This window comes from Actinosynnema sp. NPDC091369 (assembly GCF_044757065.1).
GTDB lineage: Bacteria > Actinomycetota > Actinomycetes > Mycobacteriales > Pseudonocardiaceae > Actinosynnema.
In genome coordinates this window covers 1-56,492 of record NZ_JBIVUG010000005.1, presented here as the reverse complement: position 1 = coordinate 56,492, position 56,492 = coordinate 1, and the positions used below count along the sequence as shown (strand labels likewise).

The following is a 56,492-nucleotide window of genomic DNA, read 5'->3' as shown; positions in this document are numbered from 1 at the left end:
GGCTGCGCCCGCGCGCGGCGACCCGCCGTTCCCACCGCACGAACAGCACCAGCAGCGCCGCGCCGAGCCCGAACAGCCACCACAGCCGCGTCAGCCCGCCCGCCTCGGCCAGCACCAGCGGCAGCATCACGGCCAGCACGCCGGTGCCGAGCAGGGCCGCTCCGACCAGGTCCAGGTGGCCGCGCGGGCCGCCGCGGGCGCGGGGCAGCAGGCGGGCGGCCAGCACCAGGGCGAGCACGCCGATCGGCACGTTGACGTAGAAGATCCAGCGCCACCCGTCGTCCTCGCCCGCGACGGCCAGGATGACGCCGCCGGCCACCGGCCCGACGGCCGTGGAGATGCCGACCGTGGAGCCGAAGAACCCGAACGCCCGGCCGCGTTCCGCACCCCGGAACAGCTGCTGGATCAGCGCCGAGTTCTGCGGCGCGAGCGCGCCCGCCGAGACGCCCTGGGCCAGGCGCGCCGCGATCAGCGCCTCCGTGGTCGGCGCGATCCCGGCCAACGCGCTGAACACCACGAACCCGCCCAGCGCGGCCAGGAACATGGTCCGCCGACCGATCGCGTCACCCAGTCGCCCGGCGGGCACCAGGGCCAGGCCGAACGCCAGCGCGTAGCCCGAGACGACCCACTGCACGCCCGCGGGCGTGGTGCCGAGGCCGTGCTGGATGGACGGGAGGGCGACGGACACGATGCTCACGTCGAGCAGGCTCATGAACCCGGCGACGAGCGTGACCGTGAACGCCTTCCACCGCCTCGGGTCCGGCTCGTCCGCGCTGGTCACCACCTCTTCCTACCCGCCGATCCGTGCACCCGCACGCCCACGACGTGTGGCCGGGGCGGTTGTGGATACCCCTTGGTCATGGATGTGGAGCCGACCCGATTGACCGATGAGGACCTGCGCCGGTTCGTGCTGGACCGGCTGGCCGAGGACGAGGAGCGGCTGGCCCGCGAGGAGCTGCCGCTGCTGGACGAGGCCGAGAGCCGGGGCCGGTTCCGCATCCTGCGGTCCGACGACGGCTTGGAGCTGCTGCTCGTGCCGCACGACACGCAGGCCCAGGACCACCGCGCGCCCGCGCCGTTCGCGGAGAAGGCGGAGTGGCTGCGCCGGGAGGTCGCGGGCGGCGCCGACCGGACCGTGCTCCAGCTGATCGCCTCGGCCTACGACACCCACCACGGCTGGCAGGAGGAGTGGCGGACGTGACCGGCGCCGGCCACCCGGACGACGACCTGCCGCCACCCGCCCCGCCGCGCAGCGCGTTGACCCTGCGGCTGTGGCTGGCCGGGTTCGGCGTCGTCTTCAACGGGGTGGCCGCCGTGCTGTGCGTCCGCGCGGGCCTGGCGTGGCTCGCGGTGCTGCTCGGCGTGGTCGTGGTCGCGCTGGTGGTGGACTTCGCCTGGGTGGTGCACCGCAAGCGGCGCGGCGACCCGGGCTGACCTCAGCGGATCCCGACCTCAGCGGATCCCGACCGGCTGGGACGCGCGCGGCGCGGGCACGTCGTGGTGGCGGCTGATGTTGTCCCGCAGCAGGGCCTGCGACTCGGCGACGTCGATCGAGTCGTCCGGCAGCACGCCGTCCGCCGCCTTGAGCCGGACCATGGCGTCCTCGATGGCCGAGTGCGCGGCGAACAGGCACGGCGTGCTGTAGATGGCCACGTCGACGCCCAACCCCGTCAGCTCGCGCAGCGACAGCTTCGGCGACTTGCCGCCCGCGATCTGGTTGAACAGCAGCGCCTTGTCCCCCACGACCCGGCGGACCCGGCGGATCACGTCGACCGACGGCATGCCCTCGACCAGCACCACGTCGGCGTCGGTCCCGGCGAACGCGGAGGCCCGGCGCAGCATCTCGTCCTCGTCGGTGGCGTCGGTGCGCGCCACCACGACCAGGTCGGTCCTGGTCCGCAGCACCAGGTCGAGCTTCTCCAGGTACTGCTCCAGCGGCAGCACCCGCTTGCCCTCGACGTGCCCGCACCGGCGGGGCCGCTGCTGGTCCTCCAGCATCACGCCGGACGCGCCGACCTGCTCCAGGGCGCGCACCACCTGGCAGGCCACCTCGGGGTCGGTGTACCCGTCGTCGATGTCGACGAGCAGGTGCTGCCGGGGCAGCGCCAACCGCAGCCGCTGCACGAACGCGACCACGTCCGGCCAGGCGATGAACCCGACGTCGGGCAGGCCGTAGTGCGAGGCGGAGAAGCCGAACCCGGAGACGAACAACCCGTCGTAGTGCCGGGCCGCGATCGACGCCGACAGCATGTCGAACACGCCGATCAGCGGCGTCGTCCCGGGAGCCGCGACGGCCTCGCGCAGTGCCTTGCCGTAAGCCATGCGACGAACCTAGGCGGCACCCCGACCATGGTCGAGATATCGGAAGGATGAGATCCACTCACCCCATCGGCATCACCTCGGCGGCCACGATCACCACCCGCTGGTGGGGTTGCGCCTCGATCACCACGTGCGCGCACGGCACGTACACCGGCTCGAACCGATCTCCATCACCCGACCCGAGAGCGTCGGCTGCAATGCCCGCGAGGGCCTGCCTTTTAGCTGGTCAGCGTTCTTTCCTGTCGGTGATTCGCCGGGCAATTCGGTATTTCTACGGACCGGCCGACCACCCCGTTCGGACCACGCTGTGCCGACCACCCCGCCAGTGCTGACAGGACGGTGGACCGTGAGTGCGTTGTCCCTTGAGGACGTTTCGGTCGAGCAGGACCGTGCGGTGTCGCGTTCGGCGTGGTCCAGGGCCTGGCCGGCACGGCGACGGCTGGGACTCCGTCGCCTGACACCTTCGAGAGGAACACCCATGTGTCACGCCGATGACTCGCGCCCACCCGCGCCGCCCGGTCCGGCCTACGGTGCCGTGGCCGGCGCGGTCGCCTCGGCCGGGCCGCTGCGGCTCACCTCCGGCGACGGCGCGGACGTCCTCGCCTACCGGGCGGTGCCCGACCACCCGACCGGCGCCGGGGTCGTGGTGCTGCCGGACGCGCGCGGCGCGGACGAGTTCTACCGCGACCTGGCGCGCGGGTTCGCCGAGGCCGGTGTGGCGGCCGTGGTGCTCGACTACTACAGGCGAGTCGCCGACGACGACCGCGGGCCGGGCTTCGACGGGTTCGCGCACGTGGCCCGGCTCGACCGGGACCTCACGCTGCTGGACGTCCGGGCCGCCGTGGACCACCTGCTGTCCCTGGGCGTCACGGCCGCGTTCACCGTCGGGTTCTACCTGGGCGGCGCGATCTCGTGGGGCCAGGCCGCCCTCGAACCGCGCCTGGCCGGCGCGATCGGCTTCTGCGGCCGGCCCGCCGAGTGCCGGGACCTGGTGCCGCGGATGACGCGTCCGGTGCTGGTGCTCGCGGCGGGCGCGGACCAGCTCACCCCGGTCGAGGACACCCTCGACTTCGACCGGGAACTCGCCGAGGCGGGCGTGCCGCACGAGTTCCGGCTCTACGAGGGAGCGCCGCACTCGTTCTTCGACGGCGCGCTGCCCGACCAGGCCGACAACGCGGCCGACGCGTGGCGGCGGGTCCTGGCGTTCATCGCCGAGCACAGCCGGGAGTCGGCGTGCGGCCGTGCTGCGGGACTTCGACGCGCCGCTCAGGGCTAGGAGGCACCTGATGACCTACCCGACGCCGCCGGTGGCCGCCGAGCAGTTGTTCGCGGCGAGCGAGCTGGGCGTGTTCGCGGCGCTCGACCTCGGCCCGGCGACCGTGCTCGAACTGGCCGAACGCGCCGAGCTGCCGGAGCGCTCGGCACGCGTCCTGGCCGACTCGATGGTGGGCCTGGGGCTGCTGGAGCACGCCGACGGCCGCTACCGCTACGCGCAGTCGATGCGCACCGCCGAGTCCGGACCGATCGAGCCGCACGAGAACCGCATGGGGGTGTTCATGAACGGGGTGCAGACCTGCAACCCGCTGCACGCGGTGATGCTCGCCGAGCACTACGACTTCCGGCCGCACCGGCACGTGCTGGACCTGGGCGGGTTGTCGACCGCGTTCCTGGCCGAGGCCGCGGCTCGGCACCCGAAGCTGACCGGGGCGTTCGTCGGCACCCGCGAGTTCCTGGACGTGGCACGCGGCTCGACGCCCGCGGCGGTGGCCGACCGGATCGCTTTCCACGAGGCCGACCCGCTCACCGGCCCGGTGCCCGGCCACTACGACGCGGTGCTGCTGGAGCACGTGATCCACCGGTTCGCCCCCGAGCGCAACAAGGCGATCATGCGCGTGGCGCGGGAGGTCGTCGACCGGGGCGGGCGGCTGCTGGTGCTGGACTTCCTGCTGTTGGCCGAGGACGCGCGGCGGCTCGGCCCGGTGCTGGCGGGCGAGTACCTGGTGATCGACGGGACGGTGGTCTACCCGGAGGGCGAGGTGCACGGGTGGCTGGCCGACACCGGCTGGAACGTGCTGGAGACCCGTCCCCTGCCGGGCAGCCCGCGCCTGGTCGTCGCGGAGGCGGTGTGATGGGCCGGTCGCGCTGGTGACCGGCGGCTCCGGCGGCGCGACCGCGACGGTGCTGTTCGGCGCGAGCCGGGTCGACCCGAGCGGGAACTAGCGCGATCCCGGCGGCACGCCGGTCGCCGGTGCCGCGCGCGGCAGGTCCCGATATCGGTGGGCGACGCCGCCGGGCAGCAGGTACTCGGTGAGCGGGTTGCCGGTCCGGAGGGAGGGCAGCCCCATGTCGTGCATCAGCTCGTCGGCGCAGTGGAGGTCGTAGGGGCCGAAGTCGTAACCGCCGGAGCCCGGGAGCGCCCGTTCCTGCCAGTCCAGGCGGGCGTCGACGGCCCGCACCACCTCCCGCTCGTCCGAGGTGACGCGCAGCGCCCCCAGGAAGTGGCGGACCAGCCAGTACGCGGTGAGTTCCATGCCCAGCGGGTTGTTGAAGACCTGGCGGAAGCCGACGAACCCCAGCCGGTCGACACCGGGTGGCACGATCCCCCGGTACAGCCGCAGCCGTCCGGCCCGGTCGTGCACCGGCAGGTCCAGGAACGGGAAGACCCGGTCGTGACCGGTGGCGAACACGATCACGTCCGCCGCCACCTGCCGGCCGGTGGCCAGGCGCAACCCGTCCCGCGTGAACGCCTCGACGGCACCCACCTCGGCTTTGAGCAGACCGCGGCGCAGCGCCCGCACGTAACCGCGCGGCATCACGCCGGCGTGGACCAGGTGAAACGGCATGGGCAGCGAGGGCCGCAGGCGCTTGGGCAGCCGGTAGAACCCGGCGGAGAACAGCATGTCGCGGGTGATGAGCCACCACAGCACCCGCTTGACCCGGTCGTCGATCCGGTCGATCGGGCGGACGCACGCCGGGTCGTGGTAACGGGGCAGCAGCGCCTCTCCGAGCCGGGTGAACAGGATCCACTTGTAGCCGACCGTGCCGAGCACGAACCGCTCGGGGATCATCCAGTTCACCTTGCGCTGCACCAGGGTCGCCGAGGCCGCCTCGTGCGCGGCGCGCGTCGCCAGGTCCAATGCCGACTTGCCACCACCCACCACGACCACGCGCCGGCCGGTGAACGTCCCGGACCGCACGTCGTTGGAGTGCAGCACGGTCCCGGCGAACGAGTCGCGACCGGGCAGGTCCGGCACGCGCACGTGGTGGTGGGCCCCGCTGGCGACGACTACGTGGTCGAACGTGTCGCGGCGGACCGGCGCGGACGCGTCGTCGGCGGGCCGGGAGTCGACCGTCCAGCCGTGCGCGCCCACCGCGCCGGGTCCTTCCACCGGCCGCACGGCGACCACCTCGGTGCCCGGTCGCAGGCACTCCAGCACGCCGAAGGTCCCGGCGTAGCGCTCCAGGTACCGCTGGGTGTCGACGGCGCCGGCGAAGTGCAGGCGGTTGGGCAGGTCGGCGAACTCGAAGAGGTGGCGAGCGGCCTGGTTGGCCAACCCGTCGTAACAGCCGCCGGGCGACCAGATGCCGCCGACCCGGCGGTACTTGTCGAAGACCGTGACGTCGAAGCCGTGCTCCCGCAGCACCTTGGCGGCCACGATCCCGGCGGGACCCGCCCCGACCACGCACGCTCTCACCGGCCCCCACCTCCCCGCCGGTCCGACCCGTCCGGCACGCCCATCGTCCCGCCTGCCGACGGCGGTGGCCAGAGCTGTCATCCGGATGCGGCCGACAGCCGAGGAACCCTCGTCGACCTGCGGCGCACGGTGTCGGCCGGTGCGGTTGTCCAGACCACGCGGTCCGCGTAGGTTGTCCGCCTACGCCGCTGGCCCCGCTCACCGAGGAGGCGCGATGGACACCACCAGGGTGGCCTCGGCGATGCGCATCGGCGCCGCACTCGGCAGCGCGGCGGACGTCGAGTGGGACGAGGTCTTCGCCGGCCTGCGCCAGGCCGTGCCGCTGATGTGCGCGGTCCAGGTGACCGGCTGGGACCCGGTGGCGCGGCGGTTCGTGATCCTGGGCGAGCACGGCTACCACCGGGCCATCAGCCACGAGCTGGCGCACGAGCTGCCCAGGACGAAGTGGGGCGGCCAGCTGTTCGACTCGCCCGTGCCGCTGCTGATGGACGACATGCCGCACAACTTCCGCGACTCGCCGCACTACCAGGAGCAGCTGCGGCCCGCCGGGTTCGAGGACGGCCTGTCGGCGACGCTCAAGCTGGGGCCCCGGCAGGTGGTCGGGGTGCTGCACCTCAACGCGCCGGAGCGCTCGGCGTTCGACGAGGAGACCCGCCGGTTCGTCGCCGAGGTGGGCACGTTCCTGGCCCGCCGCGTCGACCCGCTGCACCACCCCAGGCTGGACGCGTGGTTCGGTCCCGAGTGGACGGCGAGCTGGGTGCTGCCGGTTCCGGCGCCGGTGACGGGTCGTTCCCCCGCGCCGCTCGCGCACGACCCCGGGCTGCGGGCGCTGGCGGAGCGATTCGCGGCGCTGGGCGTGCGCACCGTGCCGTTCCTGTGGCCGGCCAAGGACGGTTGGCACCGCGTGCGGTTGGTGCGCGTCGCGGACGACCCGCGTGGTGGTGGCGTGATCGCGGCCTGCACGGCGTTCGAGAACACCCCCGGCCTCACCGCCCGAGAGCTGGACATCGCCACCGGCCTGGTGGCGGGCCTGAGCAACCAGGCCATCGCCGAGGCGCTGGTCGTCAGCCGCCGCACGGTGGAGACCTACGTCGAACGCCTGCTCACCAAGCTCGACTGCCGGTCGCGAGGCGAGGCGGCGGGCGTCGCGGCGAGGGCCGGCTTCATCCGCCCGTCCCCGGCCGGCTTCGGCGACCTGGCCCGCCTGACCCGCGGCGCCGACCCGCACTGGGGCTGATCTTCGCGCTGGAGGGGCTATTGCGCCGGACGAACGCACGGCGATACGTTGCGTAGCGGTGTCGACACGATCCGGATAGCCCTGGGGTTGACGATGATCAGGACACGCCGCGCGGTGGTGCTCACCGCTCTCGCGCTGACCGCGCCGCTCACGTTCGGCCCGCAGGCGTCCGGGGAGCCCGCGCCCAACGCGGTCGTCGTCTGGGACCTCAACGCGCAGACCGCCATCTGGGACGTCGCCCACCAGTCGCCGCCGCAGGTCGCCGGACGCGGGTTCGCGATGGTCAGCGGCGCGGTCTACGACGCGGTGAACGCCATCGAGGGCACGCCGTACCGGCCCTACCTCGTCGCACCGCGCACCAACGGCCACGAGTCCACCGACGCCGCCGTCGGCACGGCCGCCTACCGGGTGCTGGAGGCCATCTTCCCGGAGCAGCGGGACCGGCTGCGCGCGCAGTACCTGGACTGGCTGGCCCGCATCCCGGACGGACCGGCCGAGCGCGGCGGGGTGCGGGTCGGCGCGCAGGCCGCCGCCGCGATGGTCGCGGCACGGCAGCACGACGGCGCGTTCGACCCGCGGCCCTGGACGGTCGGCACCGAGCCCGGCCGGTACCGCCCCACCCCGCCGGACTTCGCCAACACCGGCGCCTGGGTCGGCTTCCTCACGCCGTTCGCCGTCCCGGACGCGACGATGTTCCGCACCCCCGGGCCGCCCGCCGTCACGAGCGACGCCTACACCCGCGATCTCGACGAGGTCAAGCGGCTCGGCTCGGCCACCAGCACCGCCCGCACCGCGGACCAGACCGACGCGGCGCTCTGGTGGCACGACCGGCGTTCCGTCAGCTGGGGGATGAAGCGGGACCTGGCCGTCACCCAGCAACTCGACGTGCTGGAGACCGCGCGGTTCTACGCGCTCGCCGACTTCACGGGCACGGACGGCGCGATCGCCTGCGCCAACGACAAGGAGTTCTGGCACTTCTGGCGGCCGATCACGGCGATCCGGTCGGCCGACACCGACGGCAACGCCGCGACCACCGCCGACCCCGGTTGGACGCCGCTGGTGACCACCCCGCCGAACCCCGACTACCCGTCCGGCCACACCTGCCGCACCGCGGCGCAGATGACGGCGTACGCCCACTTCTTCGGCCGCGACGACGTCCCCTTCAGCGCGTTCAGCGTCGACAGCGGCACCACCCGGCACTTCGACCGCTTCTCGGACGCGACGGCCGAGGTGGTCGGCGCGCGGATCTGGGCAGGCATCCACTTCCGCTCCGCCGACGTCGACGGCACCGCCCTGGGTCGGGCCGTCGGCGAGCACATCGCCGAGCGCTACTTCCAGCCGCGCCGCTAGAGCTCCCGCATCCGGGACCTCAGCACGTCGAACTCGCACCCCGGCGCGTCCGGGTCGAAGCCGTGCTCGATCAGCCAGCGCGACGCCGTCAGGCTGCGCAGCGACCACCAGCCGCGGATCACCTCCCGATCGACGCCGGGGCCGTAGCCGGCCAGCAGGTCGTCCAGGCGTTCCTCGTGCCCGAGCGTCAGGATGGCGAGGTCGAACAGGGCGTCACCGGCTGCGGCCTCGGACCAGTCGATGATGCCGGTGACCTCGTCGCCGTCCACGAACACGTGGGTGATCTGGAGGTCGCCGTGGATGAACGCCGGTTCCCACGGCCGGAGCGCCGCCTCGGCGATCTCGCGGTTGCGCCGCACCACCTCGGCGGGCAGGACGCCGTTGGCGAGCAGCCACGCGCACTCGCGGTCGAGTTCCGCCGCCAGGTCCTCCGGCCTGGGCCCCGGCCAGGGCGGCAACGGCGCGTCGTGCAGCCTGCGGATGGCCGCACCCGCCGCGGCCCACGCCGCCGACGACGCGGGTGACGGTTCGCCGAGGACGCCGAGCGCCTTGCCGGGCACGGCGGCGATCGCGAGCGCGGGCGGCTCGTGCCACAGGACCGCCGGGGTCGGCACCGGCGCCATGGCCATCGCCCGCACCTCGACATCGGCGTGCGCCGGATCGACGTCGACCTTCAGGAACACGTCACCGACCCGCAGCGTCGCCCGCTGGCTGTGGGCGACGACGACCTCGACCTCTTCCACACCGGCCATCCTGGCGGGGGGTGATCGCCGATGTCGCCGGATTTTTCGGCCGGCGGGTCAGGACAGGGCGGCGATCACGTCGTCGGCGGTGACCGGCACCGAGAACATCGGGAAGTCGAAGCGCAACGCGTTGTCGTGCTCCTCCTGCGACGTGGCGGCGACGCAGTCGGTGAGGGTGACGACCTTGTAGCCGTTCTCGTAGCCGGTGCGCATGGTCGACTCGACGCAGCAGTTGGTCAGGAACCCACCGAGCACGATGGTGGTGATGCCCTTGCTGCGGAGGATGAAGTCGAGGTTCGTGCTGGCGAACGTGTCCAGCCCCCGCTTGCCCTCCACCACGATGTCGCCGTCCCGGGGCGCGAGGTCGTCCACGATCGCCGCGCCCCAGCTGCCCTTGACGAACGCCTTGCCGTCGACGACGCCCTTGAGGATGCCGTACGGGTGGGACGAGAGCTCGTGGTAGCCCTCGACGAACGTGATGGGCGCGTGCATCACCGTCACCCCGGCCGCCCGTGCCGCCTCCACCAGCGCCACGGTCTTGGGCAGCATGCCGGTCGTGCCCATCACCCCGCTGACCGCGCCGTGCAGCACGCCGCCCTCGCTGGTGAAGTCGTTCTGGTACTCGATCAGCACCAGCGCGGTCGTCTTCGGGTCCAGCACCAGCTCGGTCATCGGTGGCTCCTGGGTTCGGCGGGTCGCGGACCCGATTCAACGACCCCGCGCCCGCGCCCGCAATGCGGCGTCCGGGTTCACTCCTGGCTGGTGAACACCTCCGACGCGGCCTCGCGCACGTCCGGGTCCCCGTGCCGGCGCAGGCCGCGCAGCAGCTCGCGCCACGGCTCGGGCCACCCGGCGTCCCGGCCGGCGGCGGTCACGACCGCCAGCGCCAACACCGCCGCGCCCTCGGCCACCAGTGCCGCGGCGACGTCGAGCAGCCGTGGCCGGGACACGCGCCGCACGACGGCCGGGAGGACGCCCGCCACCTCCTCGGCCGCACGCCACGTCGACGCCGGGCCCACCGCCAGCCGGGCGACCTCGCGCAGCCCGTCGAGTTCCGCGCCCGGCTCCTCCCACGGCACGGCGACCACCGCCAGCCTCACCGCCCACGAGCGGTAGCCGGCCTCGGCCAGGTCCCCGACCAGCGCCCGTGCCGCCGCGCGCGACCGGTCCGAGTCACGCGTGTCGGCCAACCGGCACACGAGTGCCGCGATCCGCTGCCGAGCGGGCAGGTCGCGGTCCTCCTCCGCGTCGAACGCGCCGTCCGCGGCGAGCAGGGAGCCGACGGCGGCACGCAGGGGCGTCACGTCCGCCGTCGCGGCGGACAGCTCGACCAACGCGGTCAGCGCGGGCCGCCACGTCGCCGTGTCGGCGAGGTCGGTCACCCGGCCGACCAGCAGGTCCGTGCCGCCCGGCGACCAGCGCGTCCAGTGCGGCAACGCGCCCAGCCCGAGCCGGGCCGTGTCCTGGTCGGCCGAGTCCGCGAGCACGCGCACCAGCTCCGCGTACCGCGCCCGGTGCCGCCGGGGCACCACGTCGGGCCACTGGACCACCGCGCCCGCCACGGCGTGCTCGTCGGCGACGGCACGGGCCAGCAGCTCCCACGCGGCCTCGTCGTCCAGGAACCAGCGCGTCGCCGACACCAGGGCACGGCGCACGTCGCGGTGCGCGTCCTCCCACGCCCGCGCCAACGCCTCCGCCGCACCCGGCGTGCGGTGCTGCGCCATCAGCCGCGCGGCTTCCTTGCGCGAGGTCACCTTCGCCCCCGCCAGGACGGGGGCGAGCAGCGCGCCGAGCCGTTCGGGCGCGGTGAACCGGGCGCACCGGGTCACCGCGTACACGGCGACCCGCGCCCGGTCGGTGTCGACGTGCGCCAGCAGGTCGGGCACCACGTCGGCGGGCTCGTCGGTCCACGCCAGCGCGGCCAGCGCCGCCTCCGCCACCTGCACCGCGTCGTCGGCGAGGAACCCCCGCACCCGGTCGACCGCGCCCGGCACCCACCCGAGCGACCGCACCGCCGACGCGCGTTCGAACGGGTTGGCGCGGCGGGACGCGCCGAGCGCGGCCAGCTCGGCGGCGTACGCCTCGACCTGACGCGGCAGCCACCGGTCGAAGCACTGCCGGAACGGCGGCACGTACCGCACGCCGCGCCGCAGGAACCGGCCGTGCACCGGGCGGCCGATCACCCGGTCCAGCAGGTCGGTGCGACGCGTCCCGATCGCCTGGAGCACGGCGTGCACCGTGATGGTGGACGGGTCGTCGCGGAACACGCGCTCCACCCGTTCGTCGCGGTGCCGCGGGGGTGCCAGCCACAGCTCCACCGCGCGCCGCACGACGCCGTCGTCCTTCGCCGACCGGGCCTGGTCCACCAGGTCCTGCAACGCGGGGACGTGCCACGCCCGTCGACCCAGGCCCGACGCGAGAGCGAGCAGCACCTCGAACCGGCCGCGCCGGGCGTCCGCGGTCAGCCGGGGTCGCAGCGCCTCGAACACCTGGTGCTCGGCGCCCCTGGGCAGCGCCCGGTCCAAGCCGTGGAGGTTGATCCACGGCACCGAGCCACCCAGGTGCCCCAGCCCCGCCAGACCTGTCTCGACCAGTTCCGGGCGACGGGACACCGCACCTTCGCGGATGAGCGCGTCGGCCAGGGCGCGGACCGCGTTCTTGGTCTGCCAGGAGCAGTCGCGGGCCTGGGCCGCGTCGGCCATCAGCCTGGTCAGCGCGTCGGCCTCGGCCGGGCGGAACAGCCACGCCGGGATCGCGGCGAGCGCGGCCAGCGCGACCGACCGCACCGGGTCCTGCTCGTTGGCGAGCCTGGTCAGGCCCGCGATCACACCGCCGACCACCTCGGGATCGCGCGTGGCGGCGGCCGCGGCCAGGTACAGCGGGTACGCCTCGGCGCGCTCGTCTGCGGTGGCGCGACGGGTCGCGGCGAGCAGCGGGTCACGGGCGTCGGCCCAGTCCAGGCGCGCGGTGACGGCCAGGCGGCGGGCCGGGTCGTCGGCGACCTGGCGCGACGCCAGCAACCGCCGCGCGACCGCGGGCCGTGCCGACACGGGCAGCTCGTCCACCGCGACCAGCGGCGCGTCCGACCGGTCGCCGAACGCTCCGGTGAACACCGCCGCCCGCCGGGACGGCGCGATGGCGTGCAGGAACCGCGCCAGGTCCGGACCGTCGAGCAGGCGGGCCAGGGCGATCAGCTCCTCATCGCCGGTCCCGGCCAGGGCGCGCCACAGGGACCGCCGCCGCGGCAGGCGGCCGGTGCGGCGCGGGTCGGCCAGCAGGCGGGCCACGCGCGTGGGCGCGTGCCGGGCGAGGCCGCCGATCGCCCCGTCGAGCTGCCACGGCAGCGGCGCGTGCGGAAGCACCCGGGCCAGCAGGTCGAGCGCGCGGTCCGGCTCGGCCGGCGCGGCTCCGACGACGGCCGCGCCGAACCGGTGCCACACCGCAGGCCGGCCGACCGGCGCGGTGGCGTCCAGCTCGGCGGTCACGAAGTCGAGCAGCACGGCCGGGTGGCGACGGCCCAGCGACGTCCAGTTGGTCACCGCGTGCTCCAGGTCCGGCAACGCCGCCGCGACCACCGCCGACGAGCACACCGGCAGCAGGCCGGCGGCCTCGTGGTCGCCGAACGTCCCGCGCACGACCGGCAGCAGCCGCTCGGCCAGCGCTCGGCGCTGGTGGCGCCGCACGGCGGTGTAGAGGGTCTGGCGCAGCGCGGACGGCAGGTGCGGCAGCCGGTCCAGGAACACCTCGGCGGGCAGGTCCAGCCGGATGGCCACACCGATGGCCTGGCGCACCACCACCGTCTCGCGGGCCGACAGGCAGCGCGCGACGTGGTCGCGGTGGCCCGCCACGTGCGCGAGGTGCAACGCCAGCCGCCGCTCGAACACGCCCCGCTGGTCCAGGTCGGCCAGCAGCGCGTCCAACGCCGGGGAGCCGGTCAGCTCGCGGGCGGTGCGGGCGAGGAGCCGCTGACGCGCGCCGTGCGGCAGCGGGTCGAGGTCCTTGAGCAAGCTTCGCGCGGTGGTCACGGCGGGATTCTGGTCACTCGCCGCGCCACCCGCCACCGGTTTCGCCACAATGCCGCGGAAATGGTTTGACGGTGCCGCGGCCCGGTCGGCACGATGTGCGCACACCGAGCCGAGGAGCGGACATGCCGAACACGCGTCGACGCCGATCGGGCGGCCCGTGCTCCCCGCCGTGACCTGTTGAAAGGTCCGGTGCCGGGAGCCGCCCGTCGGGGAACCGACCAGGGCGGCTTTTCCTTTTCCGGCCACACCGGAAAAGGAAGAGCACAGGACCGCGGAACCATTTCACGGCCCGGTGACCCGAGGCCCTCATAGCTCAGCAGGACAGAGCGCGCCGCTACGAACGGCGAGGTCCCAGGTTCGACTCCTGGTGGGGGCACCGCTGGAACCCGTGCCACCGCGACTCTCCGGGACGAACCCGGCGGGGCGCGGTCGGCGGTTCCAGACCAGCACCGCCTTCGCGCGCGGCGGGCGAGAATAGCCGCGCGGAGCATTCCCGGTTAGCCGGAATGGGCGTTCGGTGACACATATGTGAACCAGCCCGTCGAATAGTCCGGCCACATATGTGAACCTCGCCTTCGGGCCGCCATGGGCCGTTGACACGCCGGAAACATGCGCTACGGTGCGATCAGAGAGCGCTTTCCCGATAACCCCTGCACTCACCCCTCATACGGGAGAGGAAATCGCCATGCCCGCATCTTCCGGGAACCGGCGCGCCCTGCTGAAGGTCGTCGTGGCCGCCGCCGCACTCGCCACGACCACGGTCGTCCTGCCCGGCGCCGCACCGGCGTCGGCGGCGACCACCGCGGACGGGTTCGCCTCGGTGAACGCACTGGGACAGAACGGCACGACCGGCGGCGCGGGCGGCGCCGTCGTCACCGCCACCACCACCGCCCAGTTCTTGAACTACATCTCCCAGCCGGAACCACTGGTCGTGCAGGTCAAGGGCACGATCACACTGCCGACCGGTTCGTCGGACGGCATGCACGACGTCGCCTCCGACAAGACGATCACCGGTCTGGGCACCGACGCCCGGCTCGTCGGCGGCGGGCTGAACATCGGCGTGCCGGTGGACGACGACGTCACCTCTCCCCCGGCCGATGCCGTGCACAACATCATCATCCGCAACCTGGCGCTGACCGGGGCGACGGACGACCTGATCAACGTGCAGATGTTCAGCCACCACATCTGGATCGACCACAACGACTTCTCCAACGGTGACGACGGCGCGGTGGACATCAAACGCGGCAGCGATTTCGTCACCGTCTCGTGGAACAGGTTCCACGACCACGACAAGACGTTGCTGCTCGGCCACGACGACGACAACGGCGCACAGGACATCGGCCGCTTGCGGGTCACGTACCACCACAACTACTTCGACGGCTCCGACCAGCGCAACCCGCGCGTCCGGTTCGGCGAGTCGGTGCACGTCTACAACAACTACTACCGCGACAACAGCTACGGCGTCGCCTCGGCGATGAACGCGGGCGTCGTGCTGGAGGGCAACTACTTCTTCAGCGTGAACAACCCCGGCCGGGTCGACTTCAGCGGCGACCTGGGCCGCATGGTCGCCCGCGACAACATCCTGGTCGAGTGCAACCACGCGATCGAGGTCCGCGGTTCCGTGGTCGAGCCGCGCACCTACTACAGCTACTCCCTCGACCGCGCCGCCGACGTCCCCACGATCGTGCCCGCCGGCGCGGGCACCGGTCGCATCTGACAGGAGCATCCGGACCGATGAGCGACATCAGCAGGCGCAGCCTCCTCGCCGGCGCGGCCGCGACGGCCCTCACCGCCGTCACCGCGCGCGCCGCCTCCGCGGGCACCGCCCACCACAGCCCCGTCACCACCAACCCGGTGTGGGCGGCGCCGTTCCAGACCGCCGACGGGTTCGCCGGCACGAACACCCTGGGCCAGAACGGCACCACCGGCGGCGTCGGCGGACCCGTGGTCACCGTGCGGGACACCGAGACGTTCCTGGACTACTGCGACCGCAACGAGGCGTACGTGATCCAGGTCGACGGGATCATGACGTTCAGCAGCAAGCAGGGCCTGCGCTCGAACAAGACCGTGATCGGCCTGCCCGGCGCGGAGATCCGCGGTGGCGGCCTGGACATGTACCGCCGGCAGAACGTGATCATCCGCAACCTGAAGTTCACCGGGGCGGACGACGACGCGATCAGCATCCAGCAGTCCTCGCACCACATCTGGATCGACCACTGCGACCTCAGCGGCGGCGCGGACGGCCTGATCGACATCGTCCGGGGCGCGGACTTCATCACCGTGTCGTGGAACAACTTCCACGACCACAGCAAGACCGCGCTGCTCGGGCACTCCGACTCCAACGCGGGACAGGACACCGGCAAGCTGCGCGTCACGTTCCACCACAACTACTTCAACGGCACCGACCAGCGCCACCCGCGCGTCCGGTTCGGCGAGCCGATCCACGTCTACAACAACTACTTCCGCGACAACCGGCTGTACGGCGTCGCGTCCACGGAGAACGCGGGCGTGCTGGTCGAGGCCAACTACTTCGAGAACGTGCCGCACCCGATCTACTCCGGCTACGACGAGAGCGGACCCGGCCGGGTGGTGGAGCGCAACAACGTCTACGTCAACTCCGGCGCGCCGCAGACCCTCGGCACGGTCGTGGAGCCGCGCACCTACTACTCCTACACCCCCGACAACCCGTCCACGCTGCCCACCACCGTCCCCGCCGGTGTCGGCGTCGGCCGGATCTGACCAGGAGGACCGCGCATGAGTCCCATCAACCGCCGACGCCTGCTCGCGGGCTCGGCCCTCGCCGCCGTGGCCGCCGCCGTGCCCCGTGCCGCGTGGGGATCGACCGGCGCGCTCGCCGTCGCCGACGGGTTCGCCGGGGTGAACGCGCTCGGCCAGAACGGCACCACCGGCGGCGCGGGCGGCCAGGCGGTCACCGTGACCACGGCCGACGCGCTCGCCGATTACGTCGGCCGCAAGGAGCCGTACGTCATCTCCGTGTCCGGCCGCATCCAGGTCGGCGACGAGATGCTGACCGTGGTCGCGAACAAGACCATCGTCGGCGTCGGCTCCACCGCCGAGATCACCGGCGGCGGCCTCCAGCTCGGCTCGACCACCCGTCCGGGCAACAACGTCATCATCCGCAACCTCCGGTTCACCGACGCCGCGGACGACTCGATCAGCGTCACCAACTCCGCGCACCACGTGTGGATCGACCACTGCGACCTGTCCGACGGCTACGACGGCCTGCTGGACATCAAGCGCAACTCCGACTACGTGACCGTGTCGTGGAACCACTTCCACAACCACAGCAAGGCCGCCCTGCTGGGGCACTCCGACACCTACACCAGCGACAAGGGCAAGCTGCGCGTCACCTACCACCACAACTTCTTCGACGGCACGGACCAGCGCCACCCGCGCGTGCGCTTCGGCGAGCCCGTGCACGTCTACAACAACTACTACCGGGGCAACTCCCTCTACGGCGTCGCGTCCACGATGGACGCCGGCGTCGTGGTCGAGGGCAACTACTTCGAGAACGTGGCGCACCCGATCCTGTCCGGCTACGACAAGAGCGGGCCGGGGCGCGTGATCGAGCGCAACAACGTCTACGCGGGCTCCGGCGCGCCGGAAACGCTGGGGACCGTCGTGGAGCCGCGTACCTACTACAGCTACGCGGTGGACGACCCGGCGTCCGTGCCGCGGCTCGTCACCGCCGGCGCGGGGGTCGGCCGCGTGCAGGGGGTGGCCTCGTGAAACGGACCGCTCTCGTCGTGATCGCCACGACGCTGCTCGGCGGCCTGGCCGTCGCGACCACCCCCGCCTCGGCCGCCGAGAGCGCGCCGATCGGCTTCGCCGCCGTCAACGCGATGGGGCAGAACGGCACCACGGGCGGCGCGGGCGGCCCCGAGGTCACGGTGTCCACCGCCGCCGACCTGATCGCCGCGATCAAGGCCACCGGGCCGCGCGTGGTGCGGGTGCAGGGGATGATCACCGTCCCGGCGGGCATGCACGACGTCAGCTCGGACAAGACGATCGTCGGCGTCGGCGCCGCGTCGGGCATCACCGGCGGCGGGCTGAACATCGGCCTGCCGGTCAGCGAGACCACCACTCCCCCGGCGGACGCCGTGCACAACGTGATCATCCGCAACCTGGTGTTCCGCAACGCCACCGACGACTCGATCAACGTGCAGATGTTCAGCCACCACGTGTGGATCGACCACAACGACCTGTCCCGCGGGTACGACGGGCTGATCGACATCAAGCGGGGCTCCAGCTACATCACCGTGTCGTGGAACCACGTCCACGATCACGCCAAGAACATGCTGCTCGGGCACTCCGACAGCAACGGCGCGCAGGACACCGGGTACCTGAAGGTCAGCTACCACCACAACTTCTACGACAGGACCTCGCAGCGCAACCCGCGGACCCGGTTCGGCAACCCGGTGCACATCTTCAACAACTACTTCCTGAACAACAGCGACACCGGCCCGGCGTGCCAGGCCCAGTCCGGCTGCTGGATCGAGGGCAACTACTTCGACAACGTCGAGGAGCCCATGACCAACAGCTACTCGGGCCCGAAGGGCAACATCGTCGAGCGCAACAACGTCTACGTCGCCAGCGGCAAACCGGTCGTGGGCGGCACCGTCACCGATCCACGCACCTACTACCAGTACTCGCTCGACCCGGCGGCCGACGTGAAAACCCTGGTCACCCAAGAGGCCGGCACCGGCAAGATCTGACCCGCCCCGTCACGCGGAGCAGGGCGACCCGACCCCGCCGGTCGAACCGCCCTGCTCCGCGTTCGCTGACGGGTGACGATCCACCATCGTGCCGTGCAGGTCTCTAATGCCGGACCGCTGCGCGGGTCGGGGCCGCGTGCTGCCCGCCCGGATCGGCGAGTGCGAGGTCTTCCTGCTGCTGGTGACCGAGACGTCGGTGCGCTCCCAGTGGGCGATGCGCGAGTTCGACTGGGCGGCCGCGAGCGTGCCGACCGTGCTGCCGCCCGATCCGCGAGCTCCCTACCAGTTCTCCGAACCGGAACTGCTCGAATTCTGCGCCGCCGGCCGGATCGGCGAACGGCGGGTCGTGCTCGACTCGACCGGGGTCCTGGCCCGGCGGATCTTCGAGCTGACAGTGGGAGAAGCCGTGCTCGACCTCGTCACGCGGTGGCACCCGGCGACTCGGGAAGAGCTCGCGGACGTGGCCGTCGAAGCCTGTCGAACGGCCGTCTCACGAGCCGGCACTCTCCAGGGGATCCGCCGTTCACGGCAGGGTGCGGGTCACCTCTTCCGGGCCTTGGACGCGACCGCAGGGCGGGAGTGGCTTCACGTGGGTCTCGCAGGGGACAAGTACAACGCGATCGCTTTCCTCCCGGCTCAGCACCTCGACGAGGAACTGCTCCGGAACGGGTTGTCGCATCCCCGGATGGAGGTGAACGCGGAAGACCGGATCACCCTTGGCAACCTCCAGGTCGCGGCACACCATGCCTGCGGAGGTCGCCGACGTGCCGTTCGCACTGGACAAGTTCGGCATCTCGCTGCGGGATCGCCACCACGTCGGTCTTCGGTGACGGGCCTGCTGGGCGGACAGCGTTCCGCGCCCACCCCTGCCCGGGTGGGCGCGGAACGGTCATCCGGTCACTGGAAGATGACGTCGCTGCAGAAGTAGTACGACTGGTCGGAGTGGCTGGCCTGCCAGATCGCGTAGACGACGTGGCGACCGGTGCGGCTGCCCGCGTTCACGGCGACCCGGTAGTGGTCCGAGGGCGCGTAGCGGCCCGTGGTGGCGACCAGTTCCAGGTGGTTCCAGCCCAGCGGCGTCGTCGTGGCGTCGTAACCCTGCCGCGACACGTACACCCGCAGGTAGTCGGCGCCGTGGCGGGCCTGGTCCCAGATGTCGAGGGTGAACTGCCGCGGCTTGGTCACGGCCTTCCACTGGCCCGGGTTGTCCAGCGCCGCGTACCGCATCCCGCCGGTCCGCCCGCCGCTGCACAGTTGGCCGTTGGGGATCGCGCCTTGGTGGTTGCCCGCGACCCCTTCGCGGTACAGGCCGTTCCAGTTCCACATCGCGGTGGTGTCGGCCTGCCACGCCTGCCAGCACATGGGGTCCTGCTGGGCCATCGTGGGGTTCTGGAAGTCGCTGCCCCACCGCTGCCAGCAGCCGTAGTTGCGCGACGGCGGGTCGACGGTCGAGCCGTGAGCCCGGGCGACGCCGGTGGTCACGGTCATCATGCTCGCCATGAGCCCGGCGACGACCGCGAGCGTCGCGAGGGCCTTGCCGAGCAGGCTCTTGTTCGCAGGGACGGATATGAGCGCCACTCTTTCCTCCTCGTTGAGGACAACCATGTTGGGTACCGACCATGGGTGGGCTGGGAGCGCTCCCAAATCGCACTGTAACGAGCCGTGCACGCGCAGGGGAAGTGTTGGCGGACAACAGGTTCGCATTCGACGCGCATTCGACCGCAATTCGACGAAACGCCCTCCCGACGGCTGCGGGAGGGCGTTTCGGGCACGCCGCCGCTACAGCACCGACAGGTCGACGGCCTCGGCCATGGCCCGGTAGCCCGCGTCGTTCGGGTGCAGCCGGTCACCGCTGTCGTAGGCGGGCCGCAACGCGTCCGGGTCCGCCGGGTCGGCCATCGCGCGGTCGAAGTCGACGACCGCGTCGAACTCGCCGGACGTGCGGATCCAGGCGTTCACCTCGTCCCGCACCGCCTCGCCGGCCTCGGTGTAGTAGCCGGCCCCCTTGAACGGCAGCAGCGTCGCGCCGACGATCCGCACGCCCCTGGCCCGCGCCTGACCGATCAGCTCGCGGTACCCCGCGATCAGCTGGTCCGCGGTGACCTCCTGGTTGGGCGTGGTGCACTCCATCGGGAACCGGCTGAACCCGATGTCGTTGATGCCCTCCAGCAGGATCACCGTGCGCACGTCGGGTCGGGACAGCGCGTCCCGCTCGAACCGCGTCGTCGCCTTTTCGCCGAAGCACGCCGAGTCGTTGAGCACCCGGTTTCCGCCGATTCCCGCGTTCACCACGCCGCGCCGTCCGCCCAGCCGCTCGGCCAGCTCGTCCGGGTAGCGGTTGTCCGCGTCCACTGTGGACGCCACGCCGTCGGTGATCGAGTCGCCGAACGCGACCACGACCTCGCGGCGCGGGAGGAGGTCGACCACCTCGACGCCGTTGAGGTAGTACCACGACTGCGACGTCTCGGTGAACGCGTCCGCGGCCACGTCGGCCCGGTGGTCACCCGACGCCCGCCAGGTCGTCGCACTGGCAAAGGCGTGCCCGGTGGCCGGCCCGGTCCTCCCGGCCAGGTACAGCGTCACGGTCACCTGGCTCATCGCTGCCACGGGCAGCGGCGCGAGGTCGCCGACGACCTCGCCGCCGACCGGCACGGTCACCGAGCGGTGCCCGTGGAAGGACAGGTGCCGCACCGAGTTCGGCCGCACCGTCGCGCCCTGCGCCGTCTGGGCCACCGTCGCGCCGGTCACCACCAGCGGCGACGTGCCGTAGGCGTTGGACAGCCTGATCCGCACCGCCGCGCCGCCGTCGCTGATCCGCACGACCTGGCGGACGGTGTGGTTGTCGAACCCGGCCACTCCCCAGTTCGGCCCGAGGAACTCCGTCGCCGCGTGCGGCGAGGCGGTCCACGTGGCGTTCCAGCCCAGCGGCGAACCCGCCGCGACACCCGGGACCAGCGCGATTCCCAGCGCGGCCACGAGAGTTGTCGCCAGTCTTCTCATGTGCGTGACCCCCGCTCACGTAGTAGATCCATTGCCCACGGTAGTCGCACGACTGCGGAGGGCAAGGCCGTTTCCGGGGCCGGACAAGGCAGGGTGTCGTCTTGACTGGCTCTTGACGATCGCCCGGCGGCCGACTTAGGGTCCGGCATCTCGAAAATTGCCGGATCAATGACGAAACTTTCGAACGCCGCCGTCGTAGTCGTCCGAGAAAGCGAAGACCGCCATGAAGTCGATCCGCCTCGTCACCGCCGCCATCGCCGCGGTGGCGTTGACCTCGCCGGCCCTCGTCGCCGCGGCCTCACCCGACCAGGGTGAGCTGTCGCCGGGGCACGCGAAGAAGGACAGCCTCCGCTGGGTGGCACCCAAGGGGTTCTACATCGGCACCGCCGCAGCCGGTGGCGGCCACCACGAGTCGCAGCCCTACCCCGACCCGTTCACCAAGGACCTCGAGTACCGCTCCGTGCTGGCCAAGGAGTTCAGCTCGGTGTCCGCCGAGAACCAGATGAAGTGGGAGTACATCCACCCGGAGCGCGACCGCTACAACTTCGGCATGGCCGACGCCATCGTGAAGTTCGCGCAGCAGAACCGCCAGGTCGTCCGCGGGCACACGCTGCTGTGGCACAGCCAGAACCCGGAGTGGCTGGAGCAGGGCGACTTCACCGCCGAGGAGCTGCGCGAGATCCTGCGCGAGCACATCACCACGGTCGTGGGCCGCTACAAGGGCAAGATCCAGCAGTGGGACGTGGCCAACGAGATCTTCACCGACGCGGGCGCGCTGCGCACCACCGACAACATCTGGATCCGCGAGCTCGGCCCCGGGATCATCGCGGACGCGTTCCGCTGGGCGCACGAGGCAGACCCCAAGGCGGACCTGTACTTCAACGACTACGGCGTGGAGAGCGTCAACGCCAAGAGCAACGCCTACTACGCGTTGATCAAGGACCTGAAGGCGCAGGGCGTGCCGGTGCACGGCTTCTCCGCCCAGTCGCACCTCAGCACCCGGTACGGCTTCCCCGGTGACCTGGAGACGAACCTGAAGCGGTTCGCCGCGCTCGGCCTGGGCACCGCCATCACCGAGCTGGACGTGCGGATGGACCTGCCGGCGGACGGCGTGCCGACCGCGGAGATGCTGGCCAAGCAGGCCGACTACTACAACCGGACGCTGGTGGCGTGCCTCAACGTCGACGGCTGCGACTCGTTCACCATCTGGGGCTTCACCGACAAGTACTCCTGGGTGCCGGTGTTCTTCCAGGGCGAGGGCGCGGCGACGGTGATGTGGGACGACTTCACCCGCAAGCCCGCCTACGACGCGCTGAAGTGCACGCTCGCCAAGGAGTCCGTCGAGCGCGGTGAGCGGCACCCGCACCTGCCGGCCTGCGCCAAGTAAGCAGCACCCCGACGCGCGCACGACCGCGTCACCGTGACCGTCGGCCCCCGTCCGAACCGAGAGTTCGGCCGGGGGCCGATTCCACGGTCAGCCGCCGAACGCCACCACCGCGCACGACGTGGCCAGCGCCAGGCACAGCGGCGAGTAGAAGCGCAGGTCGAGCCGGGCGAACTCGGTCGACTTCCGGGACGACGCGACCACCCCGCCCGCGCCGCGCAGCAGGAACACCGCCGCCACGCCCGCCGTGCCCACGACCGGCAGCCACGCCGGGCCGGGCACGCCGACGAGGTCCGCGCGGCCCGCGACGAGGTAGGCCGCGAGGCCGAGCAGCGCGGCGACCGCCAGCGTCAACCCGGGCGGCGGCAGCTTCTCCGGCGGCACGTCCACCACCCGCCGGGCGAACTCCTCGCGGGACCGCAGCGGCCACGGCGAGAAGACCCACACCACGTGCAGCGCGCCCACGGCCGCCAACACCCCCGCCGTGAGCAGGGCCAACACCGCCATACGACACCTCCGTACGCTTGCGTATGGTCGAGTGGCCGAACGGTAGCGCACGAATACTGAGAGCCAGTGACGCACGTCACGTCACGACGGGAACACCGGAGCGGGCCGGACCGTTGGAAGACTCGGTCGGTGCGGTCCGTGTCCCCGGGCCTCACCAAGCGCCTTCGCGGAATACCGTTCGGCTGGAGCCGCGTCGAGCCACTCGCCGAGAGGCGACCGCCGCGCCGACCCCTTCACCTCACAGCGGCAGCACTTCCAGCGAGCCGGGACCGGCGACCTGCCGAACCCCTGCCGTCACGCACTGGATCGGGTCGAACGTCAGCCGCGCGCTGACGAGGACGAGCGTGCGGCCGGCGAAGTCGCCGGAGTTGACGGTCGCCACGACGATGCCGACGTTCTCCCCGACCGGCCGCTGGCTCAGCGTGATGCCACCGGTGAAGCCGGACGTGCCCGTGTGGTGGCCTTCCGCGTCCTGCCACCTGACCGTGCCGGACGCGTTGGTGATGGGCGCGTTGATGCTGCAGCTGATCAACCCCGAAGCGCTGGCCGTGTAGTCGGCGAACACGTGCTCGTCGTCGACGATCTGGTTCGCGCAGGGGCCGAACCTGCCCTCGACCGTCACCGCGTTGAGGCGGGGCAGCAGTGTCAGCCCCGGGTCGATGGTCTGCTCGACGTAGCCGGGGCACGCCACTAACGGCGCGTCGGCGTGGGCGGCCGGCGCGGTCGCCAGAGCCGCGCAGAGCAACGCCGTGCCGGTCAGGAACGCCGTGAGGCGAGAGGAGCGCTTCATCGGGCGACTCCGTCCTCGATGGGATTCTGGCCTTTCGCGAGGGGAATCGCCCTGTCGGCCCCACCCCGTTAGCGGCCGTTCAGGTGAACCGGGACGCACCCGTTCGGCGGCTTCCGCGTTGCCGCGCAGACGGCCACCATCACCGGTGCGCCTCAGGTGTGGATGTCGCGTACAGGGCGGCCAACAGGGTCAGCGCGCATGCGGCGTACGCGGTCGTGCGCAGGGAGGTGACTTCGGCGAGGGCCGGCCCGACCAGGGCGCCGACGAACGTGGCCGCGGCTTCGCCGGTGAACATCACGGCGCTGACCCGACCCAGCACCGCCGTGGGCGTCACGCGTTGCAGGACGGTCTGCGTCACGACGAGGGCCGCCGAGCCCGCCAGCCCGATCACCACGGCGGCCGGGAGGGCCTGGGCCGGCGATGTGGACCCGAACAGCAGCACGAACCCCACCGACGTGACGCCGAGCGCGGCCGCCAGCACCGCACCTGACCGCAGGCGGTCGACCAGGACGCGACTCGCGGGCGCGCCGAGCAGGAAACCGACGCCGAGCCCGGACATCACCAGCCCGACCGGTCCGGTCCCGCCGAGCGTGGTGACGCCGAACGGCACCAGCAGCGCGCTGAGCGACGCGTTGGCGGCGAGGAAGACCGTGCTGACGACGAGAAGCGTCCTGGCGGTGCGTTCCGACCTGAGGAAGGCCAACCCCTCCGCCAGTTCCCTCCCGACACCGGTGCGCCGACCGTCGCCCGGTCGCCGCGCCAGGAACGCGAGCAGCGCGGCCGAGACGAGGTAGCTCACCGCGTCCGCGACCACCAACGCCGGGAACCCCACCAGCGCCGTCAACGCGCCGCCCAGCGGTGCGCCGACGAGCCGGGCCACGCCGTCGGTGAGGGAGTTGAGGGCGTTGGCACCGCTCAACGCCGTGCCGGTGCCGACCACGACCGGTGTGTGCGCCTGGGCGGCCGGCCGGAACACCACCGTGCCGGCGCTCTCCACGACCAGCGCGACGTACACCAGCCAGAGGTCGCCGGGGTCGCGCGCGAGCAGCAGCAGGAGGACAGCGGCGGCCCGCAGGACGTCAGCCGCCACCATCACCCGCCGCCGGTCCCACCGGTCGACCAGCACCTCCGCCACCGGGCCGAGCAGCACCGGCGGCAGGAACTCCGCCGCCAGCGCCGCGCCCGACGCCAGCAGCGAGCCGGTCAGGTGGAAGACGTGCGCGGGCACGGCGACGACGAGCAGCCAGGTGCCGAACACGCTGACCGTCCGCGCCGCCCACAGCAGCCGGAAGTCGCGGACGCGCAGAGCGGTGACCACCCGGTGACTATCTCCAGAAAATAGTCATCCCGGGTAGTGTTCTGACAAGATTGCCGCCGTGGCAGACGAACTGGGCCGGCGGCTTCGAGCGCTGCGCGCCGCCAGTGGGCGCACGGTGGCCGCGGTCGCCGCCGACGCGGGACTCTCGGTGCCGTACGTGGCGAACCTGGAGAACGGCCGCGGCAACCCGACCGTGGACGCCCTCACCCGGTTGGCTCAGGCGCTGGGCACGCGGCTGACCGTGGGGTTCGGCGACACCGGGGACCCGCCGCCGCCGCTGCCCGCCGCGCTGGTCCGGCTGGGCCGCGCGCCCTCGTTCCGCCGCGAGGTCCGCGCCTGGGCCGAGGCGACCGGTCAGGACGCGGACGACCTGGCCGGGCGGCTGCTGGACGCGCTGGCCCGCCTGTCCGCCCTCACCGGCCGGGAACTCGTCGAGCGCGACTGGCTGCGGCTGCTCGACGCCCTGCTGCTGATCGCGCTGCACCCCGACCCGGGCGAGGCGGCTCAGTAGGCCATGAACAGGATCTCGTCGCGCGAGTAGTCGTGGCCGGGGTGGTTCTCCTTGAGGTGCTGCTGGGTCTTCGCCACCAGGTCGTCCTCGTCCTGCCCCGTGATGTGCTCGCCACAGGGGCAGGTGATGTTCCGCTTCATCGCAATCCTCCGCTGGTGATCTCTCCCCACCGACTCTACTGAACGTGACGACACCGTGACGACGTTGTCGACCATTCGGGTTCGGCAGGACGGGACCGCGTCGGGGTGGCCGCGCCGGCGTCGTTGCCGCGCGGCCACCCCGGCCGAGGCGTCAGCCCGCGTACGCCTCGAACTCGCCGAGCTGGGCGGCGGGCCAGCCCGTGTTGCCGGTGACGGTCAGCCGCAGGTAGCGGTGGTTCGCCGCGACCGGGATGCCGACCTGGTTGCCGGACGCGGGGTCGAACCGGAACCCGGCCGACGCCACGAGCTGGCCGAAGTTCGTGCCGTCCGCGCTGCCGGACACGCTCAGGGTCTGCGTGCGCGCCTCCCACGCGGCGGCCGGCGGCAGCTTCAGCACGATCCGGTTCACCGCGACGCGGCTGCCCAGGTCGACCGTGAACGTCTGGGGGAACGCGTTGTTCGGGCTCTCCCAGTAGGTGTTCGCGTCGCCGTCCACCGCGTTGCCGCCCGGGAAGCCGCCGTTCGACGCGGCCTGGACCGGCTTGCCGCGCGCCACGTTGCCGGTCGGCTGAGCGGTGGTCGTGGTGGTGGTGGTGGTCGTCGTCGCGGTGCCCGCGTACACCTCCAGTTCGGCCAGCTGCGCGGCGGGCCACGCGGTGTTGCCGGTGAACGTCAGCCGCAGGTGGCGGTGGGCGCCGGAGACCGGGATCGTGACCTGGTTGCCGGACGCGGGGTCGAACCGGAAGCCGGCCGACGCCACGAGCTGGCCGAAGTTCGTGCCGTCCGTGCTGCCGGACACGCTCAGGGTCTGCGTGCGCGCCTCCCACGCGGCGGGCGGCGGGAGCTTCAGCACCAGGCGGCCGACGTTCTCCGACCGTCCCAGGTCGACGGTCACCGACTGCGGGAACTGGTTGTTCGCGCTCTCCCAGTAGGTGTTCGCGTCACCGTCGACGGCCTGGGCGGCCGGGAAGCCGCCGTTCGCGGTGGACGCGGTGACCGCCTTGCCCCTGGCCAGGTTGCCGCCCGGCAGGACTGTCGTCGTGGTCGTGGTCGTCGTGGTCGTGGTGGTGGTCGGCGGGGTGGTCGGGTCGGTGTAGATCGGGTCCGGCCACGGTCCGCAGTACGCCGGGCCGTCCCAGCCGGAGTTGCCCGCGCCCCTGGTGATCTGGAACGCGTTCTCGCCCAGGCAGCTGTAGACGCCGGCCCGGCCCAGGCCGGTCGCCGTGACGTTGGTGAACGACGCCGCCCCCGGCGACTGCAGCTGGATGCCGAACGTGCCCGCGCCGTTGATGCGCACGCCGTCGAAGTGGACGTTCGTGATGGTGCCGCTGATGAACTGGATGGCCTCGTAGTTGCTGTCGACCAGGTCGGTGTCGGTGACGTCGATGCGGCCGTTCATCGCGCCGTCACGGGCGTCGAACCACAGCGCGCCCACGCCGAACTGCCAGTTCGAGTCGAGCACGCCCGCGCGCAGCGTCGTGTTGCGCGACAGGGTCGTGGTGCCGGACAGGGGCACCGAGGAGAAGCGGTTGCCGACGTGGATTCCGCCGCCCTGGTCCTGGGTGTCGGCCACGACGTTCTCGGTGGCGACGTTGTCCCGGCCGCCGTAGATCGCGATGCCGTTGGCCTTCATCGGCACGACCACCGTGTTGCGGCGGATCGTGTTGCCGTGGTCGGCCTGGTGCTCGGACCAGAACGCGATGCCGTCGTCGCTGATGTTGCGGAACAGGTTGTTCTCGATCAGCACGTCGCTGATGCCGCGGTGCAGGTTCATGCCGTCGGCGAGCTGGTCCACGACCTTGTTGCCGCGGATGGTGAGGCCGGAGAACGGGCCGTCCAGCCACAGGCCGACCTTGGTGTGCTGCAGGAACATCCCGGAGATGACCGAGCCGCCGCCCAGCGCGCCGCCGATGGCGTTGGTCTGGTCGCAGTCGACCCGGTTGGTGACCTCGCCGATGATCGCGAAGTCGTGCAGGCCCACGCGGGTGCTCACGCCGGAGTTGCCGCCCTGGCCGCAGCTCGACGGCTCGCCGAGGCCGTAGAAGCCGACCCGGTCGCCCGCGACCACGCTGTGCCAGTGACCCGCGCCGCGGACGGTGACCTGGTCGACGGTGATGTGCTTGGTCACGGTGAACCGGCCGGCCGGGATCCACACCTCGCGGCCGGAGGTCTTCGCGGCGGCCACCGCGGCGTCGAAGGCGGCGTTGTCGTTGGAGCCGTCGTTCGGGGTGGCGCCGTGCTCGGTGACGGACACCGAGTTGGCGGGCCGCGTCGCCGCCGGTGCGACGAGCTCGAAGTCGGCCAGGTCGATCGTGTAGGACGGTGCGGTGTCACCCGCGTCGACCTGGAGCTTCACCTTCGAGCCCGCGGCGAGCGTGCGCGGGAACAGGGCGCGGGTGGAGTCGTAGAGGTGGTGCGGCTTGCCCTGGTTCGGGTCGTTGGCGTACGGGTAGCCGCCGTAGCGCCACGCGTACTTCGAGGTGAGCGTGAGGCTGCCGGTCTTCGTGCCGTCGAGGTAGAGCGACAGGGGCGCGGTGATGCCCGCGCCGCCGTTGCCGTCCGGGATGCTGTAGCGGATGTCGATCGAGTTCGCGGGCTCGGTGAGGGTGAACTCGACGTACCGGCCCTGACCGGACAGCGTCACGGCGCGCCGGCCGGACGCCTCGCCCTCCAGCGTGCCCTGGCGGCGGCCGGGGCCGATCTTCGTGCCGTTCGTGGCGGCCGACTCGGCCTCGTGCTCGACGAACGGCACGTCGGCGCCGCGTCCGGGGACGTCGAACGGCGAGGTGGCCGCCGCGGCGACCTGGGCGGCGACCTCGTTCGGCGCGACGGCGACCGCCGTCGCGGCCAGCAGGGACGTGGCCACCGCCGCCGCGCCGAGCGCCAGGGGGCGCCGGAGGGTGGGGTTGACTCGCATGGGTTCAGCCCTTCGTTGGACGGGACCTCGACGCCACGGAGCAGGGTGTGGCGTGGCGCACACCATAGGCAGGCGGCTCACCTGATCGCAAGATGTCTACTGAAAGACGCAAAAACCTGACTGCGACGGATTCGGAGACATCTCGCGACCCGCTTGCAGCCGGTTTGCGGAAACTTGCGCTCACTTGCAGTGGGTGCCGAGCGGCTGTCGAGGCCGGCCCGAAGTGCGTGCGGCCGTCGGCGGCAGCCCGTCCTCGGGTCCGCCGGTCGCCCCTCCGCGAGGGCGCGCGTCAGTAGGTGCCGCTCAGCTTGCGGTGGTCCCAGGAGACCACCGAGGTCGGCGCGAACCGCAGCCCCACCCGCTTCGCCGCCTGCGCGGCCACGAACGCGTCCAGCTCCGGGCCGCTGTGCCCCGAGTACCGGGCCGCCACCGCCGCGCCGATGCGGGCAACCTCGGCCGGCTCCTCCACCAGCCGCGCGTCGCACTCCATCGTCACGCCGCGCAGCTGGTCGTAGGTCTCCCCCGCCTCCAGCTGGAGCGTCGCCTCGGGCTTGCGGCGCAGGTTCGCCACCTTCTGCGACGCCCGGTAGGTCCAGCCGGCCAGCTCGCCGTCCTCCACCACGAACCACAGCGGCACGAGGTGCGGGCGGCCGTTCGGGCCGATGGTGGCCACCGTGACCACGCGCTGCTCCTCCAGGAACGCGCGCACCTCGTCCGTCGTCATCGTGATCAGGGCGCGGCGTGACATGGCGTCAGGATAGGCGGCTGTCCTCGCGCGGCGCGGGCCCGGCGTTCAGGTCGCCCACCACGCCCTTCTCCAGCAACGCCAGGAACACGTCCACCAGGTCCGGGTCGAACCGCGCGCCCCGACCGGCCCGCAGCTCTCGCACCGCCTGCTCGTGGGTCAACGCGCGCCGGTGCGGCCGGTCGGCGCGCATCGCCGCCCACGCGTCGCACACGGACAGGATCCGCGCCTCGATGCGGATGGTGTCGCGGGTCAGGCCGTTCGGGTAGCCCGCGCCGTCCCACCGCTCGTGGTGCTGGCGGATGACCTCGGCCACCTCGCCGTGGTCCGGCAGCACGCTCACCATCCGCGCCCCGCTGTCGGGGTGCTCGTGCAGCAGGTGCCACTGCTGGTCGGTCAGCGGACCGGACTCGGTGAGCAGGTCGTCGGGCAGCACGATCATGCCGACGTCCAGCAGCCGCCCCGCGCGGTGCGCGTTGTGGATCTCGGCCGGGTTCCGCTTGAGGTGGTCGGCGACGGTGCGCGCCCACTCGGCGATGGCCAGACTGCGCCCGGGACTGGCCACGCGCAGGTCGACCAGGTCCGCGACCTGGTTCAGGTAGTCCACCGCGACGTCCTCCCGGTGTTCGGTGAGCGATGTGCCACCGGCGACCGCCCGGTCCCGGCCGAGGTCCTTGGCCAGGTACAGCGCGCGATCAGCGGCGGACACCAACGCGGACGCCGTGCCGTAGTGCGGCGCGAACGCGGCGGTGCCGGCGGAGAGCGTAACCGTCACCGATCTCCGACCGCTCACGGCGATCGGATGGTGGGAGACGCCGTGCCGCAACCGTTCCGCGAGCCGGCTCAGGTTCTCCGCGTCCGCACCGGTCGCGATCAGCGCGAACTCCTCGCCGCCGTACCGGGCGAGCACCCGGCCCTGCCCGGCGATCGCGCGCAGCCGGTTCGCCACCTCGACCAGCACCCGGTCACCCGCCGGGTGCCCGAACCGGTCGTTGATCGACTTGAACCGGTCCACGTCGAGGATCACCACGCCCAGCGGGCCGCCGGTGCGCCGGGCCCGCACCACCTCGTCGGCCAGCCGCGCCTCGAAGTAGCGGCGGCTGCGCAGCCGGGTGAGGCTGTCGGTGATGGCGAGCCGGCGCTGGTCCACCGCCAGGCCCGCGAGCCGGGTCGCGGTCAGCGCGAACAGCACCGCGCAGCCCGCCGCGATCACCGGCACGTCGCGGCGCACGCCTTGCGCGTGCTGCACGAGCAGCAGCAGCGGGCCGATCAGCGCGCCACCGGACAGGAGCGCGAGCCGCGGCCAGCTCAACCGCAGCGCGGGCACGTCCACCGCCTGCGCCATCCGGCCCATCGACGGGTGCAGCGCGCACGCGCCCAGCGCCAGGTTGCCGGTCAGCCAGATCGCATCCAGGAAGTTGCCCGCCTCGTAGCTGAGGTCCAGGCGCTGCAACACGTACACGGTGTCCGCGGTGAGGATCGCGGTCAGCCACAGGGCGAGCAGCGCGAACGACCCGTCACGCCGTCCGGCGCCGAACAGCAGCCGCAACGACACCAGCAGCAGCACCAGGTCCATCAACGGGTAGGCCAGCGACACCATCTCGACCAGCACCGGCGTGCCCAGGCGGGTCTGCGGGCCGATCACGAACACCCAGGACAGCAGGCCCGCGACCACGGTGAGCGAGACCGCGTCGAGCAGGCTGGGCAGGTCGCGGTCGGAGCGGCGCTGCCGGATGAGCATGAGCAGGCCGACCACGACGAGCGGGTAGTGGGCCAGGTAGAACGCGTCGGCGACGGCCGGGTAGCTGGCGTCGTGGAGCACGTAGTGCGACATGTAGAACGTGGCGTCGGCCAGGGCGTACACGAGCTGGCTCAGGCCGAGCACCAGCCAGGGCGCGCGGGGCTCGGGCCGGTTGCGCCGCACGCCCCACCAGACGGCGAGGGCGGCGGACGTGCTGACCGCGCAGTAGACGACGACCCGCAGCGGAATCGTGCCGACGAAGATCGGCAGGGCGTAGTAGGCCCCGACGGATAACAGGCCGAAAGCCAGGTAACCCATCCACAGCTGATGTTGTTTTCCGATCGGGATTCCGCGGTTTTCGACCGACGTGGCTCCGGCGACGCGCAATCCCGGCACTCCCTACTGAGGCAACGCTGACGTTCGACAAGGCGGAGCCATGAGACCGGAAAGGGGAGTCCGCGTCAATCCCTGTTGCCGAGTCTTCATCCGCGCAACCGGAGCGGATGCCCATCCGCATGGCGTCGGGCGGCTCTATAGAGTGCCTATTGGTCATGCCGCCGTCGCCGGTGACGTGCGGTGCCCGGACGAGGGGAAACGATGGCGAAGGACGCGAAAGACCTGTTGGAGCGGGTGCGCGCGGAGCTGAAGCGGGACGGCGTGACGAACCGGCTGGTGCCGTTGATCGCTTCCGGCGAGGCGCCGCGGGCGGCGTTGCGGGCGTTGGCGGCGGAGGAGCACCGCATCGTGCAGAGCGATTGGCGAGCGTTCCTCACGTTGGCCGCGCAGGCTCCCGTGCCGGCGCAGCGGGAGTTCTTCGCGATGGTCGCGGGCGGCGAGGGGTTGGCGTTGGCCAAACTGGCCGATTTCGCCTCGGCGACCGGTCTGACCCCGGATGACGTGGCCACGTACCGGTCGCTGCCCGGGTGTCAGGCATATCCGTCGTACGTGGCCAGGCTGGCGTTGGCCGGCAATCCGCACGACGCGCTCCTCGCGATTCTGGCGAACTTCGCGGAATGGGGTGGCTATTGCGCGGCGATCGCCGCCGGGTTGCGCGAGCACTACGGTTTCGACGACGCCGGCTGCGCGTTCTTCGACTTCTTCGCCGAACCGGCCCCCGAACTGGACGCCCTCGGCCTGCGCGCCCTGACCGACGTCCTCGCCACCGGCTGGACCCCGGACGCCGCCCTCCCCGCCGCCCACCTCCTGCACTCCTACGAGCTGATGTTCTGGAACACCCTCGCCGACCTCCCCTGACCCGAGAGTCGAACCTCCGTGTCCCGCGTGTCGAACCTCCAGGACCACTGAGTTCCACGTTCAGGTACCGCCGAGCGTTCAACGCCGGGGACCTGAACGTGGAACTCGGGGGTCCTGAGCGTTCGACTCTCGGGACCTGAGCGTTCGACACGCGGGACCTGAGCGTTCGACACGCGGGACCTGAGCGTTCGACTCTCGGGACCTGAGCGTTCGACTCTCGGGACCTGAGCGTTCGACTCTCGGGACCTGAGCGTTCGACTCTCGGGACCTGAAGGTTCGACACGCGGGACCTGAAGGTTCGACTCGCGCGGGATCAGTGGGGGACGGAGGGTTGGGCGTCCCAGTTCTCGGCCAGGTCGGGGCGGCCGAAGAGGTAGCCCTGGGCGTAGGCGCAGCCGGCGTTGCGCAGCCAGTCGGCCTGGGCCTGGGTCTCGATGCCCTCGGCGACGGTGTGCGCGCCCAGGACCTCGGCCAGGTCGATGATGCAGCGCACCACGCCCGCGGTGCGGCCGGTGTCGGACAGCGCCCCGGTGAACGAGCGGTCGATCTTCACCACGTCGAACGGGTAGCGCTGGAGGTAGCTCAACGACGAGTAGCCGGTGCCGAAGTCGTCCAGCGCCACCCGCACCCCCGTCTCGCGCACCTCCATCAGCCCGCGCATCGCCGCGCCGTCGGCCCACACCGACTCGGTCACCTCGATCGTCAGCCGCTCCGGCGGCAGCCCCGTGGTCTTGAGCACCCGGTCCAACGACGGCAGGAACGCGGGCGCGGACAGCTGCCGCGTCGACACGTTCACCGTCACGCCGAGCGCCCGCCCCTGCTCGCGCCACCGCATCGCCTGCTCGCACGCGCCCGCCAGCACCTTGTTGCCCAGCGGCACGATCAGCCCGGTCTCCTCCGCCAGCCCGATGAACTCGCCGGGCCCGAGCAGCCCGTGCCCCGGCCGCTGCCACCGCACCAGCGCCTCCGCGCCGGCCGCCGCCGACGTCGCCAGGTCCACGATCGGCTGGTAGTGCAGCACGAGCTGCCCGTCGGACACGGCCGTGCGCAGGTCGGCCTTGTCGCGCTGGCGGGCCAGCACCTGCTCCCCCATCTCCGGCCGGAACAGCCGGATGCGCCCGCCGCCCTCGCGCTTGGCCACGTACATGGCGGTGTCCGCGTCACGCAGCAGGTCCGCCGTCCCGACGCCCGGTGACGACACCGCGATGCCGACGCTGGCCCGGATCACCGTCTCGTGCCCCAGCCCGGTCAACGGCCGCGCCAGCTCCGACAGGATGCGGGTGGCCAGCCGCGCCGACTCGCGCACGTCGTGGCCCGGCGCGAGCACCGCGAACTCGTCGCCGCCCAGCCGCGCCGCCGTGGCCACCCGGCCGACCGCGCGGCCGATCCGCTCGGCCGCCGACACCAGGTACCAGTCGCCCGCCTCGTGCCCCTCGGCGTCGTTGACCTCCTTGAACCCGTCGAGGTCCATCACCAGCAGGCCGACCGCCTCGCCGGCCAGCAGCGCCTCGTCCACCAGGTGCAGGAAGTGGGTGCGCCCGGCGAGCCCGGTCAGCTCGTCCCGCTCGGCCCGGCTGCGCAGCGCGTCCTCCAGCTCGCGGCGCTTGCTCACGTCCAGCGCCGTGACCAGGGTGTGCTGCTCCGAGACGTGCTCGACCGGCACGGCGTGCACCGCGAGCACGCCGGTCGAGCCGTCCGGGCGCTTGACGCGCACCTCCACGCCGTCGTCGGCGGAACGGCAGCCGCGTTGGCACTCGGTGATGTCCGGGCCGTGCGGGCACGGCACCCGCCCGGGTTCGGCGGACCACGCCAGCAGTTCCCGCGCCCGGTCGTTGTGCAGCCGCGGCGCGCCCTCGGCGTCGACCAGCACGAGCCCGATCGGGCTGGCCCGGACCACCGCCTCGACGGTGCGGTGCGCGTCCCGCACGAGCCGCCCCGAGCGCACGGTCTCGTGCAGCGCCATCGACGCGACCACCAGACCCACCAACGGCATCACCACGGACGTCACGAGCGGGGCGGTCACGGCGACCGGCGTCACGGTGATCCAGACCGTGAAGCCGCTCAGGTACCCCAGCAGCGCGGGCACCGCCTGCAACGGGAACCGCTCGTTCTCGCCGCGCATCGCCCGCCGCACGGTCACCGCGAACAGGAAGCCGATGATGGGCTGCGGGTTGGGCAGCACGAACACCGCGCCGTGGGCGATCACGCACTCCGCCAGCGCGACGAGCCAGCCGCCCCGCTTCGGCCGCAGCCACCAGGTCAGCAGCACCAGCAGGACCAGGCCGGCGAGCACCAGGCGGCCGGGCCGCACGCCGACGAACGACAGCTGCACGGCGAAGGCGACGCAGGTGACCCAGGAGTAGACCTCGGTCAGCAACCCGATCCAGCGCAGCACGGGACGACCGGGTGACGAGAGCGCGTCGTCCACCACGGTGCGGGTTGGACGAGCCACGCCCGGTTACCCCCAAGTCAAGCGGCGATCGACTGAACACCCACGCGGAAGATCGAACTATCCATATCGGTGTTCACGTTCTCAACCGCCATTCGGGTGAGTCCACTATGGACCCGCCGGGGGTCGCCGCTCAGGAGCCCGGGGTGGAGCCCTCCGGCGGCTCGCTGTCGGGCATCGGGTCGGGCGTCGTCCTGGCCAGGTCGGCGGCCACCCCCTTGGCCTCGTCGATCGTGCGCTGCGACTCGGCCAGCCGCGCGTCCTCCTCCGGCGTCTCGACCCGGAAGGCGTCCGGCGGGTGGGTCTCGCGTTCGTGCTCGTCAGCCATGTGATCAGGATTGCCGCGCGCACGGCGGCCAAACTTGGACACCGGCCGCGCGGCGGGTTACCGTCGATAAGAGCCCGCTGGTCCGTAAAGCCGTCGAGGAGAGCCGATGTCGAGCACGACCGCGCCGCCCCGCCCGTCGACGCGGCGACGCGCCACCTTCGCGGCGGTGCTCCTCACGGTGACCGCGCTGTTGTTCTGGGTGCCCTGGACGGGGCTGCTCGCGCCGGGCGCGCACTGGCCGTGGCCGCTCCAAGCCCTCGGCACGGCGTTCTTCGTCGTCACGTCGGTGGCGTTCCCGCTGCTCCTGGTCCGCGCCCACGGCCGCCGCCACTCCGACCGGGCGTCCCGGGTCGCGCACCTGATGCTCGGCGTCGCGTGGGTGTTCTTCGCGTGGACGCTGATCACGCACGTGCTGAGGCTGGTGCTGGCGGTCGCCGGTGTGGAGAACCCGTTCCGGGCGCGGTTCGTGGCCGTCGTGCTGCTCGTGGTCGGTCTCGCACTGGTGGCCCACGGCCTGCGCGAGGCGCGCCGGGTGCCGAGGGTGAAGCGGACCGAGGTGGTGCTCCCCCGGCTGGACCGGGCGTTCGACGGGCTCACCGTCGCGGTGCTCGCCGACACCCACTACGGCGCGATCGACCGCACGAAGTGGTCGGTGGGCACGGTCGCGGCGGTCAACGCGCTGGAGCCGGACGTCGTCGTGCACGTCGGCGACATCGCGGACGGCACGGTGGCGCAACGCCGCGGGCAGGCCGCCGCGCTGGGCGACGTCCGGGCGCGGCACCGGTTCTACGTGTCCGGCAACCACGAGTACATCTCCAACGCCCAGGCGTGGCTGGACCACATGGCCGAGCTGGGCTGGACCAGCCTGCACAACCAGCACCGGGTGCTGGAGCGCGGTGCCGCGCGGCTGGTGTTCGCGGGCGTGGACGACGTCACGGGCGCGCACTCGGGCGAGGCGGGCCACGGCGCGGACCTCGACGCGGCGCTCGCGGGCACGCGTGCCGGCGACCCGGTGGTGCTGCTGGCGCACCAGCCGAGCGAGATCGGCAAGGCGGTCGCGGCGGGCGTCGACCTCCAGCTGTCCGGGCACACGCACGGCGGCCAGATCTGGCCGTTCCACCTGCTCGTGCGGTTGCAGCAGCCGGTGCTGGCGGGCCTGAGCCGCCACGGCGGCCGCACCCTGCTCTACACCAGCCGGGGCGCGGGGTTCTGGGGCCCGCCGCTGCGCGTCTTCGCGCCGAGCGAGATCTCGCTGCTCACGCTCCGCTCCGCCTGACGGACCGCACACCCACCCAGACGAGCACTTCGGGGATTTCGGCCCCACTCACACCGGTGCATGGCTCACACGAATGGGTGAGCGCCGTTGTCGGGGACACACCGCAGTCGCACGCTCGGCAGGGAGAGGGACGGTCGGTCGCGGTCAGGACGCCGTTGGGGGACCTCGAACCACCCTATGCCGCCGAAGGACTGCCATGAACGACCTATCCCGCCGGGACCTGTTCCGCCACGGCGCCGCAGCCACCCTGATCGCCGTCACCGCGACCGGGCTCGCGGGCCTCGCCTCGTCCGGCGCGACCGCGGGCACGAACCGGGCCGCGGGCCAGGCCGACCCCCGCGACTTCGAAGAGGACTACAAGGGCAAGAAGATCAAGGGCGAGCACGACAAGACCCGCGGCAAGCACAAGATCCACATCAACGGCCGCAAGCTCGGGGTCGTGCAGGTCCAGCTGCCCGTCCGGCCCGACTCGACCGAGACCTACACCGCGGTGCTGAGCACGCTCAACCACTTCGACCCCGTCCCGTTGGACGAGGGCAACAACCGCGACGGCCTCAAGAAGCTCGCGAAGCTCGCCGTGGACCAGCTCGGCGACCAGGAGCTGACCCACGACGCCGACCACGAGCACCCCTGATCCGCGCTCGACCGCCCCGAGAGGACCGAAGCCATGGGCACCCGCAAGAGCGCGGCCGCACTGACCGCCACCGAGAAGTCCGACTTCGTCGCCGCCGTGAAGGCGTTGAAGGCGAAGACCGAAGGCCGCAACTACGACTGGTTCGTCCGCGCGCACATGGACTACTTCAGCACCGTCAACGGCCACAACTACGCGCACCAGTCGTCGTCGTTCCTGCCGTGGCACCGGCGGTACCTGCTGGAGCTGGAGAACGCCCTGAAGGCGATCAACCCGGCGGTGAACCTGCCGTACTGGAACTGGACCGCGAACCGCTCCACCACCGGCGCGCCGTTCACCTCCGACTTCATGGGCGGCAACGGCTCCGGCGGCAACGGACCCGTCATCAGCGGCCCGTTCGCGGGCTCGTCGCAGTGGCGGATCAACGTCAGCGCCACGACCTCGACGTCGCTGCGGCGGGCGATGACGCTGCGCGGCTCCCTGCCCACGACCTCCGACGTCGACGGCGTCATGGGCGTGTCGACCTACGACACGTCACCGTGGAACTCGTCGTCCAGCAGCGGCATGCGCAACCGCGTGGAGGGCGGCCTGTCGCCGAACCTGCACAACCGGGTCCACGTGTGGGTCGGCGGCCACATGGCGCAGATCGACTCGCCCAACGACCCGGTGTTCTTCCTGCACCACTGCCACATCGACCGGCTGTGGTCGCGCTGGCAGGAGCGCTGGGGGTTCGACTCCACCCGCTACCTGCCCGGCGGCGGTGTCACGAACGTCGTGGACGTGGACGAGGTGCTCCAGCCGTTCGGCGTCACCGTGGCCTCGACTTTGGACCACCGCGGCAGCTACACCTACGCCTGACCGCCGCCGAACGGGCATGATCGACCCGTGCGCGTTCTGGTGGTGGGTGCGAGCGGGTTGATCGGGCAGCACGTCGTAGGGCGGCTGCGGGCGCGGGGGCACGAGGTGACGACCGCGGCGCGGACCGCGCGGGACGGCGTCGACCACGCCCTCGACGCGACCTCGGCGACCGAGGAGGAGTTCCGGGCGCTGCTCGCGGGTCACGACGGCGTGGTGTTCGCGGCCGGGGCCGACGACCGGGACGTGCCGCGCGAGCCCGCGTACCCGGTGTTCCACCGGGGCAACGTCGCACCGGTCGTGCGGCTGCTCACGGCCGCGCGGCAGGAGGGGCTGAGCCGGGCCGCGGTGCTCGGTTCGTACTACACGCACTTCCACCGCGGGCACCCCGAGTGGCGGCTGGCCGAGCGCCACCCGTACATCCGCAGCCGGGTCGAGCAGGCGCGGGCGGGCCGGGCGGCGGCCGGCCCGGACCTGCCGGTGGCCGTGCTGGAGCTGCCGTTCGTGTTCGGCCGGGCGGGCGACCGGCTGCCGAACTGGTCGGGCCCGCTGGACAAGTGGGTCCGGTCCCGGTCACCGCTCGTCGCACCGCCCGGTGGTAGTGCCGCCACGACCGCCGCGCACGTGGCCGAGGTGCTGACCGACGCCCTGGAGCGGGCGTCGGGCGCGGACGTCCCCGTGGCGCTGGAGAACCTGACGTGGTCGGACATGATCGGCCGCGTCGCCGCGGCCGCCGGTCACCCCCGACCGGTGCGCCGGCTGCCGGGTGCGGTGGTGCGGGTGGCGTTGCGGCTGACCGGGGTGGCGCAGGGGCTCACCGGCAGGCAGTCCGGGATCGACCCCGCGCACGCGGGCTCCCTGCTGCTGCGGGAGCTGTTCGTCACGCCGACCGGCTCGGGCTCGGTGGACGACGCCGTCGCCGAGACGTTCCCCCGCGACTAGTAGGCGCGGCGACCGGTGCGCGGGGCTTCGTAGTCGTAGTCGTCGTCGGACACGTCGAACGGCAGGGGCCGGTTGGTCCACGAGTCGACGACCACGACGATCACGGCGCAGACGATGACGACGACGCCGACCCAGCCCAGGCCACCCCAGATCAGGATGCCCGCGATCAGCACCAGCGGCAGGACCATGAACAGGCAGAACGGGTCCACCCGCCCGAAATGCCGCCGTCCTCCGGAACTCGCCATCTACGCCCTCCCAGTCAAGCGCCTCCCTGGGTGAACTTACGCGACGAGCCCCGCGCACCGGTCAACCGGGCGGTCACGCGCCGCGCTGTTCCCGGCCGGGGTACCGGCCTCGGGCGCGTTCGAAGACCGTGGCGAGCACGGCCGCGATGATCATGCCGGCTCCGAGGCCGAGGTGCAGCAGGTTGTCGGCGGCGTTGAACGGCGCGAAGTTCGCCGCGTCACCCTCGTGGTCGACCGAGTGCACCACCGACCCGTAGACCCACAGCACCAGGTAGAGGAACCCGCCTGCGCCCAGGAACAGGCGTGACGTGCCCCGCGAGGCCGCGGCCAGGATCCCGGCCACGCCGAACAGCAGGTGCAGCGCGTTGTGCAGCACGGACACCTGGAACAGGCCGAACAGGAGGGCTTCGGAGTGCGGTCCGGCGAAGCGGATGCCGTCGAGGGCCGTCGTCGCGCCCGGCACGAATCCCAGCACCCCCACCAGCAGGAACACCGCGCCGACGACCAGCGCGAGCGCCTGGACGGGGCGGCGGCGGGCGCCGACGCGGTCGGTCGAGGTCGTCATGGCGGGTCCTCCGATCAAGGCGTGTGCTGGGCGTACCCGGCGGTCGCGGGGTGAAACCAAGATCACACTCCTCCGCAGGTGCGGAGTTATACTGCTCGGCGTGCCGAATCTGCGGATCAGCGACGCCGCCGCCCTGCTCGGGGTGAGCGACGACACCGTGCGCCGGTGGATCGAGCAGGGCCGGCTGGCCGGGGTGCAGCTCGACAGCGGCCGCAAGGGCGTCGACGGCCGGGAGCTGGCCGAGTTCGCCCAACGGCTGGCCGAGGCGCCCGAGCCCGGCGTCACGGTGGCCGCGTCGGCCCGCAACCGGATGCGCGGGATCGTCACGCGCGTGGTCAAGGACGGGGTGATGGCGCAGGTCGAGCTGCAGGCCGGGCCGTTCCGGGTGGTGTCGCTGATGAGCCGCGACTCGGCCGACGAACTGGGTCTGGAGATCGGCAGCGTCGCCGTCGCGTCGATCAAGTCCACGCACGTCGTGGTCGAGATCCCGGAGGCGTGATGCGGGTGTTCGCGCTGGTCGTGCTGCTGGTGGTGGCCGGGTGCGGCGCACCGGGCGCCGGCGCGGACGGCCGGGTCGCGGTGTTCGCGGCGGCGTCGTTGACCGAGGTCTTCACCGAGCTGGCCGAGGACTTCGAGGCGGCCGAGCCCGGCGTGGACGTGGTGCTCAACTTCGCCGGCAGCTCGGCGTTGGCGCAGCAGGTCGGGCAGGGCGCGCCGGCGGACGTGTTCGCGTCCGCCTCGTCCGCGACCATGGCGCAGGTCGTGGCCGCGGGCGCGACGGCCGCCGAACCCGTCACGTTCGCGCGCAACCGGCTGGAGATCGCGGTGCCGGCGGGCAACCCGGCCGGGATCACCGGGCTCGCCGACTTCGCCGACGCGGACGCCAAGATCGCGTTGTGCGCGGAGCAGGTGCCGTGCGGCGCGGCGGCGCGGCGGGCGTTCGAGGCCGCCGGGGTGACGCCGCGGCCGGACACCCTGGAGCAGGACGTGAAGGCGGTGCTGACCAAGGTGCGGCTGGGCGAGGTGGACGCCGCGCTGGTCTACCGGACCGACGTGCGGTCGGCGGGCGCCGAGGTCGAGGGCATCGCGTTCCCGGGAGCCGACGGGACGGTGACCGACTACCCCATCGCGCCGCTGGCCAAGGCGGGCAACGCGGCCGGCGCGCGGAAGTTCGTGGCGCACGTGCGGTCCGACCGGGGCCGGGCGGTGCTCGCCGCGGCCGGGTTCGACGCGCCGTGAGGTCGACCCGCCGTCGGACCCGTGGCCGGCTGCCCGTGGCGCTGGTGCTGCCGGCCGTGCTCGGGCTCGCGTTCCTGCTCGTCCCCCTGGTGGGGCTGCTGGTCCGCGCGCCGTGGCGCACGTTGCCGTCGCGGTTGTTCAGCGCGTCGGTCGGCGAGGCGCTGCGGCTGTCGTTGGTGTGCGCGAGCCTGGCGACGGTGGTGTGCCTGGTGCTGGGCGTGCCGCTGGCGTGGCTGCTGGCCCGCGGCGACGTGCCGGGGCGGGGCCTGCTGCGGGCGCTGGTGACGGTGCCGCTGGTGCTGCCGCCGGTGGTGGGCGGGGTGGCGCTGCTGTTCGTGCTCGGCCGGCGCGGGCTCGTCGGGCAGCACCTCGACGCGTGGTTCGGCGTCTCGCTCCCGTTCACCACCGCCGGGGTGGTGCTGGCCGAGGCGTTCGTGGCGATGCCGTTCCTGGTCATCTCGGTGGAGGGCGCGCTGCGCGGGGCGGACCCCCGCTACGAGGAGGCCGCCGCGACGCTGGGCGCGTCGCGCTGGCTGGCGTTCCGGCGGGTCACCCTGCCGTCGATCCTGCCGGGCGTGGTCGCGGGCACGGTGCTGTGCTGGGCGCGGGCGTTGGGCGAGTTCGGCGCCACCATCACGTTCGCGGGCAACTTCCCCGGCGAGACGACCACCATGCCGCTGGCGGTGTACCTGGCCCTGGAGACCGACCCGGACGCGGCGGTCGTGCTGAGCGTGGTGTTGCTGCTGGTGTCGGTCGGCGTGCTGGCCGCGCTGCGCGACCGGTGGGTCAGCGGGCCGTCATGACGTTGCACGCCGACCTGCGGGTCACCCGCGGCGCGTTCCGGCTGGCCGCCGAACTGGTGGTGGAGCCGGGCGAGGTGGTCGCCCTGCTCGGCCCCAACGGCGCGGGCAAGAGCACCGCGCTGCGCGCCCTGGCCGGGCTGCTGCCGTTGACCGGCGGGCACATCCGCCTCGGCGAGCACACGTGGGACGCGCCGCCGGACGTGTTCCGACCCGCCGAACGGCGCCCGATCGGCGTGGTGTTCCAGGACTACCTGCTGTTCGCCCACCTGTCCGCGTTGGAGAACGTCGCCTTCGGGCTGCGTGCGCGTGGCACCGGCCGTGCGGCGGCACGGACCGAGGCGGCGCGGTGGCTGGACCGAGTCGGGCTGTCCGCGCACGCCAGGGCCAAGCCGCGCACGCTGTCCGGTGGGCAGGCGCAACGCGTCGCGCTGGCCCGTGCCCTGGCCACCGGCCCGGACCTGCTGCTGCTGGACGAACCGCTGGCCGCGCTGGACGCCGCCACCCGGCTGCACGTGCGCGCCGAGCTGGGCCGCCACCTGCGCGACTACCCCGGTCACACGCTGCTGGTCACGCACGACCCGCTGGACGCGATGGTGCTGGCCGACCGGCTGGTGGTGCTGGAGCACGGCGAGGTCGCGCAGCAGGGCACGCCGACCGAGGTGGCCCGCCGGCCGCGCACCGACTACGTCGCCGACCTGGTGGGCCTCAACCTCTACCGCGGCACGGCGCGCGGCGCGGTGGTGGAGCTGGACGCCGGCGGCACGCTCACCGTGGCCGCGCCGACGACCGGCCCGGTGCACGTGGTGTTCCCGCCGAACGCGGTCAGCCTGCACCCCGAGCACCCGACCGGCAGTCCGCGCAACGCGTGGCGCGTCACCGTGGCCGGGATCGAGCAGCACGCCCACACCACCCGCGTGCGGCTGGACGGCGTGCCGCCCGTGCTGGCCGACGTCACCACGGCGACGGTGGCCGACCTCCGGCTCCAGCCCGGCGACGGGCTGTGGGCCGCCGTCAAGGCCACCGAGGTGCACGCGTACCCGTTCTGATGGTTGTGAGTGACCAACCACTCTTATCGGATTCGCGCTTGACGTCGCCGCAGGCGCAGCGTTGACTACTTCATGAGTGACTGACCACTCACAGATGGAGGAAGCGATGCGCACCCAGTCCACCGAGCAGGTCTTCGAAGTCGTGCTGCCGGGCGTGGTCGAGCCGGACGGCCTCGTGCTGCGCCACCGGGCCCGGCCCACGCCGGGGCCGGGCCAGGCGCTCGTCCGCGTCGAGGCGTCCGGGGTGTCGTTCGCCGAGCAGCAGATGCGCCGCGCCAGGTACTACGACCAGCCCGCGTTCCCGTTCGTGCCGGGCTACGACCTGGTCGGCACCGTCGCCGAGGTCGGCCCCGGCGTGGACGCGGCGCTGCTCGGCCGGCGGTTCGCGGCGTTGACCAAGGTCGGCGGCTGGGCCAGCCACGCGCTGGTCGACGCGGCGGACCTGGTGCCGGTGCCGGACGGCGTCGACCCGGCCGAGGCGGAGACGTTCGTGGTCAACGGCCTCACCGCCTGGCAGATGCTGCACGGCATCGCGAAGGTCGGCGCGGGTCGGACCGTGCTCGTGCACGGCGCGAACGGAGGCGTCGGCTCGACCTTGGTGCAACTGGCCCGCCTGGCCGGGGCGCGGGTCATCGGCACCGCCTCGCCGCGCCACCACGACGCCGTCCGCGAGCTGGGCGCGACCCCGGTCGACTACCGCTCCCCCGACCTGGCCGCCGAGGTCCGCGCGCTCGCGCCGAACGGCGTGGACGCGGTGTTCGACCACGTCGGCGGTCCCGGGATCGTGGACTCGTACCGGCTGCTCGCACCGCGCGGCGCACTGGTCGCCTACGGCACCGCGTCCACCCGCGACCAGCAGGGCTCGTCCCGCCTGCCGGTGCTGAAGCTCTTCGCCCGCCTGCTGTGGTGGAACGCCCTGCCCAACGGCCGCACCGCGCGGTTCTTCAACATCTGGGCGGGCAAGCGGAACGCGGCGAAGTTCCGCGCCCGGCTGAGCCGCGACCTGGGCGCGGTGCTCGCCCTGCTCGCCGACGGCTCGTTGCGCCCCCAGGTGGCGGCGCGCGTGCCGCTGGAGCGGGTCGCGGACGCGGTGCGACTCGCGGAGTCCGGCACCGTCACCGGAAAGGTCGTGCTGATCGCGAGTTGACCTGGAGCGCGCTCCAGCCACTAGCGTCCGCACCATCGGTTACGGAGCGTGGGAAACGGAGCACGACGTGCGATTGGGTGTGCACATCAACCGGTTCAACCAGGGTGCGGCACGGCTCGGCGGCGACCTGGCCGCGGCGGGCGCGGCAGCCGAGGCGGGCGGCCTCGGGTGGCTCTCGGTCATGGACCACTACTTCCAGATGGAGCACAACGACGCCGCCGAGGACCCCATGCTGGAGGCTTACACCACGCTCGGGTTCCTGGCGGCGCACACGTCGACGGTCCGGCTGGGCGCGCTCGTCACCGGCGTCACCTACCGCCACCCGGGCCTGCTGGCCAAGATCGTCACCACGCTGGACGTGGTGTCGGGCGGTCGTGCGACGTTGGGCCTCGGCGCGGCCTGGTACGAGCGCGAGCACCGGGGGCTGGGCGTGCCGTTCCCGCCGCTGGGCGAGCGCTTCGAACGGCTGGAGGAGGCGCTGCGGATCTGCCGGCAGATGTGGGACCCGACCGACGACGGTCCGTTCGAGGGCAAGCACTACCGCCTGGCCGAGACCCTGTGCGTGCCCGCGCCGGTGAGCGCGCCGCACCCTGAGATCATGATCGGCGGCAACGGCGAGCGGAAGACCCTGCGGCTGGTCGCCCGCTACGCCGACGCCTGCAACCTGCTCCTGCCGTCCGCGGAGGAGGTGCCGCACAAGCTCGACGTGCTGCGCCGGCACTGCGACGACCTCGGCCGCGACTACGACGCGATCCGCAAGACCGTGGTGCCGCTCGGGCAGCTCCCCGACGACGCCGACGGGCTCACCGCGGCCCTAACCCGCTACGCGGAACAGGGCATCGACACGGTCGTCCTGCGGTCACCGGACGGCGACCTGGCCCGCTGGATCGACGGCGTGGTCGCGCCGGCCGCCCGACGGCTGGCCGAATGCGGCTGACCGACCACCCCCGTGTCCGGTGTGGACCGTCGCGCGGGACGGCCGCCGACCCTCGGCGGGCGGCACCGGCGCGGCCTGGGACAATCGCCTCTCCGACGAAGGAGGATGTGCCAGGTGAGCGTTCACCACCAGGAGGTTCCGTCGCTGCTGGAACAAATCGCCACGACGATGTCGGGGGCGATCGGCCGGGTCCGTGCGGATCTGGCGGGCGCGGATCCGGTGGTGCGACGATCCGAGCGAGCGGACTTCCAGTGCAACGCGCCACTCGCGCTGGCCAAGCGCGTCGGCGTGAAGCCGCGCGACCTGGCGGCGGACGTGGTGGCCGGGCTCGACCTCGACGCGGACGCCGTGCTGGCCTCGGTCGAGCCGTCCGGGCCGGGCTTCCTCAACGTCACCGTGACCGACCGGGCGGTGTGGGCGCAGGTCGCCGCGCGCCTGGCCGACGACCGGCTCGGCGTCGGCGTGCCCGAGCTGGGCCGCAAGGTCGTGGTCGACTACTCCGCGCCCAACATCGCCAAGGAGATGCACGTCGGGCACCTGCGCACGACGATCATCGGCGACAGCCTGGCGCGCGTGACCGGGTTCCTCGGCGCGGACGTGCTGCGGCAGAACCACCTGGGCGACTTCGGCACGCAGTTCGGGATGCTGATCCAGTACCTCGACGAGCACCCCGACGCCGCGTGGCACCAGGACGAGCTCGGCGCGGACACCTCGGCGGTGTCCGCGCTGGACGGCCTGTACCGGGCGGCGCGCGCGGAGTTCGACGCCGACGCGGAGTTCGCCGACCGCGCCCGGTCGCGGGTCGTCGCCCTCCAGTCGGGCGACCCCGCGACGGTCGCGGTGTGGCAGGACATCGTCGCGGAGTCCGAGCGGTCGTTCAGCGCGATCTACGACCGGCTCGGCGTGCTGCTCACGCCGGAGGACTCGGTCGGCGAGTCGTTCTACAACCCGATGCTGGGCGACACCGTCGAGGAGCTGGTCGAGGCGGGCCTGGCGGTGGAGAGCGACGGGGCGCTCGTCTTCTACTCGCAGGAGGTGACCGGGCCGGAAGGGCGACCGGTCACCCTGATGGTCCGCAAGCGCGACGGCGGGTACGGCTACGACACCACCGACCTGGCCACCATCCGCTACCGCCTGCGCGAGCTGAAGGCCACCCGGCTGGTCTACGTCACCGACTCGCGGCAGGCGCTGCACTTCCAGCTGGTCTTCGAGGCGGCCCGGCGGGCCGGGTGGCTGACCGACAGCGCCTGCGCCGAGCACGCCGCCTACGGCACGATCCTCGGCCCGGACGGCACGCCGTTCAAGACGCGGTCCGGTGGCACGGTCCGGTTGATGGACCTGCTGGACGCCGCGGTGTCGCGGGCGCGGGCGGTCGTCGAGGAGAAGAACCCCGACCTCGACCCGGCCGAGCTGGACCGGATCGCCGAGTCGGCGGGCATCGCCGCGGTCAAGTACGCCGACCTGTCGACCTCCCGGGTGAAGGACTACTCGTTCGACGTCGACCGGATGGTGTCGTTCACCGGCAACACCGGCGTCTACCTCCAGTACGCCCACGCCCGCATCAGCTCGATCCTGCGCCACGCGGGCGACCCGGACGTGACGGTCGACCCGACCGTCCCGCTGCACCCCGCCGAACGGGAGCTCGGGCTGGTGCTCGACGGCTACGGCGCCGTCGTCACCGAGGTCGCGGCGACCCTCGAACCGCACCGCCTGTGCGGCTACCTGTACGACCTGGCCCGCGCCTACACCGCCTTCTACGACAACTGCCCCGTCCTGAAGGCCGACGAGCCCGTGCGGGGCAACCGACTGGCCCTGTGCCGCCTGACCGCCCGCACCCTCGGCCACGGCCTGGGCCTGCTGGGCATCACCGCGCCCGAACGGATGTAGTCGCCGCGGGGCCCGCGCGGGGGGGGCCCCCCCCCCCGCCCCCGGGGGGGGGGGGCCGGGGGCCCGCCCCCCGGGCGGGGGGCCGGGCGGCCCGGCCCCGCCCCCCCGGGGGGGGCGCCCCGGGGGGGCCGGGGGGGGGGGGTGGTGGGGGTGGGGGGGGGGGGGGGGGGGCCCCCCCGCGCGGGCCCCGCGGCTCGTCCGGCCGGCGTTCAGCCGGTCGTGCAGGCGGCCGTCGTGCCGGTCCCGGTCCCGCTCGCCAGGAAGCCGAACGTGGCCGAGCCACCCGGTGACAGCGTGCCGTTCCAGCCCAGGTTCCGCGCCGTCACGGTCGGTCCGGTCTGGCCGGCGGTGGCGTTCCACGCCTGGTCGAGCCGCTGACCGCCGGTGAAGGTGAGCGTGGCCGTCCAGCTCGCCGTCGTCACCGGGGCGTCGTTGCGCACGGTCACCTCGCCCTGGAAGCCCCCGTTCCACTGGCTGACCACGCGGAAGGTCGCGGTGCAGCCACCGACGGGCGGGACCGTCGTGGTGGGCCGTGTCGTGGTGGTCGTCGTCGGCGGTGTGGTGGTCGGCGTGGTGGTGGTGCTGGGCGTGGTGGTGGTCGTGGTGGGCGGGGTGCCGAGTGCGGCGGTGAGGGCGGGGTACCAGCGGTCGGCCATCTTGCGGAAGCCCGCGTCGTTCGGGTGCACGCCGTCACCGGTGTCGGTGGCGGTGTCGAAGCCGGTCCACTGGTCGACCACGGTGATCGGCGACCGCGCGGTCGTCCTGGCCGCCGCCCAGCCGGGGATGGCGTTGTTGAGCGCCACGACGTGCGTGCACTCGGGGCACGCCATCGGGATGATCTTCGCGACCAGGATCTCCACGTCCGGGTTGTGCGCCCGCATCTGGTCCACCAGCACGGAGTACGCGGCGATGACGGAGTCGACGGGGCGGAAGTTGCCCCACATGTCGTTGGTGCCCAGGTGCATGAGCACGACGTCGGGCCGCGCCGCGGCCAGCCACGGCGGCAGTTGGCCCTGCTCGGCGATGCCGATGGCCGAGTAGCCGCCGTGACCCTCGTGGTCGACGTCGAACGGCACCGAGCAGCCGCCGCCCTGCTGGGTGCCGACGGCGTCGATGTCGGTGTGGCCGGTCCTGCGCAGCCGGTCCCACAGGTAGGCGCGCCAGCAGCCGGGACCGGCGGTGATCGAGTCGCCGAGCGGCATGATCCGCACCGGTCCGGCGGCGGCCGGGGCGGCCGGGGCGGCGGAGGAGGACGCGGGCTGGGCCGCGGCGAACGCCAGCGTCGCGACGAGCACCGCCACGAGGACGTGCGGCACGAACTTCCGGGACATCTCTTCCCCTTCGGGTGCGGGGTCGCGGCGTGGCCGCGCCACGCCCTGGGAACGCTCCCAGCATTGTCTGCACCCTCGGAGCCGCGAGCCGCGGCTGTCAATCCACCTGTCTGCGACCGGACAACGAATCACCCGACCGGCGCCGTCGGCCCGTCTCACCTGGACGCCGGTCGTCGTCGAGCGCGGTGAGCCGTCCCCCAGAACCGGCTCACCGCGCTCACCGACAACTCTGCGGGACCGCTTGTGCAAGCCCCTTGCACGATCCTGCAATCCGCAGGTCGTGGGGGCCGGGCCCGGTGATCAGCGCTTGAGCACCAGCGCCTCCCACGGCCTCAGGTCGACGCGACCGGGCGAGACCAGCGCCTCACCGGCGTTGGTCAGCACCACGTCGGCCAGGGACCACTCGCGGTCGACCTCGACGGTCTGCGGCGTGCCGCCGAGGTTGGCCACGACGAGCAGCCGGGTGTCGTCCAGCGTGCGTTCGTAGGCGTAGACGTGCGGGTGGTCGGCCAGCAGCATGCGGAAGTCGCCGAGGGCGATCACCGGGAGTTCGTGGCGCAGCCGGATGAGCCGGCGGTAGTGGTTGAAGACGGAGTCCGGGTCGTCGTACTGGGCTTCGGCGTTGAGCCAGGTGTGGTTGGGGTTCACCGCGAGCCACGGCTCACCGGTGGTGAACCCGGCGTGCGGGCTCGCGTCCCACTGCACGGGGGTGCGGGCGTTGTCGCGGCCCATCGCGCGCAGGCCGCGCAGCACCTCGTCGGGGTCGGCGCCGGCCGCGACGGCCTCGCGGTAGTGGTTGAGCGACTCGATGTCCCGCATCTCGTGCACGCCGGCGAACGGCGCGTTGGTCATCCCGAGCTCTTCGCCCTGGTAGACGAACGGCGTCCCGCGGTGCAGGTGCAGCACGGTCGCCAGCGCGGTGGCCGACGCGCGCCAGTGCTCGCCGTCGTCGCCGAACCGCGACACCACGCGGGGCTGGTCGTGGTTGTTCCAGTACAGGCTGTTCCAGCCGACCTCGGCCAACGCCGTCTGCCACCGCCCCAGCGACGCCTTCAGGTCGCGCAGGTCCAACGGCTTCGGGTCGAACTTGCCGCCCGGCCCCTGGTCCAGCGAGACGTGCTCGAACTGGAACACCATGTCCAGCTCGCGCCGCGCCGGGTCGGTGAACAGCCGGGCCTGCTCCCACGTCACGCCCGGCATCTCCCCCACCGTCAGGTACTCCCCCGGCCGGTCCCCGAACACCTCGTGGTGCATCTCCTGGAGGAAGTCGTGCACGCCGGGACGGGTGGCGAAGTGCGGGAACCCGTCACCGAGGCCGCCGACGCCGATGGTGGCGCCGTCGGGCAGGTCCGGGTCCTTGGAGATCAGGTTGATCACGTCCATCCGGAAGCCGTCCACGCCCCGGTCCAGCCACCACCGCATCATCGCGTACACGGCGTGGCGGACCTCGGGGTTCTCCCAGTTCAGGTCCGGTTGCTTGACGTCGAACAGGTGCAGGTAGTACTCGCCGGTCACCTCGTCCAGCGTCCACGACGGACCCGAGAAGAACGAACCCCAGTTCGTCGGCTCGGCACCCGGCTGCCCCGCCTCGAACCCGTCGCGCGGCGGACGCCACCAGTACCAGTCCCGCTTCGGGTTGTCCTTCGACGACCGCGACTCCACGAACCACGGGTGCTCGTCGGAGGTGTGGTTGACCACCAGGTCCATCACCAGCTTCATGCCCCGCGCGTGCACCTCGGCCAGCAACCGGTCGAAGTCCTCCAGCGTCCCGAACGCCGGGTCGATCGCCTGGTAGTCCGAGATGTCGTAGCCGTTGTCCGCGTGCGGCGACGCGTACACCGGCGACAGCCAGATCACGTCGACGCCCAACCGGCGCAGGTGGTCCAGCCGCGCGGTGATGCCGTTCAGGTCACCCACGCCGTCGCCGTCGGAGTCGGCGAAGCTGCGCGGGTACACCTGGTACACCACCGCGGAGGTCCACCACGGCGCCGTGGTCGGGGTCGCCTGGGCCTGGTCCAGAGCCATGTTCCATCCTCACCCGGTTCGTCGGACGTCCTCCCAGTCCACCACCGGCCGCGCCGCGTCGCACCCCCCGCCCTTCGCCGCCGCCCGCCGGTCTTCCGGTGCCGCCGCGCGCCGATAGGGGTGTACCCGCGTCGAAGCAGCAGATCACTAGGGGTCGCTCGGCCGTTCGCTGGCCGGCTGCGGTCGTGCCACCTCGGCCGGGCACGGCCCGCCGAGTGATCTTCACGACGTCCGGCCGGACGTCTCTCCCGCCGACACCCCACCGGCAACGCGGTGGACCCGGTCACCCTCGACGGCCTGCCGGACCACGTGCACGTGCGGGCGTGGGTGCCGCAGCTGGTGCTGCACAAGCCGGCCGGCACACCTGGCGGGAAGTGGAGCGTTGGCATGCGAACACCGGACAATCCGAACACCTCGGACCGACTGGCCCGGTCCGCGCCGGCCCGCGACGAGGCCGTGCCGGACCTGGACGCCTACCTGGCCGCGTGGGCCGAGGCGGCGATGTCCATGTACACCAACGTCGAACGGGTGCCCTTCACGAGACCACCCCGGAGCGAACCGCGGCGGCCAAGATCGCCGCGTTGGACGCGCTGGCCGCTCACCTGGCCGCGCGTGCCGGGTCGACGGCGTGGAGCTGCCCGCGTTCCGGGGGCACCTGGTCAACTCCGAGGCGCCGTCGGCCGAGGCGCGACTCGCGGCGGATGCTGTGGGCGTACCACTTGGTTGAGCGACCCCATGCACGGCACGGCAACAGGGTCCGCTTGCCGTCCGGTCGCAAGACCCGGTTCCTGGAACAGGTGGCGCGGGATGCGGGGGCGGTGCGCGACGTGCTGACGCGGGAAGGGCTGCGGTTGGGTGGGCTGCACCTGGAGACGGCGGCGACACCGGTCACCGAGTGCGTCGGCGGCCCGATCACGAGCGAGGACGACCTGGCCGCGGACTACCGCACGCTGTGCGACCCGCGACTGAACCCGGAGCAGGCGCGGGAGCTGATCGACGCCCTGTTCCGACCTCCGGGCCGCGGCGCCCCACGCCGCGCGCTGTGCCGACCGGCGGTCCCCCGGGCGTGGGTCGCCCGGTGGTGCGTCGATCATGCCGGGGTCGGCCCCCTCGGCTAGCATCGGGCCAGCCGGTGTGGAACACCAGCCGCTCAGGTCGTCGGCACGCGCGGGGCCTGTCCGGTGCGGGGATGTCTCCGCCTGTCACAGGGGGAGGCGTTCGGACGTGGTCGAGTGGTCGGCGCGGCGGTTGTTCCCCGGTGACGACGCGACCAGCGCCGCGCACCGCGCGCACGACTGGGCGTCCACCCCGCTCGGGCCGGTGGGGTCGTGGCCGGTCGAGCTGCGGGCGGCGATCCGCACGGTGATGCCGTCGCGGGTGCCGATGCTGCTGTGGTGGGGCCCGCGGCTGGTGCAGATCTTCAACCACGCCTACACGCCCGTGCTGGGCGGCAAGTACCCGCGCGCGATCGGCCGGCCCGGGGCCGAGTGCTGGGCCGAGGTGTGGGACGAGCTGGAGCCGTTGGCGCGGCAGGCGATGGACGAGGGCGTGTCGACGTACTCGGAGAACCAGCTGCTGTTCCCGCACCGGCACGGCTACCGCGAGGAGACCTACTGGACGTTCTCCTACAGCCCGGTGCTGGCCGAGGACGGCTCGGTGGCCGGGATCTTCGTCGCCACCACCGACGTGACGGCGCGGGTGCTGGGCGAGCGCCGGCTGGAGACGTTGCGCCAGCTGGGCACGTTGTCGATCGCCGAGGCGGACACGGCCGCGGACGCGTGCCGGGCGGCGGTGAAGGTGTTGGCGGGCAGCGCGGCGGACCTGCCGCGGGTCGCCGCCTACCTGCGCACGGGTGACGAGGAGCCGGTGCTGGTGGCGTCCACGGGCGGCGGCGCGGTCACCCCGGCGGAGGTGGTGGGTCGGGTGTCGGCGACCGGGCGGGCGGAGATGCTCGGGCGGGACGAGACGCTGGTGCTGCCGTTGACGGCGGGCGCGCGTGGCACGCACGGCGCGCTGGTGGTGGGGTTGAGCCCGTTCCGCAGCTTCGACCAGCCGTACGCGTCGTTCGTGGACCTGGTGACGGCGGGTGTGGCGACCGCGGTGGACGACACGGTCGCCTACGAGGCCGAACGGGCGCGCGCGACGGCGTTGGCGGAGCTGGACGCGGCGAAGACGCGGTTCTTCCAGAACGTCAGCCACGAGTTCCGCACCCCGTTGACGTTGCTGCTCGCGCCGCTGGGCACGTTGCTGGAGGACCACGCCGAGGTGTTGCCCGCGGATCAGCGGGAGGCGGTGTCGGCGGCGCACCGGGCGGCGCTGCGGTTGCGGCGCCTGGTCGACACGCTGCTGGACGTGGCCCGCGCCGAGGCCGACCACCTGCACCTGCGGCCGGAGCCGACCGACGTGGCCGCGCTGACCGCGGACTGCGCCGCGATGTTCCGCGCCACGGCCGAGGGGTTGGGCCTGGAGCTGGTGGTCGACGTGTCGGGCGGGACGGTGTGGCTGGACCAGGAGATGTGGGCGCGGATCGTGCTCAACCTGCTGTCCAACGCGGTCAAGTTCACCCCCGAGGGCACGGTGGCGGTGACCGTGCGCACCACGGAGGACAGCTGCGTGCTGACCGTGGCCGACACGGGCGTGGGCATCTCGGAGGCCGAGCAGGGCCGCGTGTTCCAGCGGTTCCACCAGGTCGACGGCGTCACGGGCCGCAGCCGCGAGGGCGTGGGCATCGGCCTGTCGCTGGTGGCGGACCTGGCGGCGGCGTTGGGCGGCACGGTGTCGGTGCGCAGCGCGCCGGGGCGGGGCAGCACGTTCACCGTCACGGTGCCGAAGTCGCGGGCCGAGGCGGCGGTCCGGCGGGTGGCGCTGGACGACCTGGGCGCGAGCTTCCTGGGCGAGACGCGGCAGTGGGCGCCGCCGGAGGCGGCCGAACCGGTGGCGGGCCGCGCACGGCGGCGGGTCCTGCTGGTCGAGGACAACGCCGACCTGCGCGACTACCTGACGCGGCTGCTGTCGGCGCAGCACTGGCGGGTGGACGGGGTCGGTGACGCGGAGGCGGCGCTCGAGCACGCCCGCACGGTCCGGCCGGACCTGGTGCTCAGCGACGTGATGCTGCCGGGCCGCGACGGCTTGGCGCTGCTGGGCGAGCTGCGGTCCGACCCGGTGCTGGCGCGCGTGCCGGTGGTGCTGGTGACGGCGCGGGCGGGCACGGAGTCCGCGATCGAGGGGTTGCGGCACGGCGCGGACGACTACGTGGTGAAGCCGTTCCACCCGGCGGAGCTGATCGCCCGCGTGCGGGTGCACCTGGAGCTGTCGAGCTTCCGCGAGGCGCTGCTGGCGGAGGGTGAGCGCGAGGCGAGCACGTTGCGCGAGGCGTTGGCCAGCCGCAGCACGATCAGCCAGGCCGTCGGCATCCTGATGGCGCTGCACCGCTGCGACGCCGACGCGGCGTTCCGGCGGATCACCGCGCTGTCGCAGCGCCGCAACGTGAAGGCGCGTGACATCGCGGCGGAGCTGGTGGCCCGGTTCGTGGCCGGTCTGTCCGCGGGGTGAGGCGGGTCAGGCGGGCACGGCCGCCGCGGTGTCGGCGGGCACGCGGAGCAGCGCGATGACGAGGTCCGCGCGCAGCCGGAAGCCGAGCGACTCGTAGAGCCGGATCGCCGAGGTGTTGCTCGCGGCGGTGTGCAGGAACGCCTGCTCGCCGCGGGCCCGGATGCCCGACGTCACGGCCCGCACCAGCCGGGTGCCCAGGCCCTGGCCCTGGTGGGCGGGGTCGGTGCACACGGCGCTGATCTCGGTCCAGCCCGGCGGGTGGAGGCGTTCGCCCGCCATGGCGATCAGCGCGCCGTCGCGGCGGATGCCGAGGTAGGTGCCCAGCTCGACGGTGCGCGGCAGGAACGGTCCGGGTCGGGTGCGCTCGACCAGGTCGAGCATCTCCGGCACGTCCGCGGGGCCGAGCCGGACCGCCTCGGGGTCCTCGGCGACGCGCACGCCGGCGTCCACGAGCTGCACCACGTCGAACCGCTCGACCACCTCCCAGTCGGCGGGTGGCGGGTGCGGCGTGGTGATCGGCACGATCGCGCCCGGTCCGGCGAGCGCGGCCAGGTCGGACCAGGTGCGGTCGTCGGGCCGGTCGGGCAGCGCCACGAACGTCGCCACGTCCGGTTGGTAGCGCAGCACCTGCCCGCGTCGTTGGGCGAAGCGGGCGTGCGGCCCGGTCAACGCCGTCCGGGCCGGGTTGTCCAGCGGTGAAGCCATCGCGGTGCCCCCAAGTAGTTCGCGATCCACCGGATCATGCGTGCCTCCGGGTCGGTCTGTCCACCGCCTGACCGCCCACCGCCTCATCGCCCACCGCCTGATTGACCGGTGTCCGATCGCGCACAGCCGAATCCGCGCTGGGCGCGCTGGCCGACGGTGGGTTGGCCCGGCAGTTCGGCATCACCGCGCCGTTCTGGTTCGCGGCCGTGGTGGTGGTGGTGGCGGCGGGGGTGGCCCTGGTCGCGTGGCGGCCGTTCGCGGCGGCGACCGGCCTGCACCGGTCGGCCGCCGCCGCGTCCTGGCTCACGTCACCTCGCCGTCCTCGAGGTGCAGGCGCGTGCCGCGGAACGCGTCCCGGGTGCGCCGGTCGTGGGTGACGACGACCAGCGCGCCCGGGTAGTCGGCCAGCGCCTGCTCCAGGTCCTCGACCAGGCCCGGTGACAGGTGGTTGGTCGGCTCGTCGAGCAGCAGCAGGTCGACCGGCCGGGTCACCAGGCGGGCCAGCTCGGCGCGCCGCCGCTGCCCGTAGGACAGCTCCCCGATGCGCGTGCGCAGATCGCGCCGGTCGAACAGGCCCAGCGCGAGCAGCACGTCCACGTGCTCGTCGGGATGTCCGGGCAGGCCCTCGGCGAACGCCTGGATCACGGTCAGCTCGGGCCGCCACGGCGGCTCCTCCTGCCGCAGGTGCCCGACCCGGCCCGGCACGTCGACCACGCCGGAGTCGGGGCGCAGCTCGCCGCCGAGCACCTTGAGCAGCGTGGTCTTGCCCGCGCCGTTGGGCCCGGTCACCAGCAGCCGCTCCCCCGGCCGCACGGTCAGGCGCAGCACCCGGAGCCGGTCGCCGACCCGCACGTCCGACAGCTCGGCCGCCCACCGGGCGTCACCGCCGCCACCGGCGATGCGGGTGGAGAACCGCAGGGGTTGCGGCGGCGGCGCGACCGGGTTGGCGGTCAGCCGCGCCCGGCGTTCCTTGGCGTTGCGGATGCGGCTCATCGCGCCGTGCCCGCGGCCCCGGGCGCGGAACGGCCCGGCGGCGAACACGGCCAGCGGCAGCTTGCGGGGGATCTCGCCGAGCTGCCGCGTCGCCGTGGACAGCAGCCGGTCCTGGCGGGCCAGCTCGGTCCGCCACTCCCGGTGCTCGCGCAGGCGTCGGGCCCGGTGTGCGGCCTTGGCCACGAGGTAGCCGTCGTAGCCGTCGCCGAACCGGGCCACCCGGCCCGCCTCGACCTCGACGATGGTGGAGGTGACGCGGTCGAGGAACTCGCGGTCGTGGGTGATCGCGACGACGGTCCCGGTGTGCCGGGCCAGGTGCTGTTCCAGCCACGTCACGGCCTGGTCGTCCAGGTCGTTGGTCGGCTCGTCGAGCAGCAGCAGCTCGGGCGAGGACGCGAGGGTGGCGGCGAGCGCGAGCCGGGACAGCTCGCCGCCGGACAACGTGCCCAGTGCGCGCCGCCGGTCCAGCCCGGGCAGCCCGAGGCCGTGCAGGGCCACCTCGACCCTGGTGTCGGCTTCGTACCCGCCCCTGGCCTCGAACAGCTCGACCAGCGACGCGTAGTGCTCCGGGTCGGCGTGCGGGCCGGCCAGGTCGGCCTCGGCCCGGCGCATCCGGGCCTCCAGGTCGCGCAGGTCGGCCAGCGCGAGGTCGACGACGTCGGCGACGGTGGCGTGCGGCGGCAGGTCCACGCACTGGGCCAGGTACCCGATGCCGCCGGGCGCGACCACGGTGACCTCGCCGTGGTCGGGCGCCACCCGGCCCGCGACGATCGCGAGCAGGGTGGACTTGCCGGAGCCGTTTTCGCCGATCACGCCGACCTTCTCGCCGGGCTTGACGGTCAACGAGACCGCGTCGAGCACGACGCGGTCGTGGTAGCGCTTGGTGACGTTGTGCAGGGCTAGTGTCCTGCGCCAGGAATTCGATCAAGATATGAGGCGAGGCGGTCGAGGATCTCGTCCGCGTCCTTGGTCCAGACGAAGGGCCTGGGGTCCTCGTTCCAGGTCTTGATCCAGTCGCGGATGTCGTTTTCCAGGGCGCGCAGGGACTTGTGGGCGGCGCGGCGTAGTCGTTTGTCGGTGAGCAGGCCGAACCACCGCTCGACCTGGTTGAGCCAGGAGGAGTA

51 protein-coding genes, 1 tRNA gene and 1 pseudogene (1 of these 53 running past the window's edge) are annotated in these 56,492 nt (G+C 72.8%); 28 read left to right on the top strand and 25 right to left on the bottom strand.

The window, feature by feature from the left end; translation table 11 throughout:
* On the bottom strand, positions 1-781 hold the 5' portion of the coding sequence (locus tag ACIQMJ_RS20200; RefSeq protein ID WP_499762526.1) for an MFS transporter. The gene continues 677 nt to the left of window position 1, outside the view; the window shows 781 of its 1,458 coding nt (coding positions 1-781); its start codon is at positions 779-781; the stop codon falls past the left edge of the window.
* Positions 782-859: 78 nt separating this feature from the next.
* On the opposite strand from ACIQMJ_RS20200, the gene ACIQMJ_RS20195 reads away from it, so the two are divergent.
* Together ACIQMJ_RS20195 and ACIQMJ_RS20190 are read left to right on the top strand one after the other, a co-directional pair.
* The gene (locus ACIQMJ_RS20195; protein WP_499762525.1) at positions 860-1,201 is read left to right on the top strand and encodes a hypothetical protein; all 342 of its coding nucleotides are present in this window, start codon (positions 860-862) and stop codon (positions 1,199-1,201) included.
* On the top strand, positions 1,198-1,434 hold the full coding sequence (locus ACIQMJ_RS20190; protein ID WP_499762524.1) for a DUF6343 family protein: 237 nt from the start codon (positions 1,198-1,200) through the stop codon (positions 1,432-1,434). The genes ACIQMJ_RS20195 and ACIQMJ_RS20190 overlap by 4 nt, the downstream gene beginning before the upstream one ends.
* A gap of 18 nt (positions 1,435-1,452) precedes the next feature.
* Here the strand turns inward: ACIQMJ_RS20190 and ACIQMJ_RS20185 are convergent, their stop codons facing one another.
* Positions 1,453-2,322 (bottom strand): isocitrate lyase/PEP mutase family protein, encoded by an 870-nt coding sequence (locus ACIQMJ_RS20185; protein WP_499762523.1) that lies wholly within the window; start codon positions 2,320-2,322, stop codon positions 1,453-1,455.
* A gap of 475 nt (positions 2,323-2,797) precedes the next feature.
* On the opposite strand from ACIQMJ_RS20185, the gene ACIQMJ_RS20180 reads away from it, so the two are divergent.
* Positions 2,798-3,595, top strand: a complete 798-nt coding sequence (locus ACIQMJ_RS20180) for a dienelactone hydrolase family protein (protein ID WP_499762522.1) — start codon at positions 2,798-2,800, stop codon at positions 3,593-3,595.
* 10 nt (positions 3,596-3,605) lie between these two features.
* On the top strand, positions 3,606-4,448 hold the full coding sequence (locus ACIQMJ_RS20175) for a methyltransferase (protein ID WP_499762521.1): 843 nt from the start codon (positions 3,606-3,608) through the stop codon (positions 4,446-4,448).
* An 87-nt stretch (positions 4,449-4,535) separates the two neighbouring features.
* On the opposite strand, the gene ACIQMJ_RS20170 is transcribed toward ACIQMJ_RS20175, so the two are convergent.
* Positions 4,536-6,014, bottom strand: a complete 1,479-nt coding sequence (locus ACIQMJ_RS20170; protein ID WP_499762520.1) for a flavin-containing monooxygenase — start codon at positions 6,012-6,014, stop codon at positions 4,536-4,538.
* Positions 6,015-6,228: 214 nt separating this feature from the next.
* Between ACIQMJ_RS20170 and ACIQMJ_RS20165 the strand changes: the two genes are divergently transcribed.
* Together ACIQMJ_RS20165 and ACIQMJ_RS20160 are read left to right on the top strand one after the other, a co-directional pair.
* Complete coding sequence (locus ACIQMJ_RS20165) at positions 6,229-7,251, top strand: helix-turn-helix transcriptional regulator (protein WP_499762519.1); 1,023 nt, start codon at positions 6,229-6,231, stop codon at positions 7,249-7,251.
* Positions 7,252-7,344: 93 nt separating this feature from the next.
* A complete protein-coding gene (locus ACIQMJ_RS20160; RefSeq protein ID WP_499762518.1) occupies positions 7,345-8,601 on the top strand; it encodes a vanadium-dependent haloperoxidase in 1,257 nt (418 codons plus the stop codon).
* On the opposite strand, the gene ACIQMJ_RS20155 is transcribed toward ACIQMJ_RS20160, so the two are convergent.
* The 3 genes from ACIQMJ_RS20155 to ACIQMJ_RS20145 all read right to left on the bottom strand — a co-directional run bounded on the left by ACIQMJ_RS20155 (position 8,598) and on the right by ACIQMJ_RS20145 (position 13,369).
* Positions 8,598-9,353 (bottom strand): phosphotransferase family protein, encoded by a 756-nt coding sequence (locus ACIQMJ_RS20155; RefSeq protein ID WP_499762517.1) that lies wholly within the window; start codon positions 9,351-9,353, stop codon positions 8,598-8,600. The two genes, ACIQMJ_RS20160 and ACIQMJ_RS20155, sit on opposite strands and share 4 nt — an antisense overlap.
* A 48-nt stretch (positions 9,354-9,401) precedes the next feature.
* Positions 9,402-10,016: a cysteine hydrolase family protein gene (locus ACIQMJ_RS20150; protein ID WP_499762516.1), complete on the bottom strand. Its 615-nt coding sequence runs from the start codon at positions 10,014-10,016 to the stop codon at positions 9,402-9,404.
* Positions 10,017-10,093: 77 nt separating this feature from the next.
* Positions 10,094-13,369 (bottom strand): hypothetical protein, encoded by a 3,276-nt coding sequence (locus ACIQMJ_RS20145; protein WP_499762515.1) that lies wholly within the window; start codon positions 13,367-13,369, stop codon positions 10,094-10,096.
* Between the two features lie 302 nt (positions 13,370-13,671).
* Here ACIQMJ_RS20145 and ACIQMJ_RS20140 point away from each other — a divergent pair.
* The 6 genes from ACIQMJ_RS20140 to ACIQMJ_RS20115 all read left to right on the top strand — a co-directional run bounded on the left by ACIQMJ_RS20140 (position 13,672) and on the right by ACIQMJ_RS20115 (position 19,033).
* Positions 13,672-13,745, top strand: a tRNA-Arg gene (locus ACIQMJ_RS20140).
* Positions 13,746-14,054: 309 nt separating this feature from the next.
* Complete coding sequence (locus tag ACIQMJ_RS20135; protein ID WP_499762514.1) at positions 14,055-15,086, top strand: pectate lyase family protein; 1,032 nt, start codon at positions 14,055-14,057, stop codon at positions 15,084-15,086.
* Between the two features lie 17 nt (positions 15,087-15,103).
* Entirely contained in the window at positions 15,104-16,108 is a 1,005-nt protein-coding gene (locus ACIQMJ_RS20130; protein ID WP_499762513.1) for a pectate lyase family protein, read from the top strand.
* Positions 16,109-16,123: 15 nt separating this feature from the next.
* Positions 16,124-17,119, top strand: a complete 996-nt coding sequence (locus tag ACIQMJ_RS20125; RefSeq protein WP_499762512.1) for a pectate lyase family protein — start codon at positions 16,124-16,126, stop codon at positions 17,117-17,119.
* The gene (locus ACIQMJ_RS20120; protein ID WP_499762511.1) at positions 17,116-18,105 is read left to right on the top strand and encodes a pectate lyase family protein; all 990 of its coding nucleotides are present in this window, start codon (positions 17,116-17,118) and stop codon (positions 18,103-18,105) included. The genes ACIQMJ_RS20125 and ACIQMJ_RS20120 overlap by 4 nt, the downstream gene beginning before the upstream one ends.
* 136 nt (positions 18,106-18,241) lie before the next feature.
* Positions 18,242-19,033, top strand: a complete 792-nt coding sequence (locus ACIQMJ_RS20115; RefSeq protein WP_499762510.1) for a hypothetical protein — start codon at positions 18,242-18,244, stop codon at positions 19,031-19,033.
* On the opposite strand, the gene ACIQMJ_RS20110 is transcribed toward ACIQMJ_RS20115, so the two are convergent.
* Together ACIQMJ_RS20110 and ACIQMJ_RS20105 are read right to left on the bottom strand one after the other, a co-directional pair.
* Positions 19,003-19,683, bottom strand: a complete 681-nt coding sequence (locus ACIQMJ_RS20110; RefSeq protein ID WP_499762509.1) for a lytic polysaccharide monooxygenase auxiliary activity family 9 protein — start codon at positions 19,681-19,683, stop codon at positions 19,003-19,005. The two genes, ACIQMJ_RS20115 and ACIQMJ_RS20110, sit on opposite strands and share 31 nt — an antisense overlap.
* Positions 19,684-19,884: 201 nt before the next feature.
* Positions 19,885-21,105, bottom strand: a complete 1,221-nt coding sequence (locus ACIQMJ_RS20105) for an SGNH/GDSL hydrolase family protein (protein WP_499762508.1) — start codon at positions 21,103-21,105, stop codon at positions 19,885-19,887.
* 223 nt (positions 21,106-21,328) lie between these two features.
* Here ACIQMJ_RS20105 and ACIQMJ_RS20100 point away from each other — a divergent pair, with 223 nt between their 5' ends.
* A complete protein-coding gene (locus ACIQMJ_RS20100; protein WP_499762507.1) occupies positions 21,329-22,492 on the top strand; it encodes an endo-1,4-beta-xylanase in 1,164 nt (387 codons plus the stop codon).
* An 87-nt stretch (positions 22,493-22,579) separates the two neighbouring features.
* Here the strand turns inward: ACIQMJ_RS20100 and ACIQMJ_RS20095 are convergent, their stop codons facing one another.
* The 3 genes from ACIQMJ_RS20095 to ACIQMJ_RS20085 form a co-directional block, all read right to left on the bottom strand.
* Positions 22,580-22,996: a DUF3995 domain-containing protein gene (locus tag ACIQMJ_RS20095; protein WP_499762506.1), complete on the bottom strand. Its 417-nt coding sequence runs from the start codon at positions 22,994-22,996 to the stop codon at positions 22,580-22,582.
* 238 nt (positions 22,997-23,234) lie between these two features.
* Entirely contained in the window at positions 23,235-23,786 is a 552-nt protein-coding gene (locus ACIQMJ_RS20090; protein WP_499762505.1) for a hypothetical protein, read from the bottom strand.
* A gap of 139 nt (positions 23,787-23,925) precedes the next feature.
* Positions 23,926-25,104, bottom strand: coding sequence for an MFS transporter (locus ACIQMJ_RS20085; RefSeq protein WP_499762504.1), 1,179 nt, complete (start codon positions 25,102-25,104; stop codon positions 23,926-23,928).
* A 58-nt stretch (positions 25,105-25,162) separates the two neighbouring features.
* On the opposite strand from ACIQMJ_RS20085, the gene ACIQMJ_RS20080 reads away from it, so the two are divergent.
* On the top strand, positions 25,163-25,615 hold the full coding sequence (locus tag ACIQMJ_RS20080) for a helix-turn-helix transcriptional regulator (protein ID WP_499762503.1): 453 nt from the start codon (positions 25,163-25,165) through the stop codon (positions 25,613-25,615).
* On the opposite strand, the gene ACIQMJ_RS20075 is transcribed toward ACIQMJ_RS20080, so the two are convergent.
* The 4 genes from ACIQMJ_RS20075 to ACIQMJ_RS20060 all read right to left on the bottom strand — a co-directional run bounded on the left by ACIQMJ_RS20075 (position 25,609) and on the right by ACIQMJ_RS20060 (position 31,476).
* The gene (locus ACIQMJ_RS20075) at positions 25,609-25,755 is read right to left on the bottom strand and encodes a DUF1059 domain-containing protein (protein WP_073892909.1); all 147 of its coding nucleotides are present in this window, start codon (positions 25,753-25,755) and stop codon (positions 25,609-25,611) included. The genes ACIQMJ_RS20080 and ACIQMJ_RS20075 overlap by 7 nt on opposite strands.
* A 151-nt stretch (positions 25,756-25,906) precedes the next feature.
* Positions 25,907-28,672: a discoidin domain-containing protein gene (locus tag ACIQMJ_RS20070; RefSeq protein ID WP_499762502.1), complete on the bottom strand. Its 2,766-nt coding sequence runs from the start codon at positions 28,670-28,672 to the stop codon at positions 25,907-25,909.
* Positions 28,673-28,961: 289 nt separating this feature from the next.
* A complete protein-coding gene (locus ACIQMJ_RS20065) occupies positions 28,962-29,420 on the bottom strand; it encodes a pyridoxamine 5'-phosphate oxidase family protein (RefSeq protein WP_499762501.1) in 459 nt (152 codons plus the stop codon).
* Between the two features lie 4 nt (positions 29,421-29,424).
* Positions 29,425-31,476 (bottom strand): diguanylate cyclase, encoded by a 2,052-nt coding sequence (locus tag ACIQMJ_RS20060; protein WP_499762500.1) that lies wholly within the window; start codon positions 31,474-31,476, stop codon positions 29,425-29,427.
* A 279-nt stretch (positions 31,477-31,755) separates the two neighbouring features.
* Here ACIQMJ_RS20060 and ACIQMJ_RS20055 point away from each other — a divergent pair, with 279 nt between their 5' ends.
* Positions 31,756-32,412 (top strand): thiaminase II/PqqC family protein, encoded by a 657-nt coding sequence (locus ACIQMJ_RS20055; protein ID WP_499762499.1) that lies wholly within the window; start codon positions 31,756-31,758, stop codon positions 32,410-32,412.
* 313 nt (positions 32,413-32,725) lie between these two features.
* Here ACIQMJ_RS20055 and ACIQMJ_RS20050 read toward each other — a convergent pair whose 3' ends face one another.
* Together ACIQMJ_RS20050 and ACIQMJ_RS20045 are read right to left on the bottom strand one after the other, a co-directional pair.
* On the bottom strand, positions 32,726-34,864 hold the full coding sequence (locus tag ACIQMJ_RS20050) for a putative bifunctional diguanylate cyclase/phosphodiesterase (protein WP_499762498.1): 2,139 nt from the start codon (positions 34,862-34,864) through the stop codon (positions 32,726-32,728).
* 130 nt (positions 34,865-34,994) lie between these two features.
* Positions 34,995-35,189 (bottom strand): hypothetical protein, encoded by a 195-nt coding sequence (locus tag ACIQMJ_RS20045; protein ID WP_499762497.1) that lies wholly within the window; start codon positions 35,187-35,189, stop codon positions 34,995-34,997.
* 106 nt (positions 35,190-35,295) lie between these two features.
* On the opposite strand from ACIQMJ_RS20045, the gene ACIQMJ_RS20040 reads away from it, so the two are divergent.
* The 4 genes from ACIQMJ_RS20040 (at position 35,296) to ACIQMJ_RS20025 (ending at position 38,893) form a co-directional block, all read left to right on the top strand.
* Positions 35,296-36,465: a metallophosphoesterase gene (locus ACIQMJ_RS20040; RefSeq protein ID WP_499762496.1), complete on the top strand. Its 1,170-nt coding sequence runs from the start codon at positions 35,296-35,298 to the stop codon at positions 36,463-36,465.
* Positions 36,466-36,661: 196 nt separating this feature from the next.
* A complete protein-coding gene (locus ACIQMJ_RS20035) occupies positions 36,662-37,099 on the top strand; it encodes a tyrosinase family oxidase copper chaperone (protein WP_499762495.1) in 438 nt (145 codons plus the stop codon).
* A 33-nt stretch (positions 37,100-37,132) separates the two neighbouring features.
* Entirely contained in the window at positions 37,133-37,954 is an 822-nt protein-coding gene (locus ACIQMJ_RS20030) for a tyrosinase family protein (protein ID WP_499762494.1), read from the top strand.
* Between the two features lie 27 nt (positions 37,955-37,981).
* Complete coding sequence (locus ACIQMJ_RS20025) at positions 37,982-38,893, top strand: NAD-dependent epimerase/dehydratase family protein (RefSeq protein WP_499762493.1); 912 nt, start codon at positions 37,982-37,984, stop codon at positions 38,891-38,893.
* On the opposite strand, the gene ACIQMJ_RS20020 is transcribed toward ACIQMJ_RS20025, so the two are convergent.
* Both ACIQMJ_RS20020 and ACIQMJ_RS20015 read right to left on the bottom strand, forming a co-directional pair.
* Positions 38,890-39,138, bottom strand: coding sequence for a hypothetical protein (locus tag ACIQMJ_RS20020; protein ID WP_499762492.1), 249 nt, complete (start codon positions 39,136-39,138; stop codon positions 38,890-38,892). The genes ACIQMJ_RS20025 and ACIQMJ_RS20020 overlap by 4 nt on opposite strands.
* Before the next feature lie 73 nt (positions 39,139-39,211).
* The gene (locus tag ACIQMJ_RS20015; protein ID WP_499762491.1) at positions 39,212-39,703 is read right to left on the bottom strand and encodes a DUF4383 domain-containing protein; all 492 of its coding nucleotides are present in this window, start codon (positions 39,701-39,703) and stop codon (positions 39,212-39,214) included.
* 100 nt (positions 39,704-39,803) lie between these two features.
* On the opposite strand from ACIQMJ_RS20015, the gene ACIQMJ_RS20010 reads away from it, so the two are divergent.
* From ACIQMJ_RS20010 to argS, 7 genes are all read left to right on the top strand, one after another.
* A complete protein-coding gene (locus ACIQMJ_RS20010; RefSeq protein WP_499762490.1) occupies positions 39,804-40,202 on the top strand; it encodes a TOBE domain-containing protein in 399 nt (132 codons plus the stop codon).
* The gene (modA, locus tag ACIQMJ_RS20005) at positions 40,202-40,942 is read left to right on the top strand and encodes a molybdate ABC transporter substrate-binding protein (protein ID WP_499762489.1); all 741 of its coding nucleotides are present in this window, start codon (positions 40,202-40,204) and stop codon (positions 40,940-40,942) included. The genes ACIQMJ_RS20010 and modA overlap by 1 nt, the downstream gene beginning before the upstream one ends.
* On the top strand, positions 40,939-41,745 hold the full coding sequence (gene modB / locus ACIQMJ_RS20000; protein WP_499762488.1) for a molybdate ABC transporter permease subunit: 807 nt from the start codon (positions 40,939-40,941) through the stop codon (positions 41,743-41,745). The genes modA and modB overlap by 4 nt, the downstream gene beginning before the upstream one ends.
* On the top strand, positions 41,742-42,791 hold the full coding sequence (locus tag ACIQMJ_RS19995) for an ABC transporter ATP-binding protein (protein WP_499762487.1): 1,050 nt from the start codon (positions 41,742-41,744) through the stop codon (positions 42,789-42,791). Before modB ends, ACIQMJ_RS19995 begins: the two co-directional genes overlap by 4 nt.
* A 106-nt stretch (positions 42,792-42,897) precedes the next feature.
* Entirely contained in the window at positions 42,898-43,938 is a 1,041-nt protein-coding gene (locus ACIQMJ_RS19990) for a medium chain dehydrogenase/reductase family protein (RefSeq protein ID WP_499762486.1), read from the top strand.
* Positions 43,939-44,005: 67 nt separating this feature from the next.
* Positions 44,006-44,875, top strand: coding sequence for an LLM class F420-dependent oxidoreductase (locus ACIQMJ_RS19985; RefSeq protein WP_499762485.1), 870 nt, complete (start codon positions 44,006-44,008; stop codon positions 44,873-44,875).
* 105 nt (positions 44,876-44,980) lie between these two features.
* Entirely contained in the window at positions 44,981-46,762 is a 1,782-nt protein-coding gene (gene argS, locus ACIQMJ_RS19980; protein ID WP_499762484.1) for an arginine--tRNA ligase, read from the top strand.
* A 209-nt stretch (positions 46,763-46,971) separates the two neighbouring features.
* Here the strand turns inward: argS and ACIQMJ_RS19975 are convergent, their stop codons facing one another.
* The gene (locus ACIQMJ_RS19975; RefSeq protein ID WP_499762483.1) at positions 46,972-48,093 is read right to left on the bottom strand and encodes a cellulose binding domain-containing protein; all 1,122 of its coding nucleotides are present in this window, start codon (positions 48,091-48,093) and stop codon (positions 46,972-46,974) included.
* 300 nt (positions 48,094-48,393) lie between these two features.
* Positions 48,394-50,118, bottom strand: a complete 1,725-nt coding sequence (locus ACIQMJ_RS19970; RefSeq protein ID WP_499762482.1) for a glycoside hydrolase family 13 protein — start codon at positions 50,116-50,118, stop codon at positions 48,394-48,396.
* A 701-nt stretch (positions 50,119-50,819) separates the two neighbouring features.
* On the opposite strand from ACIQMJ_RS19970, the gene ACIQMJ_RS19965 reads away from it, so the two are divergent.
* Both ACIQMJ_RS19965 and ACIQMJ_RS19960 read left to right on the top strand, forming a co-directional pair.
* The gene (locus ACIQMJ_RS19965) at positions 50,820-51,236 is read left to right on the top strand and encodes a 3-deoxy-7-phosphoheptulonate synthase (protein ID WP_499762481.1); all 417 of its coding nucleotides are present in this window, start codon (positions 50,820-50,822) and stop codon (positions 51,234-51,236) included.
* Between the two features lie 106 nt (positions 51,237-51,342).
* Positions 51,343-53,670, top strand: a complete 2,328-nt coding sequence (locus tag ACIQMJ_RS19960) for an ATP-binding protein (protein WP_499762480.1) — start codon at positions 51,343-51,345, stop codon at positions 53,668-53,670.
* A gap of 6 nt (positions 53,671-53,676) precedes the next feature.
* Here ACIQMJ_RS19960 and ACIQMJ_RS19955 read toward each other — a convergent pair whose 3' ends face one another.
* The 4 genes and pseudogenes from ACIQMJ_RS19955 to ACIQMJ_RS19940 form a co-directional block, all read right to left on the bottom strand.
* On the bottom strand, positions 53,677-54,375 hold the full coding sequence (locus tag ACIQMJ_RS19955; RefSeq protein ID WP_499762479.1) for a GNAT family N-acetyltransferase: 699 nt from the start codon (positions 54,373-54,375) through the stop codon (positions 53,677-53,679).
* 34 nt (positions 54,376-54,409) lie between these two features.
* Complete coding sequence (locus tag ACIQMJ_RS19950; protein WP_499762478.1) at positions 54,410-54,682, bottom strand: hypothetical protein; 273 nt, start codon at positions 54,680-54,682, stop codon at positions 54,410-54,412.
* Positions 54,679-56,265 (bottom strand): TlrC/CarA/OleB/SrmB family ABC-F type ribosomal protection protein, encoded by a 1,587-nt coding sequence (locus tag ACIQMJ_RS19945; protein WP_499763059.1) that lies wholly within the window; start codon positions 56,263-56,265, stop codon positions 54,679-54,681. Before ACIQMJ_RS19945 ends, ACIQMJ_RS19950 begins: the two co-directional genes overlap by 4 nt.
* 2 nt (positions 56,266-56,267) lie before the next feature.
* Positions 56,268-56,492: pseudogene (locus tag ACIQMJ_RS19940) on the bottom strand (IS630 family transposase); the annotation flags it as partial.

Bases quoted from the DNA above. Each gene is read 5' to 3' on its own strand.
- ACIQMJ_RS20195 (WP_499762525.1), top strand. From the start codon at position 860: ATGGATGTGGAGCCGACCCGATTGACCGATGAGGACCTGCGCCGGTTC.
- ACIQMJ_RS20185 (WP_499762523.1), bottom strand. From the start codon at position 2,322: ATGGCTTACGGCAAGGCACTGCGCGAGGCCGTCGCGGCTCCCGGGACG.
- ACIQMJ_RS20180 (WP_499762522.1), top strand. From the start codon at position 2,798: ATGTGTCACGCCGATGACTCGCGCCCACCCGCGCCGCCCGGTCCGGCC.
- ACIQMJ_RS20175 (WP_499762521.1), top strand. From the start codon at position 3,606: ATGACCTACCCGACGCCGCCGGTGGCCGCCGAGCAGTTGTTCGCGGCG.
- ACIQMJ_RS20165 (WP_499762519.1), top strand. From the start codon at position 6,229: ATGGACACCACCAGGGTGGCCTCGGCGATGCGCATCGGCGCCGCACTC.
- ACIQMJ_RS20160 (WP_499762518.1), top strand. From the start codon at position 7,345: ATGATCAGGACACGCCGCGCGGTGGTGCTCACCGCTCTCGCGCTGACC.
- ACIQMJ_RS20155 (WP_499762517.1), bottom strand. From the start codon at position 9,353: ATGGCCGGTGTGGAAGAGGTCGAGGTCGTCGTCGCCCACAGCCAGCGG.
- ACIQMJ_RS20150 (WP_499762516.1), bottom strand. From the start codon at position 10,016: ATGACCGAGCTGGTGCTGGACCCGAAGACGACCGCGCTGGTGCTGATC.
- ACIQMJ_RS20135 (WP_499762514.1), top strand. From the start codon at position 14,055: ATGCCCGCATCTTCCGGGAACCGGCGCGCCCTGCTGAAGGTCGTCGTG.
- ACIQMJ_RS20130 (WP_499762513.1), top strand. From the start codon at position 15,104: ATGAGCGACATCAGCAGGCGCAGCCTCCTCGCCGGCGCGGCCGCGACG.
- ACIQMJ_RS20125 (WP_499762512.1), top strand. From the start codon at position 16,124: ATGAGTCCCATCAACCGCCGACGCCTGCTCGCGGGCTCGGCCCTCGCC.
- ACIQMJ_RS20105 (WP_499762508.1), bottom strand. From the start codon at position 21,105: ATGAGAAGACTGGCGACAACTCTCGTGGCCGCGCTGGGAATCGCGCTG.
- ACIQMJ_RS20100 (WP_499762507.1), top strand. From the start codon at position 21,329: ATGAAGTCGATCCGCCTCGTCACCGCCGCCATCGCCGCGGTGGCGTTG.
- ACIQMJ_RS20095 (WP_499762506.1), bottom strand. From the start codon at position 22,996: ATGGCGGTGTTGGCCCTGCTCACGGCGGGGGTGTTGGCGGCCGTGGGC.
- ACIQMJ_RS20090 (WP_499762505.1), bottom strand. From the start codon at position 23,786: ATGAAGCGCTCCTCTCGCCTCACGGCGTTCCTGACCGGCACGGCGTTG.
- ACIQMJ_RS20075 (WP_073892909.1), bottom strand. From the start codon at position 25,755: ATGAAGCGGAACATCACCTGCCCCTGTGGCGAGCACATCACGGGGCAG.
- ACIQMJ_RS20070 (WP_499762502.1), bottom strand. From the start codon at position 28,672: ATGCGAGTCAACCCCACCCTCCGGCGCCCCCTGGCGCTCGGCGCGGCG.
- ACIQMJ_RS20065 (WP_499762501.1), bottom strand. From the start codon at position 29,420: ATGTCACGCCGCGCCCTGATCACGATGACGACGGACGAGGTGCGCGCG.
- ACIQMJ_RS20060 (WP_499762500.1), bottom strand. From the start codon at position 31,476: ATGGGTTACCTGGCTTTCGGCCTGTTATCCGTCGGGGCCTACTACGCC.
- ACIQMJ_RS20055 (WP_499762499.1), top strand. From the start codon at position 31,756: ATGGCGAAGGACGCGAAAGACCTGTTGGAGCGGGTGCGCGCGGAGCTG.
- ACIQMJ_RS20045 (WP_499762497.1), bottom strand. From the start codon at position 35,189: ATGGCTGACGAGCACGAACGCGAGACCCACCCGCCGGACGCCTTCCGG.
- ACIQMJ_RS20040 (WP_499762496.1), top strand. From the start codon at position 35,296: ATGTCGAGCACGACCGCGCCGCCCCGCCCGTCGACGCGGCGACGCGCC.
- ACIQMJ_RS20035 (WP_499762495.1), top strand. From the start codon at position 36,662: ATGAACGACCTATCCCGCCGGGACCTGTTCCGCCACGGCGCCGCAGCC.
- ACIQMJ_RS20030 (WP_499762494.1), top strand. From the start codon at position 37,133: ATGGGCACCCGCAAGAGCGCGGCCGCACTGACCGCCACCGAGAAGTCC.
- ACIQMJ_RS20020 (WP_499762492.1), bottom strand. From the start codon at position 39,138: ATGGCGAGTTCCGGAGGACGGCGGCATTTCGGGCGGGTGGACCCGTTC.
- ACIQMJ_RS20015 (WP_499762491.1), bottom strand. From the start codon at position 39,703: ATGACGACCTCGACCGACCGCGTCGGCGCCCGCCGCCGCCCCGTCCAG.
- modA (WP_499762489.1), top strand. From the start codon at position 40,202: ATGCGGGTGTTCGCGCTGGTCGTGCTGCTGGTGGTGGCCGGGTGCGGC.
- ACIQMJ_RS19995 (WP_499762487.1), top strand. From the start codon at position 41,742: ATGACGTTGCACGCCGACCTGCGGGTCACCCGCGGCGCGTTCCGGCTG.
- ACIQMJ_RS19990 (WP_499762486.1), top strand. From the start codon at position 42,898: ATGCGCACCCAGTCCACCGAGCAGGTCTTCGAAGTCGTGCTGCCGGGC.
- argS (WP_499762484.1), top strand. From the start codon at position 44,981: ATGTGCCAGGTGAGCGTTCACCACCAGGAGGTTCCGTCGCTGCTGGAA.
- ACIQMJ_RS19975 (WP_499762483.1), bottom strand. From the start codon at position 48,093: ATGTCCCGGAAGTTCGTGCCGCACGTCCTCGTGGCGGTGCTCGTCGCG.
- ACIQMJ_RS19970 (WP_499762482.1), bottom strand. From the start codon at position 50,118: ATGGCTCTGGACCAGGCCCAGGCGACCCCGACCACGGCGCCGTGGTGG.
- ACIQMJ_RS19965 (WP_499762481.1), top strand. From the start codon at position 50,820: ATGCTGTGGGCGTACCACTTGGTTGAGCGACCCCATGCACGGCACGGC.
- ACIQMJ_RS19955 (WP_499762479.1), bottom strand. From the start codon at position 54,375: ATGGCTTCACCGCTGGACAACCCGGCCCGGACGGCGTTGACCGGGCCG.